General features: G+C 37.5%; 49 protein-coding genes (1 of these 49 only partly in view). 23 read left to right on the forward strand and 26 right to left on the reverse strand.

The genetic code is table 11. The features are described from left to right. The 3 genes from aroB to aroA all read left to right on the forward strand — a co-directional run. Positions 1 to 218: the end of a 3-dehydroquinate synthase gene (gene aroB, locus EV201_RS15255; protein ID WP_130308512.1), read on the forward strand. Its footprint begins 844 nt before the window's first position; only the last 218 of its 1062 coding nucleotides appear in the window; its start codon lies beyond the left edge, outside the window; its stop codon occupies positions 216 to 218. Beyond that, positions 202 to 750: an adenine phosphoribosyltransferase gene (locus tag EV201_RS15260; protein WP_207224515.1), complete on the forward strand. Its 549-nt coding sequence runs from the start codon at positions 202 to 204 to the stop codon at positions 748 to 750. The genes aroB and EV201_RS15260 overlap by 17 nt, the downstream gene beginning before the upstream one ends. Positions 751 to 845: 95 nt before the next feature. After that, a complete protein-coding gene (gene aroA, locus EV201_RS15265; RefSeq protein ID WP_130308513.1) occupies positions 846 to 2072 on the forward strand; it encodes a 3-phosphoshikimate 1-carboxyvinyltransferase in 1227 nt (408 codons plus the stop codon). A gap of 70 nt (positions 2073 to 2142) precedes the next feature. Here aroA and EV201_RS15270 read toward each other — a convergent pair whose 3' ends face one another. From EV201_RS15270 to EV201_RS15325, 12 genes are all read right to left on the reverse strand, one after another. Next, entirely contained in the window at positions 2143 to 3009 is an 867-nt protein-coding gene (locus EV201_RS15270; RefSeq protein WP_130308514.1) for a protoheme IX farnesyltransferase, read from the reverse strand. Positions 3010 to 3011: 2 nt separating this feature from the next. Continuing rightward, positions 3012 to 3824 (reverse strand): SCO family protein, encoded by an 813-nt coding sequence (locus EV201_RS15275; RefSeq protein WP_130308515.1) that lies wholly within the window; start codon positions 3822 to 3824, stop codon positions 3012 to 3014. A 474-nt stretch (positions 3825 to 4298) separates the two neighbouring features. Further along, positions 4299 to 4502, reverse strand: a complete 204-nt coding sequence (locus EV201_RS15280) for a hypothetical protein (protein ID WP_130308516.1) — start codon at positions 4500 to 4502, stop codon at positions 4299 to 4301. 10 nt (positions 4503 to 4512) lie between these two features. Then, on the reverse strand, positions 4513 to 5526 hold the full coding sequence (locus tag EV201_RS15285; protein ID WP_130308517.1) for an Ig-like domain-containing domain: 1014 nt from the start codon (positions 5524 to 5526) through the stop codon (positions 4513 to 4515). A 72-nt stretch (positions 5527 to 5598) separates the two neighbouring features. Then, positions 5599 to 5850, reverse strand: a complete 252-nt coding sequence (locus tag EV201_RS15290; RefSeq protein ID WP_130308518.1) for a hypothetical protein — start codon at positions 5848 to 5850, stop codon at positions 5599 to 5601. Between the two features lie 125 nt (positions 5851 to 5975). Beyond that, entirely contained in the window at positions 5976 to 7301 is a 1326-nt protein-coding gene (locus tag EV201_RS15295) for a DUF4302 domain-containing protein (protein WP_130308519.1), read from the reverse strand. Positions 7302 to 7523: 222 nt separating this feature from the next. Further along, positions 7524 to 8444 (reverse strand): zinc-binding metallopeptidase, encoded by a 921-nt coding sequence (locus EV201_RS15300; RefSeq protein WP_130308520.1) that lies wholly within the window; start codon positions 8442 to 8444, stop codon positions 7524 to 7526. 106 nt (positions 8445 to 8550) lie between these two features. Then, a complete protein-coding gene (locus EV201_RS15305) occupies positions 8551 to 10062 on the reverse strand; it encodes a RagB/SusD family nutrient uptake outer membrane protein (RefSeq protein ID WP_130308521.1) in 1512 nt (503 codons plus the stop codon). A 66-nt stretch (positions 10063 to 10128) separates the two neighbouring features. Further along, positions 10129 to 13731, reverse strand: coding sequence for a SusC/RagA family TonB-linked outer membrane protein (locus tag EV201_RS15310; protein WP_207224516.1), 3603 nt, complete (start codon positions 13729 to 13731; stop codon positions 10129 to 10131). A gap of 149 nt (positions 13732 to 13880) precedes the next feature. Beyond that, positions 13881 to 15068: a FecR family protein gene (locus EV201_RS15315; RefSeq protein WP_130308523.1), complete on the reverse strand. Its 1188-nt coding sequence runs from the start codon at positions 15066 to 15068 to the stop codon at positions 13881 to 13883. Between the two features lie 187 nt (positions 15069 to 15255). Further along, a complete protein-coding gene (locus tag EV201_RS15320; protein WP_165389679.1) occupies positions 15256 to 15774 on the reverse strand; it encodes an RNA polymerase sigma-70 factor in 519 nt (172 codons plus the stop codon). Between the two features lie 567 nt (positions 15775 to 16341). Continuing rightward, positions 16342 to 18204, reverse strand: coding sequence for a tetratricopeptide repeat protein (locus EV201_RS15325; RefSeq protein WP_130308525.1), 1863 nt, complete (start codon positions 18202 to 18204; stop codon positions 16342 to 16344). A gap of 210 nt (positions 18205 to 18414) precedes the next feature. Between EV201_RS15325 and EV201_RS15330 the strand changes: the two genes are divergently transcribed. The 4 genes from EV201_RS15330 to EV201_RS15345 all read left to right on the forward strand — a co-directional run bounded on the left by EV201_RS15330 (position 18415) and on the right by EV201_RS15345 (position 23131). Beyond that, positions 18415 to 20574 (forward strand): TonB-dependent receptor, encoded by a 2160-nt coding sequence (locus EV201_RS15330; RefSeq protein ID WP_130308526.1) that lies wholly within the window; start codon positions 18415 to 18417, stop codon positions 20572 to 20574. A gap of 118 nt (positions 20575 to 20692) precedes the next feature. After that, positions 20693 to 21322 (forward strand): tetratricopeptide repeat protein, encoded by a 630-nt coding sequence (locus tag EV201_RS15335; protein ID WP_130308527.1) that lies wholly within the window; start codon positions 20693 to 20695, stop codon positions 21320 to 21322. After that, a complete protein-coding gene (locus EV201_RS15340; protein WP_130308528.1) occupies positions 21315 to 22367 on the forward strand; it encodes a sensor histidine kinase in 1053 nt (350 codons plus the stop codon). Before EV201_RS15335 ends, EV201_RS15340 begins: the two co-directional genes overlap by 8 nt. Before the next feature lie 5 nt (positions 22368 to 22372). After that, positions 22373 to 23131, forward strand: a complete 759-nt coding sequence (locus tag EV201_RS15345; protein WP_130308529.1) for a LytR/AlgR family response regulator transcription factor — start codon at positions 22373 to 22375, stop codon at positions 23129 to 23131. Between the two features lie 79 nt (positions 23132 to 23210). Here EV201_RS15345 and deoD read toward each other — a convergent pair whose 3' ends face one another. Both deoD and EV201_RS15355 read right to left on the reverse strand, forming a co-directional pair. After that, positions 23211 to 23927, reverse strand: coding sequence for a purine-nucleoside phosphorylase (gene deoD, locus EV201_RS15350; protein ID WP_130308530.1), 717 nt, complete (start codon positions 23925 to 23927; stop codon positions 23211 to 23213). 280 nt (positions 23928 to 24207) lie between these two features. Beyond that, complete coding sequence (locus tag EV201_RS15355) at positions 24208 to 24660, reverse strand: nucleoside deaminase (protein WP_242610501.1); 453 nt, start codon at positions 24658 to 24660, stop codon at positions 24208 to 24210. 182 nt (positions 24661 to 24842) lie between these two features. Between EV201_RS15355 and aspS the strand changes: the two genes are divergently transcribed. After that, positions 24843 to 26603 carry an aspartate--tRNA ligase gene (aspS, locus tag EV201_RS15360; RefSeq protein WP_130308531.1) on the forward strand — a complete coding sequence of 587 codons (1761 nt, stop codon included), beginning with the start codon at positions 24843 to 24845 and terminating at the stop codon, positions 26601 to 26603. A 140-nt stretch (positions 26604 to 26743) separates the two neighbouring features. On the opposite strand, the gene EV201_RS15365 is transcribed toward aspS, so the two are convergent. The 5 genes from EV201_RS15365 to EV201_RS15380 all read right to left on the reverse strand — a co-directional run bounded on the left by EV201_RS15365 (position 26744) and on the right by EV201_RS15380 (position 30417). After that, positions 26744 to 27031 carry a hypothetical protein gene (locus EV201_RS15365; protein WP_130308532.1) on the reverse strand — a complete coding sequence of 96 codons (288 nt, stop codon included), beginning with the start codon at positions 27029 to 27031 and terminating at the stop codon, positions 26744 to 26746. 36 nt (positions 27032 to 27067) lie between these two features. Further along, on the reverse strand, positions 27068 to 27244 hold the full coding sequence (locus EV201_RS16450) for a hypothetical protein (protein ID WP_165389680.1): 177 nt from the start codon (positions 27242 to 27244) through the stop codon (positions 27068 to 27070). Positions 27245 to 27335: 91 nt separating this feature from the next. Next, positions 27336 to 28502: a 1-acyl-sn-glycerol-3-phosphate acyltransferase gene (locus EV201_RS15370; protein ID WP_130308533.1), complete on the reverse strand. Its 1167-nt coding sequence runs from the start codon at positions 28500 to 28502 to the stop codon at positions 27336 to 27338. A 189-nt stretch (positions 28503 to 28691) separates the two neighbouring features. Beyond that, positions 28692 to 30038 carry a M23/M56 family metallopeptidase gene (locus EV201_RS15375; RefSeq protein ID WP_130308534.1) on the reverse strand — a complete coding sequence of 449 codons (1347 nt, stop codon included), beginning with the start codon at positions 30036 to 30038 and terminating at the stop codon, positions 28692 to 28694. Continuing rightward, positions 30031 to 30417 (reverse strand): BlaI/MecI/CopY family transcriptional regulator, encoded by a 387-nt coding sequence (locus tag EV201_RS15380; RefSeq protein WP_130308535.1) that lies wholly within the window; start codon positions 30415 to 30417, stop codon positions 30031 to 30033. Before EV201_RS15380 ends, EV201_RS15375 begins: the two co-directional genes overlap by 8 nt. Positions 30418 to 30554: 137 nt before the next feature. Here EV201_RS15380 and EV201_RS15385 point away from each other — a divergent pair, with 137 nt between their 5' ends. Beyond that, positions 30555 to 31196, forward strand: a complete 642-nt coding sequence (locus EV201_RS15385; protein ID WP_130308536.1) for a hypothetical protein — start codon at positions 30555 to 30557, stop codon at positions 31194 to 31196. 61 nt (positions 31197 to 31257) lie between these two features. Here the strand turns inward: EV201_RS15385 and groL are convergent, their stop codons facing one another. The 6 genes from groL to EV201_RS15415 all read right to left on the reverse strand — a co-directional run bounded on the left by groL (position 31258) and on the right by EV201_RS15415 (position 36962). Then, a complete protein-coding gene (gene groL / locus EV201_RS15390) occupies positions 31258 to 32892 on the reverse strand; it encodes a chaperonin GroEL (RefSeq protein ID WP_130308537.1) in 1635 nt (544 codons plus the stop codon). Positions 32893 to 32939: 47 nt separating this feature from the next. Next, complete coding sequence (locus tag EV201_RS15395) at positions 32940 to 33218, reverse strand: co-chaperone GroES (RefSeq protein WP_129255671.1); 279 nt, start codon at positions 33216 to 33218, stop codon at positions 32940 to 32942. 464 nt (positions 33219 to 33682) lie between these two features. After that, positions 33683 to 34030 (reverse strand): preprotein translocase subunit SecG, encoded by a 348-nt coding sequence (gene secG, locus EV201_RS15400; protein ID WP_130308538.1) that lies wholly within the window; start codon positions 34028 to 34030, stop codon positions 33683 to 33685. Positions 34031 to 34036: 6 nt separating this feature from the next. Then, positions 34037 to 35011 carry a hypothetical protein gene (locus EV201_RS15405; protein ID WP_130308539.1) on the reverse strand — a complete coding sequence of 325 codons (975 nt, stop codon included), beginning with the start codon at positions 35009 to 35011 and terminating at the stop codon, positions 34037 to 34039. A gap of 124 nt (positions 35012 to 35135) precedes the next feature. Continuing rightward, positions 35136 to 35648, reverse strand: a complete 513-nt coding sequence (locus EV201_RS15410; protein WP_130308540.1) for an LptE family protein — start codon at positions 35646 to 35648, stop codon at positions 35136 to 35138. A gap of 72 nt (positions 35649 to 35720) precedes the next feature. Beyond that, positions 35721 to 36962: a sigma-54 interaction domain-containing protein gene (locus EV201_RS15415; protein WP_130308541.1), complete on the reverse strand. Its 1242-nt coding sequence runs from the start codon at positions 36960 to 36962 to the stop codon at positions 35721 to 35723. 281 nt (positions 36963 to 37243) lie between these two features. Between EV201_RS15415 and kdsB the strand changes: the two genes are divergently transcribed. Then, entirely contained in the window at positions 37244 to 37993 is a 750-nt protein-coding gene (gene kdsB, locus EV201_RS15420) for a 3-deoxy-manno-octulosonate cytidylyltransferase (protein ID WP_130308542.1), read from the forward strand. A gap of 330 nt (positions 37994 to 38323) precedes the next feature. Continuing rightward, positions 38324 to 39664: an MATE family efflux transporter gene (locus EV201_RS15425; protein WP_130308543.1), complete on the forward strand. Its 1341-nt coding sequence runs from the start codon at positions 38324 to 38326 to the stop codon at positions 39662 to 39664. Positions 39665 to 39736: 72 nt separating this feature from the next. On the opposite strand, the gene EV201_RS15430 is transcribed toward EV201_RS15425, so the two are convergent. After that, a complete protein-coding gene (locus EV201_RS15430; RefSeq protein ID WP_130308544.1) occupies positions 39737 to 40414 on the reverse strand; it encodes a Crp/Fnr family transcriptional regulator in 678 nt (225 codons plus the stop codon). Positions 40415 to 40803: 389 nt separating this feature from the next. Between EV201_RS15430 and EV201_RS15435 the strand changes: the two genes are divergently transcribed. The 12 genes from EV201_RS15435 (at position 40804) to EV201_RS15490 (ending at position 56259) form a co-directional block, all read left to right on the forward strand. Next, positions 40804 to 42117, forward strand: coding sequence for an anaerobic C4-dicarboxylate transporter family protein (locus EV201_RS15435; RefSeq protein ID WP_130308545.1), 1314 nt, complete (start codon positions 40804 to 40806; stop codon positions 42115 to 42117). Positions 42118 to 42161: 44 nt separating this feature from the next. Continuing rightward, positions 42162 to 43235, forward strand: coding sequence for an L-asparaginase 2 (ansB, locus tag EV201_RS15440; protein ID WP_130308546.1), 1074 nt, complete (start codon positions 42162 to 42164; stop codon positions 43233 to 43235). Positions 43236 to 43391: 156 nt separating this feature from the next. Next, a complete protein-coding gene (locus EV201_RS15445; protein WP_130308547.1) occupies positions 43392 to 44561 on the forward strand; it encodes a porin in 1170 nt (389 codons plus the stop codon). Between the two features lie 429 nt (positions 44562 to 44990). Continuing rightward, positions 44991 to 46397, forward strand: coding sequence for an aspartate ammonia-lyase (aspA, locus tag EV201_RS15450; protein ID WP_130308548.1), 1407 nt, complete (start codon positions 44991 to 44993; stop codon positions 46395 to 46397). A 1090-nt stretch (positions 46398 to 47487) separates the two neighbouring features. Next, positions 47488 to 49074 carry a sensor histidine kinase gene (locus EV201_RS15455; protein WP_130308549.1) on the forward strand — a complete coding sequence of 529 codons (1587 nt, stop codon included), beginning with the start codon at positions 47488 to 47490 and terminating at the stop codon, positions 49072 to 49074. A 3-nt stretch (positions 49075 to 49077) separates the two neighbouring features. Further along, positions 49078 to 49773 (forward strand): response regulator transcription factor, encoded by a 696-nt coding sequence (locus tag EV201_RS15460; RefSeq protein WP_130308550.1) that lies wholly within the window; start codon positions 49078 to 49080, stop codon positions 49771 to 49773. A 421-nt stretch (positions 49774 to 50194) separates the two neighbouring features. After that, positions 50195 to 51259: a phosphate ABC transporter substrate-binding protein PstS gene (gene pstS / locus EV201_RS15465; protein ID WP_130308551.1), complete on the forward strand. Its 1065-nt coding sequence runs from the start codon at positions 50195 to 50197 to the stop codon at positions 51257 to 51259. Positions 51260 to 51447: 188 nt separating this feature from the next. Next, positions 51448 to 52302 carry a phosphate ABC transporter permease subunit PstC gene (gene pstC, locus EV201_RS15470; protein ID WP_130308552.1) on the forward strand — a complete coding sequence of 285 codons (855 nt, stop codon included), beginning with the start codon at positions 51448 to 51450 and terminating at the stop codon, positions 52300 to 52302. A gap of 5 nt (positions 52303 to 52307) precedes the next feature. Beyond that, positions 52308 to 53201, forward strand: coding sequence for a phosphate ABC transporter permease PstA (gene pstA / locus EV201_RS15475; protein ID WP_130308553.1), 894 nt, complete (start codon positions 52308 to 52310; stop codon positions 53199 to 53201). Continuing rightward, on the forward strand, positions 53183 to 53989 hold the full coding sequence (gene pstB, locus EV201_RS15480) for a phosphate ABC transporter ATP-binding protein PstB (protein WP_130308554.1): 807 nt from the start codon (positions 53183 to 53185) through the stop codon (positions 53987 to 53989). Before pstA ends, pstB begins: the two co-directional genes overlap by 19 nt. A 41-nt stretch (positions 53990 to 54030) precedes the next feature. Beyond that, on the forward strand, positions 54031 to 54720 hold the full coding sequence (locus EV201_RS15485) for a phosphate signaling complex PhoU family protein (RefSeq protein ID WP_130308555.1): 690 nt from the start codon (positions 54031 to 54033) through the stop codon (positions 54718 to 54720). Between the two features lie 237 nt (positions 54721 to 54957). After that, a complete protein-coding gene (locus tag EV201_RS15490; protein WP_130308556.1) occupies positions 54958 to 56259 on the forward strand; it encodes a M18 family aminopeptidase in 1302 nt (433 codons plus the stop codon). Positions 56260 to 56471: the final 212 nt, after the last annotated feature.

A 56471-nucleotide genomic window follows, 5' to 3' on the forward strand; every position in this document is an offset into this window, starting at 1 on the left:
ACGAGATAGTGAAATATATAACAGATATTTACTCAGACTTTTCTATTTTTGCGAAGGATTACCCCGAATTATATCAATTGATGTTACACGATAAGAAAAATAGTGACGAAGGAGTTAATTTCACACTTCTTCCGAATGTTGGTGCTTATACGATAAATAACATCTGCACGGAAGAGGAAGTATTTGAAGCTCTTAATCAGTATGGAAAAAGAAATTAAAATGGACGTAAAACTTCAAGAAGCAAAAGACTCAATTAGAGATATCGTTGATTTTCCTAAAGAAGGTATTGTATTTAAGGATATCACCACCATGTTGAAGGATGAAAAACACCTTAATACATTGGTAGAATCTCTGTATGAACAATACAAAGACAAGGGGATTACTAAAATTGTAGGACTGGAAAGTCGTGGATTTATCCTAGGTACAGTTTTGGCCTATAAATTAGGCGCCGGATTTGTTCCGGTTCGTAAGCCGGGTAAACTGCCAGCACCTACTTATTCTGAAAAATATTCGCTTGAGTATGGCGAAGACGAAATGTTCATTCATCAGGATGCTTTAAACTCTGAGGATGTTATTTTATTGCACGACGACCTGTTAGCAACCGGTGGAACAGCTAAAGCGTCTATCAATCTAATTAGCAAGTTCAACGTTAAGAATGTATTTGTCAACTTCCTTGTTGAACTGGACTTCTTAAACGGACGTGAGAAATTAGATACGGACTATCAAGTCGATTCTCTATTCCATTTCTAGACTTTAGAAATTAAGGAATTACACCATACGGCCGTTGGGGAATTCAATTTTTCTAACGGCTGATTTTTTGTACAATCTTTTTTAAGATCAAAACCATGCATTACACTATATCAAAGCCAGAAAAAAACATTGAAGGAAAAATTATCATTCCCTCATCGAAGAGCATTTCGAATCGTGTGCAAATCATCAATGCTTTAAGTTATAGTTTTGAACCAATTAAGAATCTGTCCACCTGTGACGATTCTAAAGTTATGCAGGACGTTTTGTTTTCAAACACCAATGTTTTTGATGTCGGGCATGCAGGCACCAGTATGCGATTTTTAACGGCCTACCTATCGAAAATACTAGGAGAATGGACTCTAACTGGTTCCGATAGAATGAAAGAACGCCCAATCTCTGTTCTGGTTGATGCCCTAAACTCTTTGGGTGCTCAAATTTCATATCTTGAAAAAGAAGGCTATCCTCCACTTAAAATTTTAGGATCAAATATCACAGGTAAAGAAGTTGAATTGGCTGGTAACACCAGTTCGCAATACATATCTGCTCTATTGCTTATTGCTCCGACTCTTGAAAATGGCCTTCGTATTAAACTGCAAGGCAAAATTGTATCTCGTTCATATATTGAGATGACTCTAAACATTATGGAGGAATTTGGAATCCAGTCAGAGTTCAAAGACAATGAAATTTACGTTGCCAAACAGCCTTACAAAGTGATGCCATATACTGTTGAAGGTGATTGGTCCGGAGCTTCGTATTGGTATGCCTTTATGGCCTTGGCTCCTGAGGGGAAACTCTATTTGGATGGACTACGAAAAAACAGTTTTCAGGGCGATTCAAGATTGGTTGAAGTCTTTGAAAAGCTAGGTGTAAAAACCAATTTTTCAAAAAAAGGCATGTATATCGAACAAACCAATGCTATTTGTAAAAAACTGGTTTTCGATTTTATTGAAATGCCCGATTTGGCTCAAACCTTTGCCGTTGTAACCGCATTAAAAAACGTTCCTTTCCACTTTAAGGGGCTGGAAACTCTTAAGATCAAAGAAACCAACCGTATTTCTGCTCTTATCAATGAGATGGGCAAGTTAGGCTATGTGCTTTACGAACCTCAGGAAGGTGAACTGGCCTGGGACGGCGAAATGAAAGCTGAGAGTGAAGAAATCATCATCGAAACCTATCACGATCACCGTATGGCTATGGCCTTTGCCCCTATTGCCATGCTTCGTCCGGAAATTAAAATTGCTGACCCAATGGTGGTTAATAAATCTTACCCCAATTTCTGGGATCAACTCAAAGAGATCGGTTTTAATATTGAAGAAAACTAATCCACAAAGACACTATAATTAGTAAAGCTCGACCAATTCAGTCGAGCTTTTTCAATTCCCAAAATTCCTTTTATAAATAGAGCCGATCAATACCAATCATGATCATAATGAGTAAAAAATACAGATTCAGTTGCAGAAATAATTTTCGAACTGAAAGTCTATCGTAATTCTTAAGAATAGGAAAACTGTAAAAAATTATCCATGCAGACATTATCAGTAGAATCCAAATAGACACTTGAGAACTCAAAACTTCGAATAGCGGAAGCAACAAGGCAACCATAACAGTAGAAAGCATCCAAATCAGGGTGATGAAATGAATTTGTTTGATACTGAAGACATCTGTCAAAACCTTAAACCCACCTCTTTTATAGTCGTCACCATAAAGCAATAACAAAAGCCAAAAGTGAGGAATCTGACCTATAAAAAAGAAGAAAGCCAAAGCCAAAATAGGAGGTGCAAATAGATCACCGCCAGCAGCTACAAAACCAATTAATGGTGGGAAAGCACCACTCAATGCTCCGGGAACAACAGCGAAAGCTGAAAGCTGTTTCAAAGGCGTATAAAGTAGATTATACCACAGAATTGAAAAAAGAGCAATATAAAAACTCAGGATATTTCCACCCCAAACAAGCAAGGCACAACCCACAACTAAAAATAATAAACTCCAGCCTACAGCCCCATTCTTGCTCAACTTACCCGATGGAATCGGTCTAAACTTGGTTCTATTCATCAAAGCATCTTTTTTATGCTCCTGAACGTGATTAATGGCTGAAGCACCAGCGACAATGAACAAAATTCCAAAAACCACTGCAGCCATATCCAAAGAGAAATCAGTGGATTGCAACAGATAACCCGTAAAACAAGAAAGCGCTATAGGAATAGCAATCTTTATTTTTCCTAATTCAAGCAAACTCTTAATTTTTGAAGTTTCCGACATAACTAATGTTTAGAGTTAAGATTTTCCACTCTCTTATATTGCTTACGCCTTGGTTTGAAAAAAATCAATAATAAAAAGATAATTAATGCCATAAAGATGGTAACGCTAGCCGTTACCGCAGTGATATTAAAAACGTAAGTTCTCCCCACGGGATCGTAAGAATAACAATATTCTAAAGCTTTTTTAATGGTTGGTCCCGTTTGTCCTTTGATGGATTCATTGATAGCTAACTCAAACTCATAAGGTAAAAAATAGGTTCCATTTAAATAACGAGTAATTGTTCCATTGGGACTTACAATGACAACCGTTGCAGCATGCGTAAATTCATTCCCGGCTTTATTATAGAGAAAGCCTACATTTTTAGTAGCCTTGGCAATATTCGAGCTATCCGCCGTAAAAAAACGCCAGCCCTCCTCTGTGTTCTTATCATGAATCAAAGCTTGATAGTTTTTCTTCTTTTGATTCGCTAAAATTGTTGTCTCTTGTGGATCGAAACTGATGGTTAAAACCTGATAATCTTCGGATATGTCTAAATCACTAGCATCAATTAAACCAGCCAAGCCATCCAGTAATGGGCTACAGATGCCAGGACATTTAAAATAAACGAAAACAATAGCTGTGGGTTTATCGATCTGATCAAATAAGTTGACTGATTTCCCATCCTCATCGATGAGGTAGATATCATCTGATATTTTTTCGCCAAGCTGCTCAACAATACCAACTTCGAAATCGGAATCATATTTTGTATCAGACTGACTAAAAAGGGAAATAGCAAGAAGGTTAATTAAAAAGCAAAGACACAATTTTAACTTCATATAAAATCCTCCAGTGTTTTTAGGCTTGGGAACAGAGTCAAACAGTATGAAATTGCCATACGGTTTTAACTAAAAATATGAAATTATTCTGTTGACACTGAATGAGAAGAGGCTTTTTTTTTCATTCACCTCCTTATTTAGAACAGAGATCCTAGCCAAAGGTAACTTTACTCTGTAAAATCTTAAGCCGGAAAATTATACTTTTCAAAGCAATTATTTTTTTCAAATTCCAAATAAAAATCAACCAAAGAATGACTATCAGTAGCTTTGAGATAACGACTAAACTTTGCTGGGGAAAAACAATAGGGAAACTCAGAAAATCAGATTTAAGAGCGCCCTGCTGTAATGGGATAACGACTTAACAGGACGCCCTCTCCGACTAACTAAAAACCGTCCAATCAACTACTGCTGTTAGCATTTCTCACTTAATTCTATTTTTAATATGGCATCATTCTACTTTCTAAGAATATGCAATTATGATTTTTTCTTTAATCCTCTATACCCAACTAAAAAAGCTGCGATAAGAGCGAATAGTAATTCAACAAAATTATTTCTATCAAATAAAAACCAAATGATCAAAGCGACAACTTGGCTTATGATGATAAAAAGCAGTAACCCATAAATAAACGCTTTTCGTTCCGCTCTATTTTTAAAATTTACCTTACTGTATATTTTCATCGTCTCTTTATTAATTATTTTGTGCTCCACGCTTAATCCACTCCAATATCAGATCCTCTTCTTTTTGTGTAATAAAGCCAGCATGTTCACCATTCAATTGTTTAATAATACGACTATCCTCAGGTGAATCTGTACTCACATAGCTGCCATTAACCAAAGAGTTGTAAGCCATAGATTCTCGCAAATCAGGCGCGCGATTTTCATTATGACAGGTCCAACAATCCTGATTTTTAAAAATCGGTTGAATAAGACCACTGAAACTTAACACTTCGGGGATCGTTGTGAATTGCCATTTAAAATCATTTTGCAATTGATTTCCTGCAAGATCTTTAACATCACGGGTAAGGGTACAAGTATACACAGCCTCAGGCAACCATTCCGCATTGGGAACAAACTTTACAATTTTAGCTTCATAAGTTATGCTTCCCCCAACAATAGTCTCTCCTGTTTTCACAATAAACGAATTACTATTAAGTGTTTCCGGATCAATCTCCTCATCAAAATACACCTCAATGGCAGTATTTCTAAAAACTGAAATCTCCATATCAACAGGAATACTCTTACTAATCTTTGGAGCCACAACATCCGGCTCAAAACCTGAAGTAAAACTCCAGTGATAATCCTGTCCCATTGATGCCCCATTTTTAGCTTTGGCTTCAGTACTTAAAGTACAATTGTACGCTGTGTTATCATTTAATTTTTGCGAAGGCTTAAAGACTGCCGTTTTACCTGTACAACTTACCTTACCATAAATTGGATACTGACCTTTTTTCACAGCAAAGCTGTTGTCATTAACTGTGGACGCATCCATCTCCTCACTAAAGAGAACGGTAATCTCTGAAAAGACATCCACCTCAGTGGTACCATCTGCAATGTTAGTAGAGACGATACTAAGTGGAGCACTTGTATCTTCTTCCTTTTGACATCCAAAAGCAAGCAACAGAATTACAATTACCAGTGGCTTGGAAAATCTGGTTAAAATTTGAATACTCTTGCCTACGATACCTTTATGAGTATATAACATATTAAATCTTTTTTACGTTTATAAAAAAAATAAGCTTATTCCTATAGATAAAGCCCTTTATTCGGTTTTCTCTCAAATTTTTCTTTTGTATTTCCCCTTATTATTTCGCCACTTGTACTGAAAGTATTGCATCACCAAACCACATATTACCCAAAAAGGAAGACTATATATTTTTTTTCCTGTTAGAAGCGTATACACTTTCTCCCAGGTAATAATCTCGCCATCCATTACAGGCAAAAGGATGGTCAAGCCAAGATACATGAAGACTCCCCAAAACAAACCCGGGTAAATCCACGTTTTTAATCCAAAACTCGTATCAAACATTATTGCATTTTTTATGATCCATAATATTTCAAAAAAAAGCCCCCTTGCCTTAGTAGGAAATACAAAAGCAGGAGGACTTTCAGTAATTAATCATTCAGATTTAACAAGTTTAGTTAACTGGTACTTTATTCATCATCCTCATAAGTCAATCCAAAGCACATGTACATCTCTGGATCCTCATTACTTACCAGGTAATAAGATGAGCCATACTCCTTTAACTCGATAGGAACAATAGTCCATCCCTTAGGGCTTGCTACTATATCTAAAATAGCTTGACCTTTCTCTGTAGACATTAATCCCTCTATATAAGCCAAATCATCCAATGGTGCAGACCAATAAGGCTCATAACCTAAAAATTCCATTTTAACAATATCCTCAGTTTTCTTATTATAATTAACCCTAATCTTAAGAGAATTCCAATCAGCAAAATCTAAATTGAAAGTACAAGGAAACCAGGAAGCCACATAGGTAGATGTAGAAAAATAACTAAATGCCGCATCAGGATAGATACCATCTATCAAATTGGCTAATTTTGGACTAACAATCTTTGCATCACCACCAAAAGTTTGGGGGCCAAAAAACTTATCAGTCATACCTTCAATATGAGCAGGACAATCTGCTTCATATTTAAAAGTACCAGTAACTCCAGCATCCGTTACGTCAAATTGATTCTTAGCCTCGTCGTATTTAAAAGATCTAGCACCAATACCATTCAATACCAATGCATGATGAAATTCAAAACCCTCATGAGTAAAGTTGATTGGCATCAGCTCGTGCTTTGCTTCTCCGTTATCTACATAGTTAAGAAATGCAATAATCTTATCCCCACTGTATACCATGTTTACTTTTGTATCCCAACCTTCAACAGATAAGTTGAAATAAAAAGGTACAACTACCTGTTCGTTAGCTCTCTCAATATGTTTCGTGTGCTTGGCGTATTCTCTTAGTTGAGCAGGTGTTTCCGCTGTAGCTTTAACCAATACCATTGGATCTCCACTCACTCTCTCTGCAAGATACAGGGTATCCCCATCAGCTGATTTCTTGGTCATACTAAACTCCAGTTCACCACCAAATCCTTTTCCTGGTTCTCCAATTTCCGGATCAGTCATCTTTGAAAATTTGCTATAGGTGTCGAAAATCAAGACTGGCTTTTCAAACATTTTTACAGAATATTTCGATTCATCAGAAAAATCAGAAAAATCCCAATTCATATTTACGGTACCTGTTTCATCAAATTTAAAATGAAAGGTAAATGATCCTAATTTTGTTGGATTCGGGTAGTAATGGGTTAGCCATCCATGCTCAGATGAGGTTAAAGCATCTTTGAACTCATTAACAGCTATGGCAGCTCTTTCGTCTGGCGCAAGATCAAACTCGCTTTCAAAATCGTTGTCACATGCTGCCAAGATAACGAGCATGCAACTAATTATATAAAGACTTAATTTTTTCATGTGTTTAAAATTTTCTTTTGTTGGTCCTCCCCACAAATTTAAGCGTACTACCCGATATCTATCGGGAGGGAGGGAGGAACATTCAAATGAAATCTTTATCTGTATGATCTTAATTCCACTTGATTGCTCCAATTCTTTTTATAACTCAACTACAGAAGGAAGGAACTCACATGCTAATTAACAATCTCAAAATTGTTTCTTTCTGTGAATTCATTTCTCCCTCTATTCCTCTTCAGCAGGAGCCAAACCAGCCAACACATCGGCAATTTCAGCCTGCAAATCATAGATATCGATCTTCCAAATCTGAAGCATATAATCAGCTATCATCTTCTCCTTCTGACGAATTTGATCTCTGGCTTTTTCTGACGCAGCTTCATCTGTATTCCAGCTGTCATCATATACTTTGATCTTATCGATTATCTCATTCCAATCCCCATTGCTACGAGTCAAAAATTCGGATAACATCTCCACGAAATCTTCATCCGGATTCAGCATGGAATATGCAGTAATAAATCCCATTTTCCTGGCTTCATAATCATTGAAATTCATCCAATTGGAAGTATAACCTGTTGTCAATTTCTTGTATTCTACAGGATATGCTATTGTTTGATGGAGAATATGACCAAACTCGTGGTGCATGGTCTTAAAAACCCTAAGAATAGGTTCCATTGCCGAACGTTTCTCCCATTCATTCATCCCAGACAGATCAAAGTCGATGTAATTCAGGTCGAAAACAGTGATCTTTCTTCCCCCTTCGGCTTGTCCCAACACAATCCCACCATTATCTTCATAATTGTGACTACCTACCAATACAATTTGTTTGGGTATGAATTCTTTCATAAAATCTTCTCCCCCATGATTCGCATAAGGATCAATCCAAATCTCCTTCATTTTATTCAGGAATGGAACCACTCTTTCAATTTCTGTAGGCGTTAGAATTTTTGTATTATCCAACTCTGAGTTATCCCACTTGTATTTCACTTCAACATTGTAGGGATAGGTATAATTTTCTCTGATCCATTCATCAACATCATTTAACTCTGGTGTAGAAGTATCGATTAATGACTTTCCTAAATCTTCTTCCTTATCACACGAGGCAAAAAGAATAGACATAGAAAAGAATAGAAATATTATCTTTTTCATATAATTATTATTTTAAATTTTGGCCATATGGAAGTCGCATGAATCATCATTTCACTGTATGCGAAGCTTTGTTCTCATGCTCGTTTCATATCTTAAATTTTTATTATTATCGTGGGTTTGCCTGTAATCCAATTGCAACTGCTTGTTCAGGAATTTGAATGACTCTTCTGTTATCGTCTTTTGGTAAGCTAATAGGACTTCCCTCAAACACATTATGAGTAATTTCAAAATTGAATCGCTTCACATCGAACCATCTCATTCCTTCATGTACAAATTCACGACGACGCAAATCCAACAGATACCATAAGTAGTATTTCTGTCCTTCTTCAACTGTATAGTATGGTGCCAATACAGGTCCATCAACAGTTTCATATTCCTTCTGTATTTTTTCCAGGGTGACTTTATTGTCTGGATTATACGCTCTCTCTCTTTTTTGAAGATAGCTATCCAAATCATTTAATACCGAAGCGTAATCCTTTTTCATGGCATAAGCTTCAGCTCTGTTGAATAAAACTTCTTCAGTAGTAAAAAGTGGTGCAACCATATTAGGATATCCCTGATCAGGATTGTTGTCGTGGCTTTCAATTCTACCTTTTAATTTTGGGATAAATCCTAACAGCTGTGAACCTGCGGCATACAATACTTTATCACCAATCACCATCTCGAAACGCATTTCATCGGTTATAGGATCTTTACCAAACAACTCGCCAATTTTAGGAGCCGAAAGAGAATAACGGAATACAACAGCACCATTCCCCCAATTGGTATAACCTCGAGCCAACATGATGTTGGAAGCTTCTTCGGCTCTTGTATACTGCGCCCAAAGCTCACTGGCTTCATAGGTAAGATATTTCCCATTCCAATCTCTCAGTTTACTTGACGGATCACCACCAAGAACAAAATCAGAGTGTTCAATTACTTTATCCCAGTCACCTTTATATAAGTAGAAACGCGATGCAAAAGCATGAAGTGCAGACTGTGTAAAATGGTATTTACCTACAGCATAACTATCATCTCGAATCAACTTAGCTGCTTCCTCAATATCAGCCTCAATTCTGTCATATATTGTTTTTACAGAGGCTCTTTTATAATCTTTGAATACAACCTTCTCTGGTTCTTCAACAAAAGGCACCCCCAAGTCACTCTCTGCTGTAGCAGGATTGTAATGCTTGCCGAACAAATTCACCAACATGAAATGCGCATAGGCACGTGCTGCCAAAGCCTCACCTTTTTGGGCTGAATAATTTTCTTTATCCGAAACCTTTTCAATCGCATCCAAAGCATGATTGGCTGCAGCAATAGCAGCATAACAAGCATTCCAATACATTGTAGGCGTATCGTACGAATCAGAAGCCGCATCCTTCCAATAATAAGCATCTCCATTAGGTATATATTCTGCTACATATTGACCAACTCCCTTATCTCCTGCATTATCCGACATCACCTCAGTAAATCCATGATAAAAAGCATCAGGATAGGCAGATACCAATAATTCACTCACCGCTTCAGGCGAATCCAAAACAGTCCTGTTATCAGGTGTTTCATCTAAATAGTCATTACATGAAGATAACATGGTCATCCCCAAAAAGACTAAGGCTATATTTTTAATTTTCTTCATTATCTTAATTTTTATTGATATATAATTGATTTTCAATCACACAATAAATTAATCTTTTATACTATTTTAAAAACCAAGCTTTACCGAGAAGGTATATTGCTTAGGAACAGGCATGGCCACACCGCCAGAGCCCATAAACTCAGGATCTTGTCCATTCAATTTTTTATCAGAATGAATCAGGAACAGGTTCGATCCCTGAAGTTTCAATGTCGCACTGTTAAATCCAATTCCAGTTAAGAATTTCTTTGGCAGACTGTAAGCCAGCGAAATCTCTTTCATTCTTACAAATGAACCATCAGCTACACGTGCTGTAGATAAGTTATATGCATTATAAGCCTTGGTATAGTTTACATTATACTGACGCTGCGATAATATAGCAGGAATATCAGTGATTTCCTCATCCCCCTTTAGCATCCAACGATCGTAAAACTCCTTAGGCATCGCATCTAGATCGGAATATTTCGCCTTAAACTGTGGACGTAATCTCACCTTATTACCAAACTGGTAGGTCATAAATACATTCAATTTCCAATTCTTATAGGTGAAATTATTACCGAAACCACCTGTAACCTTTGGATCAATAGAACCTTCATACTTCAGATGATCAATGTCATTTGACTGAAAATCCAAATCAGAAACAGTAGTTTCCCCATTTTCATTGATGAAAGTAGGTAAACCTTCCTCGTTTAATCCTTCGTATTGAATCGAAAACAAACTTCTCACAGAATATCCCTCCAATGGTCCTCCAACATCTTTAACCAGATTGTAAATATTTTGGAAAGATTTCAACTTAGTAATCTCATTCTTATTGTAAGCGAAAGTGATATTGGTATTCCATTTAAAATCATCAGATTTCACATTATGAGTGGTTAGCGTAAACTCAACACCTTTCGATTCCATATCAGCATAGTTGGCAAATTTCCAAAATTCACCTCCAATACCCGAAGTTTTGATATAAGCAATCAAATCGAATCCTTTACGTTGATAAGCATCTACACTCAAGTTGATTCTATTGCGGAATAAACCTAAATCCATCCCCACATTGGTTTCATACTGCTTTTCCCATGTTAACTCCGAATTCTCCAAACCATCGATATACATTCTCGATTCCTGTTCTGAAATATAAGGGCGGTCGGTCACATCATTCTTTAATACCAATGTTGAGTTATTAGCTGCCCCCATACTTGCAGTCAATCCATAAGTCGCTCTTAATGACAAATGAGAAATAACTTCAGAATCTCTTAAGAAATCTTCATCATGCGCATTCCAGGATCCACTCACGTTCCAGGTAGGTAACCAACGTGCAGAGTTTGATTGTCCCAATTGATTTGAACCATCGTAACGAAAAGTTCCGTTAACCGTGTATTTTCCGGCATAAGAATAACTACCGGTAGCAAAAAATGCAGCGAAACGATCACGATACTGTTGCATACCATAATAAGAAACCCCATTCTGTAATTGATGTCTCACAAAATTTGGATCGATATAAGGTATACCCCCTCTTTCCCACTGGTAGCCAACACCATCAAAAGAACTATTTTGTCGGTTAGAAGATTTAACTTCCATACCACCCATAACATTCACAATATGGGTTTCTTCAAATATCTTATTCCAATTTGCAGTTCCTCTAAAATAATAGTTTAGCAAGCTATTGTCGCTTCTATTGTAAAAACCTCCCTTTGGCAAAACAACCTGAGGTAATGAGTTTGGAACCTCATTATCTTTAAATAGGAACTTATTGTTCTTAGCGATTTCGTAAGTATCAGCGGCTCTATATGCTGATGCCATATTGGAGTTCTCCAAAATTTTATGTTCCTGAGTCGATTTCACATATCTTATTGAACCCACAAAGTTTAGATCCAACCCCTTAGATAATTCATAATCGATATTAGCCTGCAATTTCAAATCCAACATATCAATATCCAGATAATTGTTCTTCATCTCGTTAATGATATTGAAATCGGCATAATTCATTCGGTAGAATTCCAAATTTCCATTATCATCATAAGGGCGCAAAACTCTACTGGTATTCAATGCATAAGAGAATGGATTGATATCAAAATCACGACTATACTGACCATTTATAGGATCTTCTACACGACTCACCGTCCCAGGAGCCTTTTGCTGACGAAACGAACCAGCTGTAATAAAACCAACCTTCAGTTTATCATTCAATTTTACAGATGCATTTGCATTTACTGTATAACGGTCTACCTTATCGGCAATAGACCATCCTTTATCTCCGTAATAGCTTGTCGAGAAATAAAAATTAGACTGTTCATTTCCTCCAGTTAAACTAACAGAATGGTTTTGTGTAATGTTATTTGTAAACAACTCATCAAACCAATCGGTATTGGTCATTTCGTATTTCTGCAAAAATTTAGCTCTGGCTTCAGGGGTATTTTGTAAACCAAAACCAGTTTCAGGATCGTAAGTATTAATCAAATCATACATCTTCTTATAAATACCACCATTTTTTTGACGAGATATTTCAGCATGATTCAACCAGCCTTTAGCCTCAAGCTCTCTATAAACAGACATCTGTTCACGAGAATTCATGATATTATAATTAGAGTAAGAAGGTTTCATTCTCATGGTATATTCACCCGAATATGAAACTGAAGTTGAACCTTTTTTTCCACGCTTAGTAGTAATTACAATCACACCATTCATAGCTCTTGCACCATAAAGAGCGGTTGCCGAAGCATCTTTCAAAATCTGAAAGTTTTCAATATCATCAGAGTTCAAACCAGCAACTGCTGAACTGATCAGAGTAGAAGCATCACCTGATGACAAATCATCTGGTGAAATATCGACCACATCCTCAAGAACAACACCATCAACTACCCACAAAGGTTTTTGATCACCATAAATAGAAGAAGCACCACGCACACGAATTTTAGGTGCAGCACCAAAGGTACCGGATACAGTCTGAACGGATACACCAGCCGCCTTACCTTCAAGCATTTGCCCCACATCAGTAATACCTGCTACTTTTGCCTCTTCAGCCTTCACTGTGGTAGCTGAACCGGTAAACAATCGACGATCCGTTTTTCTGAAACCATCAGAAACAACAACAACCTCAGAAAGTTGTTCTGCATCAGACAATAATGTCACCTTCAATTCTTTTTGATCCTTCACCAAAATCTCCTGAGATTTCATTCCAATAAAAGAAAATACCAAAACGGCTTTCCCGTTAACAGGAATCTCAATTGTAAACTTCCCATCAAAATCAGTAGAAACACCATTAGTTGTTCCTTTCTCCAAAACAGAAACACCAGGCAATGAAATCCCCTGGTCATCAAGCACAACACCAGAAATTTTCTGTTTATTCTGCTGTTGCGTTTTAGCAGATGAATCAACTGGTTTAAAAGCCTTTCGTAAGGTAACAGCCTTACTTTTAAACTCATACTCCAAATCACTATCTTTTAAGCAGCGATTCAAAACAGACTTCACTGTTTCTTCCTTAGCATCTACACTAAGTCCATTAACATCTTTAACATCAGAAGAACTGTATAGAAAAACCAGACCAGTCTGTTCATGGATCTCCCACAACACCTGTTCCAGCTCTACACCTTCCATGTTCAATGTCACTTTTGAATCCTGAGCCAGCGTCGTAGCCGAAGCACTTATCACACTGACAAACAGGAAAATTGCGAGCATTTTCATAACTAGTAATAGTTTAAACAGCCTCCGGGATCGAAAGCCATTATTCAAACATTTTTTCATAACTTTGTAAAGATTTAGGTTACACTTAAATTCTATTTCTGTTACAGCAGAAATTCTGAGAAACAGGAAATGTTACAGCATTTCCTGTTTTATTTTTCACCAATTACAATGGTTTGACCATTAATTTCAACATCTACTTTACGAGTCAGCTCAAACATCTCCATAATAGAACCGATCTCACTATTCCGATTAAAATGACCTCCAAAGCGGTAATCTTTAACCGATGAATTCTTATAAAACACCTTCAAATCATACCATCTGGACAGCTCAGTCATAATATCCTCAATTCTTTGATCCTTAAACAAGAAAACGCCCTGTCTCCAGGATGTATACAAATCAACATTTACTTCTTGCTTCATAATATCTCCGGATGCCTCATTAACAACTGCTTGCTGACCTGGTTCCAACATCATTGTTTTAGCCTTAAAACCTGAAGAACGAACTTTTACACTTCCTTCCACTAAAGTGGTCACGACATTCTCATCCTCTTTATAGGCCTTCACATTAAATGAAGTCCCAAGAACTTCAACCTTTGTGCCCAGAACATCAACAATAAAAGGATGTTTGGCATCCTTACTCACCTCAAAATAAGCCTCTCCGGTCAACTTCACATTTCTTGTTTTCCCAATAAATTGAATTGGAAACTTCAAAGAACTCATAGCATTTAAATGCACCTTAGTCCCATCGGCAAGTACCAACTCATACTCACTCCCCTTGGGTATCCTAACAGTATTGTATAATAAAGCTCTCTTATCATTTCCTGCCTGATATTTTAAACTTCCCTCCCCTTTCTCAATTTGGGTTCCATCCTTCTCTTTTAGGGCAGAGACTTTATAATCATCAAGATTTACGTTCCGTCCATCCGCTAAAGTAAGCTGAGCTTTAAGTGCTTGCGGCTCATTCCTCACAAACTTATCTTGCTGCTGCTGAGACAGGTTAATTAAATCGTTGTATAAATAATAACCAATTCCTGCAAAAAATAAGGGAATGCATATCACTGCAGCATAACGAAAAATCGCTTGAAACGCTTGCCTCGTTTTATTAGGGCTCAAAGCTTTTTCAAATCTTTCCCATCCTTCACCCACATTCACCTGATGAAAATCTTCATCCCAATTAAGAAACTCTTCTTGTTTGCAAATTTTCTCGTAAGCAACCTGATTCTCTTCATTGTTGTTAATCCAGGTATCCAGTTCCTGTCTCTCAGATTCATCTAAACCAAAATTTATTTCTTTGGCAATCAGCTGAGATATTCTTATATGATGGTCAATTCTATTCACTCGAAAAATTTATATGATTAAAGTTGGACTTTTGTTCTCCACACGAACCCTTCACTCCAAACATTATATGACTATAACAACTCAGAAATAAAAGAGGGTGGGAGGCAGTTTATTTTTTTCAAAAAAAAAATCAGAGTCCGGATGGCCCCTGACATCAATCTGTGATTTGAATATAAAACAAGAGTTTTTACATAAAAAACCCAATCAACATAATTAGAAAAACAACACTATCCTTCAGTTGTAAACGAAGCAAACGATAGGCATTCGCTTTTACGGACTTGACGGTATTTATAGATACATTTAAACGAAGAGCGATCTCCGGATTCTTAAGTCCCTTCATACTCATCTGAACGACTCTTTTTCCTTGAGAAGGTAAAACCTCAATGGCCTTATGAATCTCGTAATAGGTTTCCTGCTCAAGAATGTTATCTCTAAAGAATAACTCTTTTTCCATAGCCTGAACGGCAAAATCTAATACAACTTTAGAATGTTTAATATGATTTAAGCAACTATTACGGGTAACCATATACAAATATCCTTTCATAGCATTTTCATTATCAAATGCCTCCTTGCCCTTCCATAATTTAATAAAAGCCTCCTGAGCCATATCTGCTGCCACATCACCACTTTTCACATACTTTCGGGCAAACAAACACAAGCTGGAATAGAAGCTTTCAAAAAATACTTTAAATTCTTTCCTGTTCACTTTGGCTATAGTTTTGGGTTAACAAATTTCAAGCGTACTTAGAGAGAATTAGGGACTCCCCAAATACAGTGCATAAAACTATCAACATCAAAGACTAAAGCCTATTTTGAAACCTAGACAACAGGGGTCGCAAGCTCTAAATTCACATGGACAAAAGGGGTCGCAGATCAAAAGAGTAGGATTTTTGGGGCTCTCAGCCCCTGGGTAGAGTTAAGACAGAACATGATTCCCGAACACAAATTCAAAACCAATAACTAGCTGGTTATCGCTTTTAATACGACTTAATGAAGATGAATAAGAAAAAATAATTCAAACATGAATTGTTCTAATTCCGAATGCCAATTCAGAATATCATTCTTATATACACCATAACAACTTCGAGTCAGAGCTGGATTTTACAGGGCTTGTTCCAGACATGATCCGGACTTGTACCAATATTAATATAGTATTAAAACTGATTTTGATTTATCTATTAATATGCGATAAAAATATTCGTCATGTATGGTATAATGCAATATAGTTCCGAAGAAAGGGAAAGATATAACCTCATCCTTCAGAAACCGCTTATTAAAAATTACTCAGAAATTCAAAAAGATTATCAGAGGACTCTAAGCCCAATTTTTTTCTTAATCGATAACGACGTTTTTCAATCGCATTTACTGAAAGATTTAAAATCCTTGCGATTTCCTTAGCATCTAGATTTAATCTTAAATAAGCACAAAACCTTAAATCATTAGTATTTAAATCAGTATATTTCTCAATTAATCTCTTAAAGAAACCTTGATGAACTTCCTCGAAATGCATTTTAAATATATCCCAATCCTGATCCAGATTAATATTACTCTCTATCTCCTGAATCAGTCTCTTTAGAGAAGCTTGTATGTCATTTTTGTCGGATGCAAGAACAGCTTCAACCGATTTTTTAAGACTATCAAGCGTTTCGTTTTTACTGACAACATGCAAAGCATTCGCAGCCAACTCGCGTTCTTTATGCTTTAAATCTTCTCGAAATTTCAATTGCTTAAGACGATTGATCTCCTCCTTAGCCAAAATTTCTTCTTGCAACCTCAAATTCTCAAGATCTTTCTCCCTTTTTTCTGAATCCATTTTCTCTAAAGCAAGTTTGTCCATTAAACTAACCTGTTCAAGCAATAAATTTTTCCTCTTAAGATTGAGTTGCTTTAAATGCAGAACCCTCAGAATTAAAAAAGATATAATCAACAAACCAACAATAAGAATAATCTGATTTCTTTTCTGAATTCTCATTTTTAATTGTAACAACTCAATTTCTTCCTCTTTCTTCTCCGTTTCGTATTTTATCTGAAGTTCATTGATTTGCTTTTGAGTCCGTTCGTTGTAGATTTCATCTCTGTAGGCCATAAACTGCTTCGTTTTTTCCAGCGCCTTCTGATAATTTCCCTGTAGAGTATAAACCTTGGCTATTCCTGCATAACAATCTTTAATACTCGCCTTATTTAAATCCTCCAAAGCAATTTTCAGTGCTTTTTCAAAGAAGGCCAAGGCCTTTTCCAATTTATTTTCATTTGCCCAATACTCCCCTATATTGATGGACGAAGATATGATTCCACTCTCGTAATTGTTTTCTTCAGAAATCTCAAGTGCTCGCTGGTAGTCAGCTAGAGCTTCATTTTTTTTATTCAATTTAAGGTAAATAACACCTCTATTATTCAAGGTCGACGTAAGCATCAGGTTATTACCAGACTCTGTGAAAATGGGAATTGCCCTATCCAGATACTGAAACCCTTTTTCATACTCTCCAATCTCGTCATAAATGTTGGCGATATTTACAGAGGTTAGCGCAAAGTGAAAAAAATCTTTCTCTTTTTCATAGATCTCCAGGAGCTTATTAAATAATTCCAAAGCTTTATCATGATCTTTATAAATAGAATAGATAATGGCAATATTGTTCTTCAATCCTTTCACCCGGTTCTTATAATCAATTTCTTCAGCCTTCTTCAGAGCTTTGAAATAAAAAGTCTGTGCATCTTCGTAGTTACTCATTTTAAAATAGGTGATTCCAATTTCATTCCAGGAATCAACCAAACCTCTCCCATCATTTTCACTCTCAGCAATGCCGGCAGCCTCTTTAAAATGTTGCAAACCTTCAAAATAGTTACCTAGATTGGAATCCTCTCTACCTAGAAAAATCAACGCTTTAACCTGAGATTGAGGACGACTTAGCTTTTGTGATAGCCTTAGAGCTTCCTCTGCATAAGCAATGCACTTCTCAGAATCCTTTTCAACCAGTTCCTGACAAATTTTTAATAAGAGTTCGAGCTTCTGATCATCATCAACAATGGCTAACCGATTTTCCAGGCTATCGACTTTCCCTTCATCAATAAAAGTCACATTTCCTGAATAAGAATATACAGATGAAAAAACAAGTAGAAAGGTCAGTAGAATTCTCATGGGGATTAAGATTTAAGAATATCCCAAATATAGAACTTTAATTCACTTATTAAAAAAAGGAGATCGATCAGAAAAGAATATGACTTAAATGGGAATACCTGATTTTAACATTACAATTCGGTCAGACAATTCAACAACTCAGCAATTATTCTTTTTTAATCAGGTCTTCAAAACTCATTTTTGTGATATCAATCATTAAAGTTATATCGCATGTTACAACGATTTTTATTTCTCTTCATTCTACTCTCATCCGAATTATTATCAGCCCAAATCCATATCAGTGGTAGGGTTTGCGACAAAGAAGGAAATCCAGTTCCCGGAGCCAATGTTTATATCGACAAGACCTACGACGGGGCATCCACCGATACCAATGGCGCCTTTAATTTCAAAAGCAATACTTCTGGTGAGCAGACATTGGTGGTGTCCTGTATTGGTTTTATCACGAGTAAGCTGAGCAAGAATGTAAAAGACATGCAAAATTTACAAATCCGTCTTAAAGAGTCGATAAATACGCTAAATGCAGTTGTGATCACCGCCGGAACCTTCAGTGCTGGCGACAACAGTAAGCTTACCGCCTTAAAAACTATGGATGTGCTCACCACCGCGGGGGCTGCGGGCAACTACATTGCGGCTTTTAATTCCTTACCCGGCACCAGTACACTTGGCGAAAGCGGAGAACTCTACATCAGAGGTGGGAACAGCAGAGAATCACAAACCTTCATTGATGGCCTCAAAGTATTTAATCCCTATAGTTCAACAGCTAACAACATCCCTTCAAGGGGACGCTACTCTCCAAATTTGTTTAAAGGCATGACCTTTAGTACTGGTGGTTATTCGGCGGAGTACGGACAGGCGCTTTCGGGCATCCTCCTACTGGATACCGAGGACATTCCGGTTGAAGAAAAAACAGACATCTCAATTATGAGTGTAGGGGCTTCAGTGGGTAAAGTAATTAAAGAGGATAGGGATGCCCTAAGTTTGAACACCTCTTATACCAATCTGACACCCTATTACAAATTAAATCCATCACGCTACGAGTGGGAAAAATCGCCGGAGAGCTTGTCCGGAGAAGCTGTTTATCGCCATCAGTTCGAAAAAGGGCTGTTTAAATTTTACACGGGCTACGGTTATACCAACTATCAGCTTCTACAAAAAAACATCGATTATCCTGAAAAAATCAACTACAAAACCCATGAGCTGGACTTATACATCAACAGTACATACAAAGGGACGCTCTCAGAAAAATGGGTATTGACAACGGGTGCGAGTTTTGCTACAAATGACAATAAGGAAAAAGTCGATGCGAAAAAATTGAAAACAAAAGAAAACAATGGACAATTGAAATTTAAACTCAAATATATTCCCTCTGAATCCATCAATCTCAGCATGGGTGCTGAGTATTTTTTTACGGCTACCGAAACTCGTATCAGCCTGAAAGATCCTCTTTGGAAGCAAAATGAAAATCTAAACAATCAACTGGCTGCAGCTTTTAGCGAAAGCAATATCTATTTTTCAAAAAACACGGTGCTCACGGCAGGTGTTCGTGCTGAATTTAACGATTATAACAACCAAATTCAGTTAGCGCCCCGTTTATCCATCGCACAAAAAATAAGTCAATACAGTCAAGTATCATTCGCTTGGGGAGAATTTTATCAATTGCCCGAAAACTCAACTCTAATAGAACAGAAAAAGCTAAAAGAAGAGAAAAGTCAACAATACCTATTTAATTATCAATACAATAAAAATAGTCGCCTGCTAAGGACAGAGTTGTATTACAAAAAATATTCGAACCTAATTAAATATGAACAAACAGATAAATACACATCAGCGAATTATAACAATGGTGGTTATGGCTATGCCAAAGGGATAGACATTCTATGGAAAGATGACAAAAGCATCAAAAATATGGAATACTGGATTTCCTATTCCTATCTGGACACTGAAAGAAACTACGAGGATTATCCTGAACTGGCTGAAATAAACTTCAGCAACAAGCATAACCTTTCGGTAGTAGGCAAATATTGGATATCGGCATTGCGGTCGCAGGTGGGTTTTAGTTACAAATTTGCCAGTGGCAGAGCCTATAACGATCCGAATGAAACTGAGTTTATGGGCAAAAGAACAAAACACTACAGCAACCTAAGTCTCAATTGGGCCTTTCTAATATCCCAACAAACAATATTCTATTGCTCTGCCACAAATGTGCTGGGACAAAATGCCATTTTTAATTACGAGTACAGTCGTGAACCAAACTCAGCCGGACAATTTGAAAGACAAGCCATAAACCCCAGTACGAAGCACTTCTTTTTTGCAGGCCTGTTTATCACCCTTAGTAAAAACAAAAAGAAGAATCAATTGGAAAATTTATAGAATTAAAACAATCACAAATTACAGTTCAGCAGTAAAAATCGACAGCTGGGTCAATCTCTTTTTGAACTCCATTTTACATTCAACAATTTTACAATCACAAACTAAAAAAAAGAATATCATGAAAAAAATCACACTACTAATACTGCTTATTACAGGCCAAATATTAATGTGTTCAGCACAAAGCAAGTATGAAAAAGGGATGAGTGAAGCGCTGCAATTGTGGGGCGACCAGAAACCGATGGAGTCCATTGCACTTTTCGAGCGCATTGCATCAGTCGAAAAGGAAAACTGGTTACCCAAATATTACATGGGACTTATTTATACCACCAAAGTATTAAATGGAAAAGATAAAAAAGGAGCCGATATTTTACTTGAAAAGGCACAGAAACAAGTTGATTTAGCGATGAAATGCTCTGCAAACAATTCAGAAATTTACTGCCTGCAAGGTCTGATTAATACGGCTTGGATCACTCTGGATCCGATGAACAACGGACAAAAACTGTCAGCTGTAACAATAGGGAACTACAAAAAAGCAATTGCATTGAATGAAAACAATCCACGCGCACTGTATTTGCTGGCTGAATTTCAGATTAATATGGCCCGCATGTTCTCGCAGGATACCAAATCCTATTATGAGATGATCAAATCATCATTAAAAAAGTTTGATAACTTTAAAGCTCCTTCTGCTTTTTATCCAAACTGGGGAAGAAACAGAGCAGAACAACTATTAAAGTCCAGAGATGAATAATTACAGAGCAAAAAGAGGCGAACTGCCAACACAGATATTCAAAAGCCTGAAGGTGGGCCTTAATATCACCCTAATCTTCACGCTTATCAGTTCACTTATCATGTTTCGTCACATGAGTTTGATGCGGATATGGTATGCCTTCCTGATATCCGGCATGTATTCATTCGGCATTGGAACAGGTTGCTCGCTAATCTCAATGCTTCTGGATTGGAAAATCGATTGGATTACACAAACCCGAAAACGGGTGTTTTACGGCCTTATCACTACCCTTGTATACACAACCTTTGTTGTTCTTTTGGTCAACTATTATCGTATGGTTACCATCCAGGGAATTTCAACTGAAGCATTCTGGTCAGCTTCTAAGATCTGGCAACATCTGTTTTACATTATTCTTTCCCTTGGCATTGCTGTTTTTTTTCATGCCAAAGGATTTATGAGAGAATGGAAACATTCCGTTACCCTTCAGAACGAATTGGAAAAAGAGAATCTTGCTTCTCAATACGAAGCTTTAAAAAGCCAAATCGATCCTCACTTTCTATTCAATAGCCTGAATGTACTGTCATCACTTGTTGATGAAGACACAGTCTTAGCACAAAAATTTATCAATCGACTATCACATATTTATCGCTATGTACTCGATCAAAAGGACAAAGAATTAGTGTGTTTGGAAGAAGAGTTGAACTTTGCAGATCAATACATTTTTTTACAAAAGATACGATTCGAAAAAGGAGTTACTCTAAATACACACATTAATTATGCGAGTCATAATTATTTAACGATTCCTCTGGCTCTTCAGATTTTGCTTGAAAATATTTTTAAACACAACGCAATATCCGACGAAAAGCCAATCTTTATCAAGATAGAAACCCAAGGTGATTTTTTAATAGTTAGCAATACAATCAATAAAAAGAATACGATTCAAAGGTCTCACAATTTGGGTTTGGATAATATAAAAGCCCGTTACAAATATTTCACAGATGTTGATGTTATTGTAGAAGAAACCCCGGAACAATTTTGTGTTAAACTTCCCCTTATCCCCAATTAATAATGATGAATGTAGTTATAATAGAAGATGAAAAACCTGCAGCACGCAGATTGGAGCGAATGCTGAATACTGAAGGCCTCAGTGTGATAAAAACGCTCCATTCGGTTGCCAAAGCTAAAGAGTGGTTCCGAGAAAATGAGCAACCCGAATTAATTTTTCTGGACATTCAACTTTCCGATGGCTTGAGCTTTGAAATATTTGAACAGATAGAAATCTCATCGAGTATTATTTTTACAACTGCTTACGATCAGTATGCCTTAAAAGCATTCAAACTCAACAGCATCGATTATCTGCTTAAGCCTATCGAAGAAGATGACTTACAGAAGGCAATCGAAAAATACAAGCACTTTAATCCTACTAAAGAAAAACAGCAGCCCTCCCTGCCCATGGAGCAGATTAAACAGTTGTTGTCATCCTATCAAAACAATTATAAAGAGCGATTTACTGTAAAGGTGGGGCAACATATCCGCAGTATTAAAACCGAAGAGATCGAATGTTTTTACAGTGAGAATAAAGCCAGTTTCATCTATACAAAAACCGGACGTAATTACCCCATAGACAACTCTCTTGAACAATTGGAAGACTTACTCGACCCACTTGTCTTCTTCAGGGTAAGCCGAAAATATTTTGTCCATATAGATTCAATAAAGGATATAATCGCTTATTCAAACAGTCGCCTGAAAATTAAAATGAACAACTTCCAAGAGGATGAAATCATCGTCAGCCGGGAAAGGGTGAAAGATTTTAAAAGCTGGTTGGGTTAAACATCACAATCACATGCATAAAAAAAGGAGAAACTCCCCAAAGCTTCTCCTTTTAAAATGCAATCTATTTAGATCTAAATTATTGCTTGATTGCAGTTTCCAAACCGATTGTAATCATTGTATTCAATGATGTTTGACGCTCTTCAGCGGTTGTTTCTTCTCCTGTTAAGATATGATCGCTAACTGTCAAAATAGCCAAAGCTTTAGCCTTGTGACGAGCTGCAATTGTATATAATGCAGTGGCTTCCATTTCTACAGCTAAAACACCGTAGTCAGCCCAAATTTTAAATGGTTCCGGATTATTGTCCAAGTCATGGTAAAAGATATCAGAGGTTAAAGTTGATCCAACTTTAATATTAACGCCCTGCTCTTTAGCAGACTGGTGTGCATCAGTCAACAAACCAAAATCAGCACATGGTGCATAATCCATACCTTTGAAAAGGTTTCTGTTCATTGCTGAATCGGTACATGATGTCATTGCCAGGATCACATCAAAAACTTTCACATCGTGATTGAATGAACCACAAGTTCCGATACGAATAACATTCTTAACACCATATTGAGTGATTAACTCGTGAGTATAAATCCCAATTGAAGGCACACCCATACCCGTACCTTGTACAGAAATACGCTTTCCTTTATAAGTTCCGGTGAAACCTAACATATTTCTCACCTTATTATAACAAACAACATCTTCAAGGAAGTTATCTGCAATGTATTTCGCTCTTAATGGATCTCCTGGTAATAGGATGGTTTCCGCGATATCACCCATTTTAGCCTCGTTGTGTGCACTCATAGTATTAATTTTAAATGTGTTTCAATCAAAAGGTGTTATCCTGGAAACAATCTATAACAGTATATATTGCGCAAGGATACACAAATCTATAAAAGATTTTAAACACTTTCAACAAAGAGAGATGGATGATATAAATGGTTGGATTGTAGTAATCCTAAATCGGTAAAAAGGTTAAATTACCCCTAATAAAACCCCAATTTACTTCTTTTCGGATTTTCAGCTCGCTAAAATAATGCTTTTGTTCGGGGATTCAAAATTAGAGATCATAAAATAACATGTCTTATCTTTTCTTCACAAAAAAGCGCTTTACCAAATCAGCACAATCCTCTTCGAGAATGCCGGTTATAAGTTCTGTACGAGGATGGAGTGGCGAGGGTGAAAATGCCGTAAAACCTCTTTTTTTGTCTCCCGCACCATAAACGATACGACTAATCTGCGACCAGGCTAAAGCGCCAGCACACATATTGCAGGGTTCAAGTGTCACATACAGGGTACAATCCTTCAGATACTTTCCGCCTAAATAATTTGCCGCAGCTGTAATCGCTTGCATTTCGGCATGTGCAGTCACATCATTTAAGCGTTCGGTTAAATTATGTGCTCTAGCAATAATTCGGTTATTACAAACAACAATAGCTCCCACGGGTATTTCATCCTCATCAAAGGCCTTATGGGCTTCTTCCAAAGCTTGTTTCATAAAATATTCATCAGAAAACGGATTGATCATTTCTTCCATAAAGTCTGTATTTCAAAATTATTGTCGTTTGTCTTGACAGATATTTTAAATAAAAGCCTCATTCTCTTCTTTAGTGTGTCAGTAAACAAGATAAAAAGTAAAAGCCTGCCCTATTTCAAAAAAAATCTGTTCTAATTCACAAAAACTTAGTATTTTCGCAAAGTTAATAAAATAGGAATAAGATGTATAGAACTCATACTTGTGGTGAATTAAGAATTCAGAATGTAAAGGAAACAGTAACCCTTAGTGGTTGGGTGCAAAAAGCACGTGATCTGGGAGGAATGACATTTGTCGATCTGCGTGATCGTTATGGAATTACTCAATTTGTTTTCGATATGGAAACAAATCCGGAGCTTTGTGCTCAGGCTAGAAAACTAGGTCGTGAATTTGTTGTTGCAATTACCGGAACCGTTCAGGAACGTCAAAGCAAAAACTCAAAAATTCCAACCGGAGATGTTGAGATCATTGCTGAAAAAGTTGAAGTCTTGAGTAAGTCAATTATCCCTCCTTTTACTATCGAAGATAATACCGATGGCGGCGACGAGTTGAGAATGAAATACCGTTACCTTGATTTACGTCGTAACTGTGTTCGTGAGAACCTTGTGATTCGTCATAAGATGGGAATCGAAATTCGTAATTTCCTTGACCAACTGGATTTTATTGAAACAGAAACACCTGTTTTAATCAAGTCTACTCCTGAAGGAGCACGTGACTTTATTGTGCCATCACGTATGAATCCAGGCGAATTTTACGCTCTGCCACAGTCACCACAGGTGTTCAAACAACTGTTGATGATTTCCGGTTTCGACCGTTATTACCAAATTGTAAAATGTTTCCGCGACGAAGACCTTCGTGCTGACCGTCAGCCTGAGTTTACTCAGATTGATTGTGAGATGGCATTCGTTGAACAAGATGATATCTTAAATACTTTCGAAAGCCTAACCAAACATTTATTCAAAAAATTGAAAGATGTTGAATTAAACTTCGATTTCCCTAAGTTGGACTATGCTGATGCCATGAAATACTATGGTAACGATAAGCCTGACACCCGTTTCGATATGAAATTTGTTGACCTTAGTGTTATTGCTAAAGGGAATGATTTCAAAGTATTTGATGATGCTGAATACATTGGTGCAATCTGTGCGACAGGATGTGCAAACTACACTCGTAAGCAATTGGATAAGCTAACTGACTTTGTGAAAAAACCACAAATCGGCGCTAAAGGTTTGGTTTACGTTAAATATAACGAAGATGGTTCATTCAAATCATCTGTAGATAAATTTTACTCTGCCGAGCACCTTCAAAAATGGGCTGATGCTTGTCAGGCAAAACCTGGTGACTTATTATTAATTCTTGTTGGTGATCGCAACACAACACTCCCTCAACTTTCGGAGTTGCGTCTTGAAATGGGGTCTCAACTTGGACTTAGAGATAATACGAAATTCTCTCCTCTTTGGGTTGTTGACTTCCCTCTATTGGAATGGGATGAAGATTCTAAGCGATTCCACGCCATGCACCATCCGTTTACATCACCTAAAAAAGAGGATCTACACTTGTTAGAGACTGATCCGGGAGCTGTTCGCGCAAATGCTTATGACTTAGTTATTAACGGTGTTGAAATTGGAGGTGGTTCTATTCGTATTCACGATACAGACCTTCAAGCTCAAATGTTTAAGCATTTAGGTTTCACAGATGAAGAAGCTCAAGAGCAATTTGGATTCCTAATGAATGCGTTCAAATATGGTGCACCTCCACATGGTGGAATTGCTTTCGGATTTGACCGTTTGGCATCTCTATTTGCTGGCATTGAGTCTATCCGCGACGTCATTGCTTTCCCTAAGAATAATTCAGGACGCGATGTGATGATTGATTCACCATCGACGATTGCTGAATCACAATTAGAAGAACTAAATTTAGCACTAAAAGCAGTTGAGAAGAAATAATTCTCAGGCTCTTAATTACACATATCAAAAGGCTATCTCAAATGGGATAGCCTTTTTTCATATCGCCTCAGCTGATATAAAACAAAAAAAAGACCAACGAAAATTAATTCGATGGTCTTTACAATATCAATTAAAATAGACTACCAGTCCACTTCGTCTTCTTCCTCACTTTTATCTACAAGGCCTTTTTCACGCTTGATCATGTCCTTGTACATCGCACGCATGAATAAACAACCATGTTTAACAGCCTCATCCTTGCTTTGAAAATTAGCTTTAATCAAATGATGAGCAGTCATTTCAAGTTCCGGATCATCGGTATAATAATAAACACTAACATTCGGTCTACCACCTTTTTTCTTAATATCCAGTCCCATCCAGGTTTCAAAAACCTCACCGTCAACCTTTATATGTCGTTTAAACTTTATCATTTCAATTCTATTACTTGATAAAACAAAAGCAGAGCCTTACTTCTCTTGCTCCAAATTTTTCATTTTCTTTTCCAGATTATTTAAAAGAACCATAGTAATTGTTAGTAAAAACATAACAACCAATTCAATATAAATTCCTGTTTTATCTCCTGATTCACCTGATGAATGCAGTAAATTAAGAACACTTGCTACCATAATCAGGAAGGTAGACATTATCAAAATAAATTTAATTAGTTTCATCCTTATCAATATTGGTAATACAATTTAATTGTGACTTGTATTAAATAGCTGATGCCACAATTATCTATAAATTTTCATTTACAAAATCAGGCTTTGTTAACTCAATCTGATTTTTTACTGGATTGGCATATATCTCAAAAAAGATTTCCTTAAGTCTCTCACGATCACCATCAACCGTTCCCAATTTTTTATCCATATGTTTTAGGAACAGATCTTTTTCCTCATCGGTATAATGATCCTGATATTCGTTGGTTTGATTCAAAATGTCAAAAGCAATATAATTATCCGGCCACAGCTTAAAATTCTTATGAATTTTATAGTCGATTAATTCAGCCAGAGCCTTAAACTTATCACGACTATCGTCCATCTCCTCTATTACATCCAACATTTCCGAAATGGGTTTCCCAACTCTAAAATGCACTCTTCCCTTTTCATTGATCATCCCTTTTAGCATGCTCAACAAATCGTCCTTAGGCGTTTTCTTATAACCGACTTCAGTCTCTTTTAGGAACAACTCACGGGATTTTAATGCATCACAAGGCTCATACTCATAAGAGATAGCGACAGGAACAATTCTTAAGGCCCTAAAATGCTCAGAGAAGGTTTTACTACCACTCATCTGCAACATTTTCAACAAACTTTGCTGTGTTCTATCGTCTCCATCCTTGGTTCTTCCTTCACGCTGTGCGATCCAGACCGAAGATTTCTTTGTATTTAGCGCATACCCAATGTATGATGACAACTGATTTGAATTGACCAGCATATCTCGAACTGAGGCATTACGTTTTACAACAAAGCTCTTATTCAACTTTACCAAATCACTGATCCAGGGTTGAATCAGAAGATTAGACCCAATAGCAATCTCCGTTGTCGAAAAGTCGTTTCTATAAAGTAGAATATTTAACAGAGCAGAATCCAGAATAATATCTCGATGGTCAGAAATAAACAGATAACTCTCATTTTTATCCAATTTATCCAGCCCTTCGATGCTAATTCCTTTTGTGGTGTTTTTAATGATGTTATCTGCCAAAGGAACAATGAACATCGATTGAAAATCGTCAACCGTTTTTACCTGCGACAAGCTCGCTTCAATTTTTTCTCTGGATAAATCCGGAAATAATTGCAAGGCAAACTTTAAAAAATCATCATTCTTAATTAATCGTTCTATTACCTCTGGAACTTCAGAGTCGCAATAGGGACGTATATCATCATATTCTGATTCAGAAATCATTATCTAATCGAATTGGTTTTAAGGAACTGCAAAAATAAGTAAATAAAATGGATTATCTAAATACTGTCGCTTGATGCAAACTCATACACCTCAATATCAAATACTAAATTACAAAAGCAGCTGCAAAAATGTTTCATTTTGCAACTGCTTTCTATAAAATTGTTGTGAAAAATTCTTATTCTTCCTCGCTTAATTCCTTTTAAGACTAGTAAAATCAATAAAATCAGCAGGATTTACATTCTCTCCATTCTTCTTGACTTCCAGATGCAAATGCGGTCCTGTTGAGATACCAGATTGACCGACATAACCAATCACATCCCCTTTTTTCACTTTCTGCCCCAGATCGACATTATAACGACTCATTTGGGAATACAAACTCGCCATACCTCCATCATGTTGGATTATTATGTAACGCCCATAAGCTTTACCCTCCACATGTTTCATTTGAAGTTGCTTAACCTGTCCATCAGCTATGGCATAAATAGGTGTGCCTTGGGGAGCTGCGATATCGATTCCTTTGTGAAACAGCATCTTTTTCTTAATAGGATGCATTCTTTCGCCATAAGGTGATGTCATTCTCACATCGGCTGAAGCTTTAATAGGCATCATGAAATGACGGCCTGCTGGAATCGTTTTATCCTCCTTGTTCATAGATTTTATCTCGGAATAATTGAAACTCAACATGGAAACAAAAAGGACGGGAAGTATAAGGATCAGCCTCAGATGAGCCCATACAGATGTATTTGATTTTTTAATCATTTTTATTCGTTTTAGTGTTAATGATGATTTAAAGGCGCTAGTCAGGTTTAAATTCATTTTACTTTCTACATGCTTTAGTAAACACTGTTGATAACTAATTTTGTTTGTAGCATCAACGATACAAGCCTGATCTGCACAGTATTCATGTACCTCAACCAAAGCATTTTTAAATAGATAGATAATCGGATTAAACCAAAAGAAGGCTTTAAATAATTCGATAATAAGCAAATCGATACTATGCAACTGTTTTGAATGAATTGACTCGTGCAAAAGAATCTGCTTATTTTCTGTCTTTGAAAGAATTGACGGATTCAGAAAGACATAACTAAAGAAAGAATACGGCGAATGAGCTTGTTCCAAATAAATCAAGTTCAAATCCCCCTCTTTTTTTATTTCATTGGCTCTAATGATTTTAAAAATTGAAACTAAATTAAAAATGAATCGGCCTAAAATTGTTATAACACCGAGCACATAAAAAAAACAGATCCAAAAGCGATAACTAAAACTAAATCCTTCCGCAATATTAGGTTCTGAGAACTGTAACTGATCTTCGACAGAATTTTCAAACTCCCAAACAAATTGATTGGCTTTAGCTAATTGCTCATGATCCAGCGTAAAATTAATCGTGGGCAAAACAAAAGATAATACCAGAGCCGTTAACAAATAAAAACGATTCCTTTTCACATGCGTTTCTTTGACCAATACGAGTTGATAAAAACCATAAAAAATGGCTAAACACAGGCCTGACTTAATTGAATAAAGAATAAAATCAGTCATCGGAATTGCTTTTTTTATTTTGAATTTGTTCTTCAATTAAAGCTTTCATTTCTTCCAATTCACTTAAAGACAAATCCTGTTCTTTGGTAAAAAATGAGGCGAAACCTTTTGCCGAGTTATTAAAGAAACTTTTAATCATGCCTGACATAAACTCCCGGGCATACACTTTTTTAGGCACTAAAGGGAAATACTGATTGGTTTTACCAAAAGTTTCAAAGCCTATAAATCCCTTTTTAACCAGAATTCGAATCACGGTAGCAACAGTTGTATTAGCGGGTCGTGGTTCTGGAAATTCTGACACAATATCCTTAAGGAAAGCTTTTTCCAGCTTCCATAAGTATTGCATGATTTGTTCTTCTGCTTTTGTCAATTCTTTCATGACTCAAACATACGACTAATTAATTAGTCGTACAACTATTTTTATAGTCTCCTATTATTAAAGTTTGTTAAAGCCTTTTCAATTCTATACAATAAATACTATATTGATAACTCAAAAGTCAATTAAACACACATTTAATGAAAAACTTAAGCTTTTTATTTATCCTCGCTTTACTTTTGACTAGCTGTGCCAGTTCATATGTCACCGATCAAAACATTACAAAACCTGAGAAAGCTTACCACCATATTTTAGTGGTGAGTTTGTTCAACGATCTCAATTTGAAAAAGTTTGATAAAGAAACCTACTCTACTTCTATTAAGGATTATTTCTACGACTTGAACAGAATTGACAACCACCCTCTAATTCAAAAGAGCATTAAGGAAATGCTATCAAGTAATCGAACAATCGTGATTCCTTCTTATAAATTATTCAAGGTAAATCAAGACGTAAACTACGAGGAATTTCTGGAAACAATTGATCAAAAAGAGATTGATGCCATTCTCGTAATCAACCAACAAAATTACTTCTACGAAAAAAGAGAACGGGTAATGGAAGATGGTGAAATTCGTGTTAATGAATCTCCAAAAGCTGTTTTCAACACCTACCTGGTCGATCGAAAAAAATTGGAACCTGTATGGATAAGTCGAATTTACTCAAATGGGACATCATGGGATACACATGGTAGCATGTACAACAGTATGGGAAGGAAACTGACTAAGAAACTTATTAAATCCGGCTATATACGACCGCCATTTCAAACACGAAGTGTTCACAATTAAAATAAAAAGGGCTGTCGATACCTAAATCGACAGCCCTTTTTATATTTATATGAAATCAGAATTACATCATACCTGGCATACCACCACCCATTGGAGGCATAGCAGGAGCAGCTTCAGCTTCTTTTTCTTCTATCAATACACACTCAGTTGTTAAGAACATACCCGCAATAGAAGCAGCGTTCTCAAGAGCAACACGAGATACTTTAGCAGGATCGATAACTCCGGCTTCAATCATGTGTTGGTATTCACCAATTCGGGCATTGTATCCAAAATCAGCCTCACCTGATTTCACTTTATCAACAACAACAGCACCCTCGCCACCAGCATTTGCTACAATCTGACGCAATGGTTCTTCAATGGCACGTTTCACGATTTCGATACCTACAGTCTCGTCTTCGTTATCACCTTTAAGACCTTCTAAGGCTGCAATAGAGCGGATGTAAGCAACACCACCACCAGCAACAATACCTTCTTCTACAGCTGCACGAGTCGCACTTAAAGCATCATCCACACGGTCTTTCTTCTCTTTCATTTCGATTTCAGAAGCAGCACCTACGTATAATACAGCAACACCACCAGCTAACTTAGCTAAACGCTCTTGTAATTTTTCTCTATCGTAATCAGAAGTTGAGTTCTCAATTAAAGTTCTAATTTGAGCAACACGAGTATCAATGACATCTTTAGCACCGGCACCATTTACAATCGTTGTATTTTCTTTATCGATAGTGATCTTCTCACACTGACCTAACATCTCAATAGTTGCTTGCTCAAGCTTCAAACCTTTCTCTTCAGAAATAACCACACCACCTGTAAGGATAGCAAGATCTTCCAACATTTCTTTTCTTCTGTCACCAAAACCAGGAGCCTTAACAGCTGCCACTTTCAATGAACCTCTCAAACGGTTTACAACCAAAGTTGCCAAAGCTTCCCCTTCAACATCTTCAGCAATAATCATCAATGGACGACCTGCTTGTGCTGCTGGTTCAAGAACTGGCATCAATTCTTTCATTGTAGAGATCTTCTTATCGTACAATAAAACGAAAGGATTCTCAAGATCTGCTTCCATTTTATCACCATTTGTGATGAAATATGGTGAAATGTAACCACGGTCGAATTGCATCCCCTCAACAACTTTAACGTAAGTTTCAGTACCCTTAGCTTCTTCAACAGTGATAACGCCCTCTTTCTTCACTTTTTCCATTGCTTCTGCAATCAAAGAACCAATGGTTTCATCGTTGTTCGCAGAGATTTTTGCAACTTGTTTGATCTTCTCGTAGTTATCTCCAACTTCGATAGACTGAGCTTTGATATTCGCTACGATAGCTTCAACAGCCTTATCAATACCACGTTTCAAATCCATTGGATTCGCACCTGCTGTTACGTTTTTCAAACCTACATTTACGATAGATTGAGCCAAAACCGTAGCTGTTGTTGTTCCATCCCCTGCATCATCGGCAGTTTTAGAAGCAACCTCTTTTACCATTTGAGCTCCCATGTTTGCTCCTGCATCAGACAATTCAATTTCTTTAGCCACTGACACACCATCCTTAGTAATTTGTGGCGCGCCGAATTTACGATCGATCACCACGTTTCTACCTTTAGGACCTAAGGTTACTTTTACTGCATTTGCCAAAGCATCTACACCTACTTTTAGTAGATCGCGAGCCTCTATATTAAATTTAATTTCTTTTGACATTTCGAATAAATAAAAGATTAAAAATTAATTTGTTTCAAGTATTGCGATTAGGCAATGTATAAGATATCAGTTTGCGACATCAATAGATAATCTTCATTATCAATATTCAATTCTGTACCTGCATATTTACCGTAAAAAACGATATCGCCAGCCTTAATTTCCATCGGCTCGTCTTTTTTATCAGCACCTACCAATACTACTTTTCCTTGTAATGGTTTTTCTTTTGCTGAATCAGGAATAATAATGCCACTAGCTGTTTTTTCTTCAATTGCCACGGGAGCTACTAAAATTTTGCCCGCAAGAATTTTTCCTTTTAATTCTGCCATTTTTCTAAATATTTAGGTTTTTATTTCTTTATCTGTTCTGTCAGAATATGAATCGAAATACCCGATCAATATTCCAACATCATTTTTGTTTTTTCAAAAACAACGTTCAGCTTCTTTCATAATCTGTGCCAAATAAAAAGTGTTGCCATTTTTGCAGAATGAGACCTCAAATTCGGACAATATGCTCTTCCCTTTCCTAGTTTAGTGGTCAAAATCGATTGTCACTCAAATTCAATAACGACTTGATTCATTATTCCAGGGAAGTTTAAATATACAGCATTATTCCCAATCGATTCATTTACCAAAGAAATAAACTTTTCATACACAGACTCATAAGTTCATCTGGGATAATCAAACCGATCGTGCTGTAATTATAATTCAAGAGGACAATTGGGCGTAAAAAAAAAGTGTCAGTATGTAATGACATACTGACACTTAAATATTTTAGTAGATGTAATATAAAATTACTCTGTCTTTTCAGTTTTTTCTTCCTTAGCAGGTGCTTCAGTTGGGAAAACCGGAGTTTCAGGAGCTGTTTCAGTTTCTTGCAATTGCTGCTCGATAGCTGATTTAGGAGCACCATTGTTACTACGATCGATAGTAGCAGCAGCAGCCATACAAAGTATAAAAAGGCTCAATGCTAGCACCCAAGTTGCTTTTTCAAGAAAATCTGTTGTTTTCTTAACTCCCATTATCTGGTTCGAAGATGAGAAGTTAGAAGCTAATCCGCCTCCTTTTGAGTTTTGTACCAAAACAATTAAAACCATTAGTACACAAACTATAAGGATCAATACTGAAATAAAGGTAAACATACTTATCTATTTTTTTAATTTTTCTATTCTTTCCAATTGACTCGCAAAGTAAATATTTTTTTCGGGATTTTTCAACATTAATTTCTCATAAACAGCTATAGCCTTATCAAAAAGCTTTTGTTTAATATAAATTTCAGCCAGCGTTTCACTCATACAGCCCACATCTTCCTTCAAACTCTCCTTCGAAATATCAGTTTGATTATCAGACTTCTGATCAGGTTTTGGTATACGTGGTTCGTTTTCTATAAAGTTGGAAATCAGATCAAAATTCTTTGCAATCTTCTTCTTTTTAGGGGTCTTTTTATCTTGATTTGGAGTGGTTATTTGTACTGGTTTTACATCAGAGGAATCCAATCGTGATATCCATTCAGAAAAAGAATAGTTTTTTTGCGTTTCTGCTTCTTCTGCCTGGTTTTCATTCGATTTTAAAACATATAGATTACCCCCGAAGTCCATGTCGTAGATCTCTGATTCCAAATTTAAGTAATCAGACTTTGGCGACTTCTCCCTTTCCGGATTGGTAATCTTTTCTAGCTGAACATCTACGTCCCCTTTTTCGTTTTGCTCACTCGTTTCCAAATCAACAAAATCAATCACATCTCCCTCAACCTCATTGGGCACATCCTCTTTCTGATTCAGTTCTTCTAAATCACTTTTGAGCGTATTGGATATCAAGTCATCTGTAGCCTGATCATCAAGCTCAAAAACATCTTTTTCAACAGGTAAAGCCGTATCGATATGAAACTCCAATTTGTCGTTCAAATATAGATACAAGCGACGACGATCAGGAATAAAAAGAGCTGCATTTTTCAATTCCTGATTGAATCGTATACTCTTTTTTTGATTCAAAGCCTTTAGCAACAAGAGGTAAGGAGCCTGAAAAAAAGGATAAGCATCAATCAGAGTTTTGAGCTCTTTATGACTGTCTCCATCCATTTTTTGGGGATCTTTTAACCAGGATTGCAACAAGGCCTTGTTCATGCTTTTATCAATAGATTACAAATACTTGCTGAAATTAAAATCACCTTTATTTCAGCAAATAAACTATTATTTTTTGAAGTTCAATGTTAAACTTAATAAAAATCAGCTTAACAAAACTCCGTCGTTACCAGTTTACGACAGATTGGTTGTAAATATCATCAATAATTTTCTCTAATATTTTATCAACAAGTTCGTTTTCAACATCTGTTAACTGCTTGGTACTGTCAAAATCCTCAAATGCAGAGAAACTCTTATCAAAATCATTATCAGGCTCAATTTCATTTGTAAATTTCACCCGAATGGTAATGGTCAAACGGTTGGTTGAAGCAATATCATTACTCGTGATATCCAAGGCTTTGGTTTGATAGCCCGTAATTTCACCTGAGAAATTTAAATGCCCTTCTCCATCAACAATCTCATCAAGAGAAGTTCGGCTGCGAAATTTCTCTTTTAAATCCTCAGTAAACTGATTGCTCAGATTCGGATTTACCAAAGGAGCTCTGTTTTGAAAAAACTGCACCGAAAAGGTTTTTACATCTGGAGATAAAGTCCCTCCGGTAAACGAATAGCTCACTTTACATGCCGTAAAAGCCAATCCAATAATTATAATAAGTAATGATGATTTTATCCAATTCATAATTCAAGTTGTTACTAATATATTTTCAAAACCTGCATCGGTAAAGATACTCAAAGCAGCATTTTATTCAATCTAATTAATATCGTATTCCTTAATTTTTCGATAAAGCGTTCGTTCTGAAATCCCCAAATCCTGAGCCGCATATTTTCGCTTTCCATTATGTTTCTCCAAGGCTTTGCGAATCAATTCCATTTCTTTATCAACAAGAGATAATGATTCTTCGATAAACTCCTCTGTATCCTGAATATCAGGCTCATCAACATGTGAAACATTCACCTTATTCGGAGAGAATGGCTGACGACGAACCACATCAACCTCTTGATCTTCATAAAGCTTACGAATCAACATGGCATTTTTTTGCTGCAAATCATTCGCATCACCATCCTTCTGCATCAAATCGAAAACCAGTTTCTTAAGATCCGTCATGTCTTTCTTCATATCAAACAGAACCTGATACAAAATCTCTCTTTCGGAAGAAAAACTTTTCTCATCACGAGTATCTTTTTTATAGATAGCAGGTAACATCTGCTCATCATTTGCCGGCAAATAATCCTGCAGAATATCGGCAGTAATCAGACGCTCCTTTTCAATAATGGAAATTTGCTCTGTAACATTTTTAAGCTGACGAATATTCCCTGGCCACCTGTAGGCTTGAAGAATTTGCTGAGCCCCCTCATTCAGTCTTAGTGCCGGCATACGATATTTCTCCGCAAAGTCCTGTGCAAATTTTCGGAATAAAAGATAAATATCCTCTCTACGCTTACGCAAAGCAGGCATAACAATGGGTACTGTATTTAGTCTGTAAAATAAATCTTCTCTAAACTTGCCATTTTTAACTGCCTGAGGGATATTAATATTGGTAGCAGCTACAACCCGAACATTTGTTTTTAGAACTTTTGAAGAGCCCACCTTCATAAACTCTCCGGTTTCCAAAACACGTAGTAATCTCACCTGAGTTGACAAGGGTAATTCCCCAATTTCATCTAAGAAAATGGTCCCATTATTAGCCACTTCGAAATAGCCTTTACGATCAGACAAAGCACCCGTAAAAGCACCCTTTTCATGACCAAAAAGTTCTGAATCAATTGTTCCTTCCGGAATCGCACCGCAGTTAACGGCTATATATGAAGCATGTTTACGCGCACTAAACTGATGTATTATTTGAGGAAAAACTTCCTTACCTGTTCCACTCTCTCCGGTAATTAATACCGATAAATCAGTTGGTGCCACCTGCACAGCAATATCAATCGCTCGGGTCAACTCATACGCATTCCCAATAATACCAAAGCGTAATTTTATTTTTTGTACATCCATTCTCGAAATATTGATAAAAATTAAGCCTAAACATCGGGCGGACTTTCAACATTCTCAGAAGAAAACGTTTAAAACCTGCTATTATTTCCGATTGCCTGACAAAATTACTACTTTTTGGAGTCTTTTCTAGGGATAAAACGGGTATTCTTTAATAAATAATGTTAATAATAAACGGATGTTTTTTTAATTTTTTAAAATTCCCCATTCATCAAAAACTGAAAAAGGAAACTATCTTTACTCAATCAAAAATCAAGACGTTTTTAATAATAAATAAACCTCATATGAAATTCATAGGCATCATTCCTGCTCGATTCGCATCAACTCGCTTCCCTGGTAAACCACTTGCCGATATAAATGGTAAACCCATGATACAACGTGTTTACGAGCAAGTAAAAATTGCATTGGATGATGTGGTTGTTGCAACAGATGACCCTCGCATTGAAGAAGCCGTAAAAGCTTTTGGAGGTGAGGTTGTAATGACATCAGAGAAACACCAAAGCGGGACAGATCGCATTGCAGAAGCCATTGAAAAAATTGAAGCTGAAAGTTCAGAAAACTATCAGGTTATTATAAATATTCAAGGTGACGAACCCTTTATTCAGCCGGAGCAAATCCTGGCTCTGAAGGATTGTTTTAAAATACCATCAACACAAATTGCAACACTTATTAAACCCATTGAAAACTCAGATGAGATCTTCGATATGAACAAGGTCAAGGTGGTTGTTAATAAAAACCTGCGCGCACTATACTTTAGCCGCTCTCCTATCCCATTCTTCCGTGGATGTGATAAAAACGAATGGCTGGAGAAGCACACCTACTACAAACATATTGGCATGTATGCCTACCGAAGAGATACTCTTAATGAAATAACCAAACTGCCTCAAAGCTCGCTTGAGATTGCAGAATCGCTTGAGCAATTGCGATGGTTAGAGAATGAATATGTCATCAAAACGGACATCACCAAACACGAATCGATAGGTATAGACACCCCCGAAGATTTAGAACGAGTCAAACAACTTGGCTTGTTATAATACATCTAAGAGTCTGCTTATAAAAGCAGGCTCTTTTTATTTTGAAGAAAGTCAAAAAATATTACCTTCGCGGCCTTAAACATAGAAATATAACGACTCACTTACGTCACGTTTTTGTTTTGCAACATTTCACACCTTGAAATCCGAAACGCCAGTTTCGAAAAGAGTACAAAACAAAAGATGTAAGCCGGAGGAAAAGGTCTCGTTTTACTACCAATTTTATTATTAACAACATCTGTATTTCAATAATGAAATACCGCAATTGCGTGCGCATAAATGCAGCATACCATTGGGGTGCTTTGTTGTGATATGGGTGAAAATTAACAACTCATGATGAAACTTTGGGAGCAACACGCAGGTGAATACAAAAAAACACTTTCACTTAGTATTCCTGTGATTATCGCACAGGCAGGACAAATTACAGTAGGATTAATCGATAATGTCATGATTGGTCAATTGGGCACAATCCCTTTAGCTGCGGCATCCTTTACAAACACCCTATTCAACCTGGTTCTAATATTCGGGATGGGCTATTCATTTGCTTTAACCCCTCTAATTGGCAAAAGCTGGGGAGAAAAGGATCATGCATCTGTTGGTTCATGGATTAAAAATGGTATCATGGCCAATGCCTTCATGGGGCTTGCTCTGGCTCTACTTCTGATTATTTTATATGTATTTATGCCTGACATGGGACAGCCCCAGTCGGTTCTGCAACCCTCACGAGATTATTTAGCCATACTAATGGTCTCAGTAATTCCCATGATGGTATTCTATGGCTACAAACAATTTGCCGAGGGGATTGGTGATACAAAAACCGCGATGAAAATTATGCTTGGAGCAAATATTGTAAATACGGTAGGTAACTACCTGTTTATGTATGGAAAATTTGGTGCGCCTGAAATGGGACTTACCGGAGCGGGCATTGGCACCCTGCTGGCCCGAATATTTATGGCTATTGCCTTTATCATCCTTTTTTATAAAAACCAGAAATACCAACTATTCACAAAGCTATACAAGCAGAGTTCATTTTGCTGGACTAAATTTATTCAGATCGTAAAACTGGGTATCCCTTTGGGCGGGCAAATTGTAATGGAAGCCTGTGCTTTCGGACTATGTGCCATTATGATGGGATGGGTTAGCGAAGTCGGCATGGCCGCACACCAAATTGCCATAAGCCTTTCAACCCTGGGTTTCATGATCTATCAGGGATTGGGATCGGGAACAACCATACGTGTCAGCCATTACAAGGGAGCGAACAATAAAGAGGGGATTATACGTGCAACTAAAACGGCCATGAACCTCATGTATATCTACTGTGCCTTTTCTGTCATCCTGTTTGTCGGTGCCCGTAATTTATTGCCTCTGATGTTTACTACAGATACCTCAGTCATACAGTTAGCCGCACAAATGCTAATTGTTTGTGGAATATTTCAACTTGTCGATGGCATACAAATCGTCCTTGTGGGGACTCTAAGAGGTTTTGCTGATGCTCGAATTCCTGTGATTATAACCTTTATATCATATTTCCTCGTCTCGATTCCTTTTAGCTATTTATCTGCCTTTGTTTGGGAATTTGGCGCCGTTGGTATCTGGTTCGGTTTTCCAATAGGATTGCTTGTATGTTCTGCCCTTTTCCAAATGCGATACAAATACATTCTCAAAAAGATATAATCAGAAAACCAGCAAAAAAAAAGAGATCTAATCATAGATCTCTTTTCTTATCATTTATATATCAAGGATGTCTTATCCCTTTTTCTTAATTTGTATCAAAAGGTCAATATCCAGCAATTCCACCAATTTTTCATCGACTCGAATAATATTCTCCTTATTGAATTTTGAAAAGGTGTGAATGACACTTTCCCTGGAATAGCCAATGGTCTCAGCAATCTCTTTTCTCGAAAAAGGCAATTTAAAGGTACTGGAATTCTCCATTTGAGAGTAGTGTAACAGAAAGGTAGCTAAACTTCCCTCTACATTCTTATTGCTATACATCACCATTCGCTTAACCTGACGATGCGATGTTTTCGACATGGTTTCAATAATACCCATTGCAAAACTGCCATTGGTTTTAATTAATTGCTTGAATACTGCAATGTCTATCAGCAATACTCTGGAGGTTTCCATTGCCGTAGCCGAAATATGATAGGTCTTGTCGTAAAAGGCATGCGACAAACCCAAAAATCGATACTGCGGAGCCATACGAATCGTGTTGTTTCGCCCATCAGATTCAATATTAATCTTGGCTAATCCACTTAAGACGTAATATATATGCGTGGCAAAGCTCCCCTGCTTAATAATATTTTCATTCTTCTTAAAATCAAGAATTGTACTATTATTAATAATCATACTAACATCTCGACCTGAAAGGGAGGAGAAGCAAGGATGCTTCAGATATTGTTCCAACTCAAAATTATCATCCATATCAATTCAACATTTATAAATTCTCGCAACAAATATCTGCTAATTTTTGATCAATCTGTATGTTACAAGATACTTAAATTTGATTTCAAAGAGTAAAATAACTCACCGAAAAATCACAAGACGACACGAGTCATAAACAAATCCACGACAATAAAGCCAAACATCTACTATACAGCTCATTAAGCAGCTGCAAGATCCGAACAAAATCAACAACAGGTAAACTACCTAGTATAACAAGGGTGAAATATCCTACTCCCTGTCACGCCTTTTCCTTTTACTTAGCGTAATTTACTTGTACACAATAGCGTGTCCAGCAACAGATTACAGCGCATATTTGATATCGGATAGCCATATATCTTTACCACCGAATCAGATAAAGAAAAATACATATGTTTTGGATTGAATTTGCGACAGTATTAATAGCAATTTTTGTTGGAGCCCGATTAGGGGGAATTGGACTTGGTGTAATGGGAGGAATTGGACTTTCTGTTTTGACCTTTATTTTTAATTTGCAGCCCACCTCACCTCCTATAGATGTGATGCTAATGATTGTATCAGTTATCACAGCTGCTGCTGCTATGCAAGCCGCTGGAGGACTGGACTATTTAGTCAAGCTGGCTGAAGGATTGCTTCGAAAAAACCCCAATCGGATTACCTTCTACGGACCGATCGTATCTTACTTGTTTACACTTGTGGCCGGTACAGGTCATGTTTGTTATTCGATATTACCTGTTATTTCAGAGGTGGCACGAGAAACCGGCGTGCGTCCTGAGCGACCATTGTCTATTGCAGTGATTGCATCTCAACAGGCTATTACAGCAAGTCCTATATCTGCAGCAACCGTTGCTTTATTAGGTATGCTAACACCTTACAACTTTGAATTGATCGATATATTGATGATCAGTATTCCCGCTACTTTCTTTGGTGTATTGCTTGGCGCCTTTGCAGCCAACAAGATGGGAAAAGATTTAAAAGACGATCCTGAGTATCAAAAACGTTTAAAAGAAGGAAAGTTAACCGTGAAATCTGACAGCACGAATAAAGAAGTTCCAACTTCTGCAAAAATTTCCGTGGGACTATTCGTATTAGGTGCTTTCGCAATTGTCATGTTTGGCTCATTTGCCAGTTTACGTCCGGTATGGAATGTTGGGGGTGAAATGGTTAAAATGGGGATGCCCGCTACCATCGAAATGGTGATGATGGCTATTGCAGCCCTGATCCTGATTTTTGCTAAAGTTAAAGTTGAAGATGTTGCCAAAGGAAATGTTTTCTCAGCAGGAATGCAGGCCGTGATTGCAATCTTCGGTATTGCCTGGATGGGTGATACATTCTTCGCAGCCAATATGGATTACCTGGGAGGCGGTATTAAGGAGATGGTGACCAATATGCCATGGCTGTTTGCCTTTGCCCTATTTGTACTTTCAATTCTGCTCTATAGCCAGGCAGCTACAGTTCGTGCCTTAATGCCTTTGGGCATTGCTTTAGGCCTTCCTGCTCCTGCACTTATTGCCATGTTCCCATCGGTAAACGGATACTTTTTTATTCCAAACTACCCAACCGTAGTTGCTGCGATCAATTTTGACCAAACAGGAACAACACGCATTGGAAAATACCTGCTGAATCACAGTTTTATGATTCCGGGCATGGTGGCTACTATTGGAGCCGTATCAATGGGATTTCTAATGATTTCAATATTATTCTAAATAAAATTAAACTAACGACTAATAAATAATTTAAAACTAAAATTATGAACCTGAAACAAAGAATTACTCGAGTTTTACTTCTGGTAGCGATTGTTACCATGGGAGCAATGACTTCCCTTAATGCACAAACATTACCAAACCTGACTATTATTGCAACTGGTGGTACCATTGCCGGATCAGGTGATTCAAGCATCAAAACCAACTACACTGCGGGTGTTGTTACTGTTGATAAATTATTAGCAGCTGTACCTGAAGTGATGAATTTAGCAAAAATCAAAGGGGTACAGATTTCTTCAATCGGTAGCCAGGAAATGAACGATGCGGTGTGGTTGAAACTAGCTAAAAAAATCAACAGCTTATTAGCTTCTGACGATTGTGATGGTATCGTGATTACTCACGGAACAGATACGATGGAAGAAACCGCTTATTTCCTAAACCTTGTTGTAAAAAGCGACAAGCCGGTTATTTTGGTAGGATCTATGCGTCCAGGTTCTGCAATGAGTGCTGACGGACCAATGAACCTTTTCAATGCAGTTGCTTTAGCTGTTAACCCAGCTTCTAAAGGACGTGGTGTTATGGTATCGATGAACGACCTGATTTTAGGTGCTGACGATGTAACTAAAACCAACACAACTAACGTATCAACTTTCCAGTGCCCTAACTTCGGTGCTTTGGGATACATGCACAATGGTCAGCCTACTTTCCGTCGTGCAACTACAGCTAAAAACACAACAGCTTCAGAATTTGATGTAACCAACTTGAACGAACTACCTAAAGTTGACATCATCTACGGATATGCAAATGCAAATGCAGTTGTTGTTGACGCTTTTGTAAAAGATGGTGCAAAAGGTCTGATTCACGCAGGTGTAGGTAATGGTAACCTTTACCCTACTGTAATGGATGCTTTGGTTTCTGCACAGAAAGATGGTGTACAAGTGGTACGTAGCTCACGTGTATTCTCAGGATCGACAACATTGGATGCTGAGGTTGATGACGCGAAATTCAACTTTGTTGCTTCTCTTTACAAAAACCCACAAAAAGCAAGAATCCTTTTGATGTTGGCTTTAACCAAAACGAACGATTACAAGGAAATTCAAAGAATGTTTTACGAGTACTAGAATATTGATTCTTAAATAGAATCACATCAAGTTACTTATTGATTTATAATCCCTGGGGAGGATCGAGAGGTCACCTCCCCAGGGCTTGTTTATCCCAAATTCAAGGGAAAAACCTCTCAAACGACTTACAATAGAAACCTGTTTATAATAACTAAGATGAGTTTAAAAAAATATATAATCGCGGCTCTTGCAGTTCTGACTATCGGAGGAACAGCTATGGCTCAGGAAGCAATAAATCTGAAAGCGTTGGAGCAAAAAATTGCTTCTTTGGATCAGAAAAATGACTCTTTTAATTTCTACTTAAACCTTCAGAATTCTGCCAATATGTATATCAATGGCGGCGATTACGAAGGCATCGATTTCAAAACAAACCAAATGCGTCTTGAGATGCGTGGTGAAGTGGTTAAAGGTATCCGTTACCGTGTTCGTCACCGTATGAACCGTGGTACTTCTGCCGAAGGATTGGATAACCTGTCACGTGCAACTGATATTGCCTCTATCTCTATCGATGTTGCAAAGAACTTCACTATTACCGGTGGTAAGCAGTGTACAGCATTTGGTGGATACGAGTTCGACCTGAACCCTATTGACATTTACCAGTACAGCGACATGATCGACTATATGGATAACTTCCTAACGGGTGTTGATTTCGCTTATCAGGTAAAAAGTCAGGAGTTCCGTTTACAAATTGTGAATTCTCGTAACGACTATATGGATAATATCTACGAAGGATTGAACGGTGTAGAAGCCAGCAAAAATGCTTTGGGTTATACCTTAAACTGGAATGGTAGCCTTTTCGACGGTAAAGTGCAGACACGTTGGTCTTACTCTTTATTCGAAGATGCTAAGGATAAATTCACAAACTACATTGCTTTGGGTACACAAGTAAAATTGGGTAAAAAAGCACAATTGCAGTTCGACTGGATGAACTCTCACGAGGATATCGACCGTAAAGGCATTGTTTCGGATATGATGAATGCCAATGGTGGTGAGTACGTTCGCGGAATGGATGTGGTGTACAACTCATTGGTTGCCAAAGTTGATTACCGTGTGAACAACAAATTCAACATGTTTGTGAAAGGGATGTACGAAACAGCTACCAACGAAGGTAACACTGATGCCAACCTAAACGACGAGTTCCGTACATCATACGGTTACATGACTGGTTTGGAATATCACCCAATTGCAGAAGGCCTGAAAATCTTCTTCACATACACAGGTCGCTATTTCGATTACGACAGTAGCCTGACTGAAAATATGGGTCTTAAAGATCAGTACACAAACCGTTTCTCAATTGGTATGGTTTACAGACTTAAAATGTACTAGACATTTGTCACTATGGCTTATTTAAATGTTACTATCTGAACACATTTTGAATAAAATGCCCCTCGCATTTTAAAGCTTACTGTTACAAATTATCATAGAGGGGTTCCTGTTTTATCGGGCACCCCTCTTTTTTATAAGACTCATAAACAAGGTCTTTAAAATTCAAGGGTGAAATATTTCACCCCTAAACAGGCGATAAAGAGTTTTATTTTAAGTCGAACAGCATATCTCTTTTGATACAGCATATTGGGACTTAATCTATTTTTGAACCGAAATAAAAACAGCAAATCTGAGCTTAAGAATTCTTACAAATAAAAGCCTCCTCAACAATCCCATTCACAACTTTGTGATGGATCAATTTAAAAGGGACAGAATAACAAAGGATAAAGCAATCAGATAGATTAAATAATAATTAAAGGAATTTCTTCGATGAAAACAAGACAAGAACACGATCTATTGGGTTACAAAGAGGTACCAGCTGATGCATATTATGGTATTCAAACCCTCCGTGCCGTTGAGAACTTTGATATCTGTGGTGTAAAACTTAGCTTCTATCCCCTGTTTATTGATGCTTTGGCAATGGTAAAAATGGCTTCGGCAAAAGCAAACAACGAATTGGGATTGCTTTCTGACGAACTAACTAAAGTAATTGTAAAAGCGGGTGAAGAAGTTTTGGCTGGCGAATATTACGACCAGTTTCCTGTTGACATGATTCAAGGGGGTGCGGGTACATCAACCAATATGAATGCCAACGAGGTAATTGCCAACCGTGCATTGGAATTGATGGGATTTGAAAAAGGAGAATACGAGCACTGTCATCCAAACAACCATATCAACCTTTCGCAATCGACTAATGATGCCTATCCTACTGCCATCAAGATTGCTTTGATCAACCACAATACACGTCTTGTTGAGGTATTGAAAAACCTGGTTGAGTCTTTCCGTGCTAAGGGTAAAGAATTTGCTCACGTTATTAAAATGGGTCGTACCCAACTTCAGGATGCAGTACCAATGACACTGGGACAGGAATTCGAAGCCTATGCTGCAAACCTTGAAGAAGAAATTGCGCGTTTGAACCAAAATGCACAATTGTTCCGCGAAGTGAACATGGGAGCTACTGCTATCGGAACAGGTATCAACTCTGAGCCTGAGTACTCTGAAAAAGTAGTAAGACACTTGCAACAAATTACCAATTTGGATATTGTTTTGGCGGGTAACCTGATTGAGGCGACACCTGACACCGGTTCATACGTTATGTACTCGTCTGCATTGAAACGTTTGGCTGTTAAACTATCTAAAATTTGTAACGACCTTCGTTTGATGTCTGCAGGTCCACGTTGTGGATTGAATGAAATCAACCTACCAAAAATGCAACCAGGTTCTTCAATCATGCCAGGTAAAGTAAACCCTGTTATTCCAGAGGTGGTTAACCAGGTTGCTTTCAAAGTTATTGGTAACGATTTGACCGTAACTTTTGCTGCTGAAGCCGGACAATTGCAACTAAATGTGATGGAGCCTGTATTGGTAAGATCCATTTTGGAATCAATGGAAATGCTTGAAAAAGCAATGGACGTGCTAAAAGACAAATGTATCACTGGTATTACTGCCAACGAAGAACACTGTCGTGAGATGGTGCTTAATAGTATTGGTATTGTAACTGCATTGAACCCAACCTTAGGTTACGAAGCCTCTTCAGCTTTGGCTAAGGAAGCCCTTGCTGATAACCGCAGCGTTTACGATTTGGTTTTGGAGAAAAATCTATTGACCAAAGAGATGTTGGACGAATTGCTACAACCTGAAAGAATGATCAAACCTCAAAAGTTTGTAACAAAATAATATCAAAACTGATGGCACGGCCCTGACCCATGCCACAGATAATTTACCTTTCATGAGTGTAAGACGGCAAGTTCGCTGTTTTAGGATTGATCTCAATTCTAAAACAGATGGCTTGCCGTTCTTCGTTTAAGGTGAGTTATATTTTATTTCCTAAACGGTAGGAACATGTAACATTAGGTATTAAAGAACTCAAACCGAACTAATGCAAATATTTACTACGACTACTTATACAAAATATTTACATTAGTTATTTCTTACCAGTCATCATCTGATTCCTCAGTTAAGTCAGTTACATAAGAATAAAAGTTTTGAGCGTGATTTGTCAGCCTGCCGTGAGGCGTGATTCAAATTTAACCACAAATAGTAACAAGGATCAGGCTGACTTGATTTTTTGCTTACTTTTTTATCGAAGAAAAAAGTAAGAGCCCAGCGGCTTGAGCGACAAGAAATAACATACAAACCACCTCCTCACTCTCCCGAGAAATCGAGACGGGTACTCCTCCTTAACCAAGGATGAGAAATCAATTGTTATCGAGTTGCCACATTTACAGCTTAACTATCATCAGAGCATGACATAACCAATGGGGTTCTCACACTTACAGCTTGCGAGGGCTTCGTGCCCCAGGGATCGGCTCATTTGCAGCTTGCAAATGCTTCATGCCCATGGGATCGTCTCGTTTGCAGCTTGCGAGAGCTTCGCGCCCCAGGGATTGTCATACTTGCAGCTTGCAAATGCTTCATGCCCGTGGGATCGTTTCATTTGCAGCTTGCAAATGCTTCATGCCCATGGGATCGGCTCGTTTGCAGCTTGCGAGGGCTTCACGCCCGCAGGAATGTCTGCCTGCAGCTTATCTTTAGTCGAAATATAACGGCTTGAGTGAAAAAAAATAGCCCTCGCTCCTTCGGGTCCCCCCCTTAACCAAGGAGAAATCAATTGCAATCAAGTTGCCACATTTACAGCTTGCTACCGTCAGAGCATGACTCCAAAAGGAGATTTTAACTTTTCCTTAAGTTTAATTAGTGCTTCATTAAGAGCCATTATCTAAGTCAATTGTTAAATTTGTAGGTAAGCGACATTTAAATTGCTCTTATGAATAAAAAACTCATTGTAGGTCTTATCGTTCTCATGTCAATTTCTCTGCTTGGAATCATTGGCGTTCAGGTTTTATGGATACAAAACAGTATTCGTATTGAAGAGAAAAAGTTTGATGATAATATCAAGACGGTCTTACAAACAGTTGTTGATAAACTTGAACAAGTTGAAGATATCCAAATCATTGGCACGGGCTTAAACTGGGTCAAACAAATTAATAAGAACGACAGTGATATCGTCAAAATATCAGAATTTATCGACAAGAAAAATAATCGGAAACAGCAAAAAATTATCATTCGAGGCAATCACGACTCCCTTTCTAAAAATAAGATTCTAGAAACAAGAGCTCATGTTGTGATTCAAGCAGATGGTGCAGAACTTAAAGTTGAGGGCAATTCAGATGATGATAACGATTCGACCATCGATATTAACATTAATCTAACAGATACCGATACCCTGATTCGAATACAGAAAAAGGAAAAGCAAATTGAGAAGCTATTCAATAAGGTTATTTACGAATACAAACTGAAGGATAACAAGCTTGAAGAACGAATTGACCAGGATGAACTGGCTCAGCAACTGAATCAAGCCATAAGGGATGCACATTTAAATCTCGACTACCAGTTTGGAATAACAAATAATGCCAACACCAAACTTATTTTCTGTTCGGATAGCACGCAAAATACAAGCATTCTGAATTCGAAATACAAGCAGAGTTTATTCCCTGGCGATGTTTTTAAAAAAAACAACCAGCTCTTGCTATCGGTATCAAACCGAACCCGGACGATTTATAAAAACATTTTGCCTCTGCTTATTCTCTCTGGAATATTCACCTTTTTTATTCTCGCCAGTTTTATTGCAACCCTGACTTTCATCTTTAAACAGAAAAAAATCAGCGATATCAAAACGGATTTCATCAATAATATGACACATGAATTTAAAACGCCCATAGCCACCATTGCTTTGGCCAGCGATTCTATTGTCAACCCCAAAGTCATTGGTTTACCCGAGCGCATCCGGTACTTTGCCTCCATCATTAAAGACGAAAATTACCGCATGAACACTCAGGTTGAAAATATCATGCAATTGTCGCTCAACGGAAAACACAAACTGGCAATCAACCCGCAGGCTCTTCACCTAAACGAAAGCATACAAAAAGCTGCCGAGCATATGCAACTTCAAATCGACGAAAAAAACGGAAGTCTGAGTTTGAAACTGGATGCCGTCAACGATATTACCAAAGTGGATGAGGTTCATTTTATTAATGTGCTGTTTAATTTACTCGACAACGCCATAAAATATTCGGATGGCAATCCGGTAATTGAAATCGGCACAAAAAATACGGGCCATCACATAAGGGTTTGGGTAAAAGACCAGGGAATAGGAATGAGTCCTAAAAGCCAGAAACGAATCTTTAAAAAGTTTTATCGGGTTCAATCCGGAAATATTCACAAGGTTAAAGGATTTGGTCTGGGTTTATGCTATGTGAAACTGATTGTCGACCGCCATGAGGGCGATATAAAAGTAAATAGTAAATTGGGACAAGGAACCACAGTTGAAATCACATTGCCGTTAAAACTATAAGCTATGGATACAGCTATAAAAATATTACTTGTTGAGGATGAGGCCAACTTTGGGGCTGTGATGAAAAGTTATCTTGAGCTTTCGAATTTTGAGGTGCAGCATTGCAAAAACGGACTTGAAGCCTATCATTACTTTGTGAAAAATGATTGCGACCTGTGCATTTTAGATGTGATGATGCCCGAAATGGACGGTTTTACCCTGGCTAAAAAAATAAAAGATCTCGATCCTAACATCCCCCTTATTTTCCTGACGGCCAAAACCCTGAAAGAGGATATCATTCAAGGTTATAAAATTGGAGCTGACGATTATATTACCAAGCCATTCGATTCTGAACTGCTCATTTACAAGATTAAAGCCATTCTCAATCGGAATTTAAATGAGGAGAATGAAAATAACAAAGATGAGTTTATCCTTGGCGCATACCGGTTTGTTCCGCGCTTGAGAACACTCCATATTGCCGATACTGAAATCAAACTATCCCCTAAAGAAGCTGAACTTCTGAAACTCCTCTGTGAGAGTAAAGATGAAATTCTCCCCCGATCAAAGGCCCTTAAATTAATTTGGGGCGACGATAATTTTTACACAACCCGAAGTATGGATGTTTATATCACCAAACTCCGAAAATATCTTAAAACCGATTCCAATATTAAGATTGAGAATATTCACGGCAGTGGTTTTAGGTTGCTGCAATTGGATTAGTAATCTACCCACATCATTATCCTTTCTCCTCCTTATTCCAAGGAGGAGTACTCGAACTTGTTCGGGGGAGGTGGTTGTGAAACAATAAAATTATTAAACCACCCCGTCTGTTTTCATCGTGCCTCCTAAAAATAGGAGGGGAAAGTAAGATTTTTAGAATCTGAAAACTCCACGCACGATATACGAATCTGATAAATCATCAGAAAAACCCTAATATTAAAAATACATCACTCTCCCATTACGAAACCTTCTCTTAACATTGGGGAGTTAATTCTAATGTTTTATTAATATTCGTTTTAAACTGACTTAATGCTACAGTTGTAAACTTGCAATATGATTTTGAGGTCATAAAAATTAAAAAAACAAAAATCTGAAACTCAAAATCGAATACTAAACGAACAACTATATAAAAAACAATAGAATGAAAAAGATTCAACTACTACTAGTGGCTATTATCTCGATTTCGTTGATCACATCTTGTGGAAATTCAGGTAAGAAACAGAATAATGAAAAAAAGACGAAGGCTTTAACCGGAGCAGGGGCAACCTTTCCACAGCCTTTTTATAATACCATATTTAAAACCTACACAAAGTCGAAAGGCCTTTTGGTAACCTACGGCGGTATTGGTTCAGGTGGCGGTATTCGCAGTTTGAAAGATAAAATTGTCGATTTTGGAGCAACGGATGCTTTCTTATCGGATAAAAAACTTTCTGAAATGCCTGGCAATGTTCTGCATATCCCTTCATGTTTGGGAGCAGTTGTTGCGGCTTACAACATCCCTGGAAAACCTGAATTAAAATTCACTCCTGAATTGATGGAAGGTATTTTTATGGGAAAAATCACCAATTGGAATGATGCTAAAATTGCACAAGTCAATCCTGGCGCTAATCTTCCTGACCTGGCAATTACAGTGGTATACCGTTCAGACGGAAGTGGAACAACTTTCATCTTTAGTGATTACATGAGCAAAGTAAGCTCAGAGTGGAAAGAAAAAATTGGGGCAGGCAAAGCACTTCAGTGGCCCGTTGGTATTGCAGCCAAAGGAAATCCTGGTGTGGCCGGAACAATCAGTGCAACTGAAGGAGCTATCGGGTATATCGGATCAGAATATGCTTTTGCACAAAGTATTCCTGTAGCTAGTATTCAAAATCAGGCTGGCAATTTCATTAAGCCTTCTGTAGAATCGGTAAGTGCAGCTGCAGCTGGCGACATTCCTGATGATACACGAGTAACATTAACCAACACAACTGCTGAACAAGGTTACCCTATTTCAAGTTTCACATGGTTGATCTTATACAAAGAACAGGCTTACAACGGACGAAGCAAAGACCAGGCGATGCAAACCAAACAGCTTTTGAAATGGGTGATTGGACAGGAAGCACAAATTCAAACAAGCAAAGTACACTATGCCCCACTTCCTGAAAAAGCGGTATTAAAAGCCAATAAAATTTTAGATCTGATGACCTATAACGGTCGCGGATTATAAAACACAACCCTTATCGGGGTGCCTGGGCAGAGATCTATGTTTTTCTATTGTAAAGTTCACAAAACACTTTGCTCAGGCACTCTTTTCTTATCTCAAAGCAACAGGCTAGAGAATATCAACCATCAGTTGATTATGGGTCTTGATAAAAAAAGACCTTTCTGCATTTCAATTGATTGACAGAATCGCAAATGAAAAGTGAAAAACTATTTCAATATTTTTTAAAATCGGGAGGTATTTTAATTCTAATGATGGCTATCGGAATAGTAGCCACCTTAGTTATGGGTTCAATCCCTACTTTCAAAGAATTTGGCTTCAAATTTATTTTCTCTTCGGACTGGAACCCCACAGAAGGACGTGAAAGTTACGGAGCTCTTCCCTTTATTATTGGAACAATCGCCACATCGGTATTGGCCTTAATCATGACATTTCCTTTTGCCTTTTCAATCGCCTTATTCCTTGGTGAATATTTTAAAGAAGGTCGAATGGCTTCCATCTTAAAATCGATGATTGACCTGCTTGCAGGCATTCCATCGGTTGTATATGGGTTGTGGGGCTTTTACACCATCAAGCCCTGGATTGTTGAACTGGGTTTGAATGCACAAGGCTTCGGTATTTTCACATCGTCGCTGGTATTGGCTATCATGATTATTCCATATGCTTCGTCGCTGAGTGCTGAGGTGATCAATATGGTTCCAGCAAATTTAAAAGAAGCGGCTTACTCCCTGGGAGCAACACGTTTCGAAGTTGTGAAAAATGTGATTATCCCCAATGCCGGATCAGGAATTTTTGCCGGATACATTCTGGCCTTTGGGCGAGCTATTGGAGAAACAATGGCCGTAACCATGCTGATTGGAAACTCCAATCGAATTCCAAGCAATCTGTTCGACCTGGGAAACACCATGGCCAGTTTAATCGCGAACCAGTTTGGCGAAGCTGAGGGTCTGAAATACACCTCACTTGTCGCAATGGGACTCTTACTCTTTATTATTACAGGTATCCTTAATCTGGCAGGCAAGATGATTATGAAAAAATTTACAGCTTAGAACACATGAATAGTTTAAATTCGATATCGAAACAAAAACTCAAATGGCGAATCTTCAATGATAAACTATTTAGTATAGTCATGATGACACTGGCTTTTGTTTCAGCTCTGCCTCTGTTATCCATTCTTTTTCAACTCGTAAAAAAAGGATACAAACAAATCCGCTTGAATTTTTTCATCGAAGTTGCTCCGGATACCATGCAGGCCATGATGGCTAAAGCCAATCATGAAATTATTCCGGGTGGAATTGCAAATGGTATTGTGGGCACATTAATTATTGTGGGACTGGCATCGCTTATAGCTATTCCTCTGGGTCTGATTTGTGGCATCTATTTATCGGAAACAAGCAAAGGAAAAATGGCCAATGCTGTTCGATTGGTTGTGGATATGCTACAGGGGATTCCATCCATTGTACTGGGGGTTATTGCCTACATCTGGATTGTGAAACCCGTAACTTCAGGTTTCTCTGCTCTCGCAGGTAGCGTTGCTCTGTCAATCATGATGCTTCCCTCAATAATCCGATCGACGGAAGAAACACTTAAGATGATCCCGTCCACCTTAAAGGAAGCGGCCTTGTCATTGGGTGTGCCCTATCACAGAACTATATTTAAAGTATTACTGCCAACTGGTATGAGTGGTATTAGTACCGGAATTATACTTGGGATTTCGCGAATTGCGGGAGAAACAGCGCCACTCATGCTGACCGCTTTGGGTAGCTCAGCAATTAATCTGGATATCACACAACCGAGTAGTGCTATTCCTTTACTTGTGTGGGAGTTTTACAACGATCCCAATTTGATCGATCTGATATGGGGCGCCTCTCTAGTTTTACTACTTATAATTTTTCTTTTAAATCTCGGAGCTAAAGCAATTGTCAAAAAATGGAAAGTACAATACTAAATAAAAAGGAAGACCGAATCATCAAAGTTGATTCACCTCTTCTGAACATCGATCAGCTTTCAGTTTCATACGGAGGCGATAAGTATTCGATTAACAAGGTTTCTGCAGGCATTCAAAAAAATAAAATCACGGCTATCATGGGCCCATCGGGTTGTGGAAAAAGTACGCTCCTGAGGGCAATCAACCGAATGCACGAACTTTATCCCGATACGCATCACAAAGGTTCTGTCACACTTGACGGTGAAGATATCTATAAAATTAATCCGATTGAGTTAAGACGAAAAATTGGAATGGTTTTTCAACGCCCCAATCCTTTCCCAACCATGAGCATTTACGACAATGTGATTGCTGCCTATATCTTAAATGGGATTAAACTAAAACGATCAGAGAAAGATCAGATTGTTGAAAAATCTTTACGAGAAGTTGGCCTTTGGGACGAAACCAAAGATGCCCTGCACAAAAGAGGCACCTTTTTATCAGGTGGGCAACAACAACGCTTGTGCATTGCAAGAGCTTTGGCCTATGCCCCTGAGGTGATTCTACTGGATGAACCCACTTCGGCTCTGGATCCTATCGCCACGGCTAAAATAGAAGATTTGCTTGTCGAGCTAAAAAAGAAATATACCATTGTTTTAGTCACTCATAATATGGCTCAAGCAGCCCGTATATCGGACTATTCAATGTTTATGTACATTGGTGAATTGGTAGAATATGGTAAAACCAAAAACATGTTTACAACACCAAAAGACGAACGTACAGAGGCCTACCTGACAGGTAAATTTGGTTGATTTATCAGTCCTAAAAAGTACCAACATTAAAACATTCTATCATGTCGATAAAAAAAGATAAAAAGTTCGAAGGGATCAATAAAGATTTCCATAAGATGAAGTCAATCCTCTACCAGCAATTCGATACTTTGGAAAATGTCATTCTGGAGGGTTTAGATTCTCTTTCGGAAAAAGATCTGGAACAATTTTCAAAAAATGAAAAATGTCTGGATCAAATTGAACTCAAGATGAGCCATAACATCATTCAAACAATCGGGCTGCAACAACCTATGGCAAGCGAGTTGCGTCAGTTGATTTCTTATTTAAGAATGTTGGATGATATGGAGCGAATTGGTGATCAATTGAATAATATTCTGCATTTTTTCATGGGATTAACCCCATCGCAATTGCCGGAAAATCAGAAAGAGTCCATACACAGCATGTATGACATGAGTTTGATCATGGTGAGAAAGGCTTTGGATTCTTTTGAAAACGAAGACCACGAAATAGCAATATGGACCATCAAAAATGATGAAGTCGTTGACGATATGCAACGAAAGCTGATCAATCGCATGCTTCGAAAAAGCACACCTCCTAACGTTGCCATCGAAGATGTGACAAATATTCTCAATTTTGGGAGCATTTTAAACAGCATCGAACGTATTGCGGATAATGCTACAAATATTGCTGAAGCGTCAATCTATTATCAGGATGGGACTGATCTGCGTCATAAAGACCTTCCGGAACAATAACGCACAGATAACCCTATATATATACAAAGTTTAATAGCGTCTTATTCACACAGAATAAGGCGCTATTTGCATAAAAAAACAGAATCATCATTCAAAAATAAGGCGCTGAATAAACAATGCGACATTGCGGTCAGATTAAAAGCAAAACAGTTTATTATTTGTAATAATTGATTTAGTTTTGAGTTTCAAATAGAAGAAATCAGATAAACTTAACACTTATATCAATAAACCAATATTATGAATCAGGAAAAACAACAAGCTCAGGAACTGATCGATTTCATACATCGCAGCCCGAGTACATATCATGCCGTCAATAATGTCAGAGAAGAATTAATCGAAGCCGGTTTCGAGGAATTAGATCTTCGGGAAGAATGGTCAATCAATAAAGGAGGCAAATACTTTACCGGGAAAAATGGATCAGCCATTTTCGCATTTACCGTTGGAGAAGGCGAAATTGAAGAGGAAGGTTTTCAACTAATCTGTGCACACAGCGATGCACCCGGATTTAAGATCAAACCCAATCCGGAAATCACCGTTGAGGGCAATTACATCAAACTGAACACTGAGGTTTATGGTGCTCCAATTCTAAGTACCTGGATGGATCGTCCCTTATCAATTGCTGGTCGTGTTTGTGTAGAATCAAATGATCCACTTAATCCTGAACAACTATTTGTAAAAATTGATCGTCCCTTAATGGTCATCCCAAATCTGGCTATTCATTTAAATCGTGAAGTGAACGAAGGCGTTGCTCTAAACAAGCAGAAGGATATGTTACCTCTCCTTTCGATGATTACCGATGAAATGGAAAAGGATAACTGCTTGATCAATTTAATTGCCGATGAATTAAAAATAGATACACAATCTATTATTGATTTTGATGTGACCTTATACGAAGTTGAAAAGGGAAGCATCTTTGGATTGAATGAAGAATTTATCTCATCTCCAAAGTTAGATGATCTTGCAATGGCTTATGCTGGTCTTAAAGCATTACTGAAATCAACAAGCAGTAAAAAAACAAAGCTATTAGCCATCTTCGACAACGAAGAAGTAGGAAGTGGTACCAAACAAGGAGCAGGTTCTCCGGTATTGCGTCACCTGTTGCAACGTATCGTTTATAAGTTGGGGAAAAATATGGAAGATTTTCATCGAGCCATTTACAATTCATTCATGATCTCTGCAGATATGGCCCATGCCGTTCATCCTAATATTTCAGAAAAACACGATCCAAGCAACCGTCCGTTCATCAACAAAGGACCCGTTATCAAAATTCATGCAAATCAGAAATACACTACTGATGGCGATTCGGGAACAGTATTTGAAACCCTTTGTAAGAATGCCGATGTGCCTTATCAGAAGTTTGTGAACCGTTCAGATCTTGTTGGAGGAAGTACATTAGGTAATGTTTCAACCGGACAAATCGATATCCGTACAGTAGATATAGGAAACCCTATGTTTGCGATGCATTCAGTACGCGAAACGGGTGGGGTTAAAGACAATGTTTACATCCAGAAGGTATTTAGCTATTTCTTCAGTTTGTAAAAACTAATAAACTTATCAGAGAAATATAAGGCACTAACTCGTTAATTCGATTTAGTGCCTTTCTTCTTCGAATCAATTCGTAATTGATAATTCGTAATGCTTTCTTTTGAAATTAGGCATAAAAAAAGCGTCTTACTCCTGATTGGAATAAGACGCTTAAAGGTTGGCATCGACTATTATTCACTCATAAAATTTCTGGTGTTCATGAGCTC

This window comes from Ancylomarina subtilis (genome assembly GCF_004217115.1).
In the GTDB taxonomy this organism is placed as follows: Bacteria; Bacteroidota; Bacteroidia; order Bacteroidales; family Marinifilaceae; genus Ancylomarina; species Ancylomarina subtilis.

Coding starts and splice junctions, on each gene's coding strand:
- EV201_RS15260 (WP_207224515.1), top strand. CDS start 202: ATGGAAAAAGAAATTAAAATGGACGTAAAACTTCAAGAAGCAAAAGAC.
- aroA (WP_130308513.1), top strand. CDS start 846: ATGCATTACACTATATCAAAGCCAGAAAAAAACATTGAAGGAAAAATT.
- EV201_RS15270 (WP_130308514.1), bottom strand. CDS start 3,009: ATGTCGGAAACTTCAAAAATTAAGAGTTTGCTTGAATTAGGAAAAATA.
- EV201_RS15275 (WP_130308515.1), bottom strand. CDS start 3,824: ATGAAGTTAAAATTGTGTCTTTGCTTTTTAATTAACCTTCTTGCTATT.
- EV201_RS15280 (WP_130308516.1), bottom strand. CDS start 4,502: ATGAAAATATACAGTAAGGTAAATTTTAAAAATAGAGCGGAACGAAAA.
- EV201_RS15285 (WP_130308517.1), bottom strand. CDS start 5,526: ATGTTATATACTCATAAAGGTATCGTAGGCAAGAGTATTCAAATTTTA.
- EV201_RS15290 (WP_130308518.1), bottom strand. CDS start 5,850: ATGTTTGATACGAGTTTTGGATTAAAAACGTGGATTTACCCGGGTTTG.
- EV201_RS15295 (WP_130308519.1), bottom strand. CDS start 7,301: ATGAAAAAATTAAGTCTTTATATAATTAGTTGCATGCTCGTTATCTTG.
- EV201_RS15300 (WP_130308520.1), bottom strand. CDS start 8,444: ATGAAAAAGATAATATTTCTATTCTTTTCTATGTCTATTCTTTTTGCC.
- EV201_RS15305 (WP_130308521.1), bottom strand. CDS start 10,062: ATGAAGAAAATTAAAAATATAGCCTTAGTCTTTTTGGGGATGACCATG.
- EV201_RS15310 (WP_207224516.1), bottom strand. CDS start 13,731: ATGAAAATGCTCGCAATTTTCCTGTTTGTCAGTGTGATAAGTGCTTCG.
- EV201_RS15325 (WP_130308525.1), bottom strand. CDS start 18,204: ATGAGAATTCTACTGACCTTTCTACTTGTTTTTTCATCTGTATATTCT.
- EV201_RS15330 (WP_130308526.1), top strand. CDS start 18,415: ATGTTACAACGATTTTTATTTCTCTTCATTCTACTCTCATCCGAATTA.
- EV201_RS15335 (WP_130308527.1), top strand. CDS start 20,693: ATGAAAAAAATCACACTACTAATACTGCTTATTACAGGCCAAATATTA.
- EV201_RS15340 (WP_130308528.1), top strand. CDS start 21,315: ATGAATAATTACAGAGCAAAAAGAGGCGAACTGCCAACACAGATATTC.
- EV201_RS15345 (WP_130308529.1), top strand. CDS start 22,373: ATGAATGTAGTTATAATAGAAGATGAAAAACCTGCAGCACGCAGATTG.
- deoD (WP_130308530.1), bottom strand. CDS start 23,927: ATGAGTGCACACAACGAGGCTAAAATGGGTGATATCGCGGAAACCATC.
- EV201_RS15355 (WP_242610501.1), bottom strand. CDS start 24,660: ATGGAAGAAATGATCAATCCGTTTTCTGATGAATATTTTATGAAACAA.
- aspS (WP_130308531.1), top strand. CDS start 24,843: ATGTATAGAACTCATACTTGTGGTGAATTAAGAATTCAGAATGTAAAG.
- EV201_RS15365 (WP_130308532.1), bottom strand. CDS start 27,031: ATGATAAAGTTTAAACGACATATAAAGGTTGACGGTGAGGTTTTTGAA.
- EV201_RS16450 (WP_165389680.1), bottom strand. CDS start 27,244: ATGTCTACCTTCCTGATTATGGTAGCAAGTGTTCTTAATTTACTGCAT.
- EV201_RS15370 (WP_130308533.1), bottom strand. CDS start 28,502: ATGATTTCTGAATCAGAATATGATGATATACGTCCCTATTGCGACTCT.
- EV201_RS15375 (WP_130308534.1), bottom strand. CDS start 30,038: ATGACTGATTTTATTCTTTATTCAATTAAGTCAGGCCTGTGTTTAGCC.
- EV201_RS15380 (WP_130308535.1), bottom strand. CDS start 30,417: ATGAAAGAATTGACAAAAGCAGAAGAACAAATCATGCAATACTTATGG.
- EV201_RS15385 (WP_130308536.1), top strand. CDS start 30,555: ATGAAAAACTTAAGCTTTTTATTTATCCTCGCTTTACTTTTGACTAGC.
- groL (WP_130308537.1), bottom strand. CDS start 32,892: ATGTCAAAAGAAATTAAATTTAATATAGAGGCTCGCGATCTACTAAAA.
- EV201_RS15395 (WP_129255671.1), bottom strand. CDS start 33,218: ATGGCAGAATTAAAAGGAAAAATTCTTGCGGGCAAAATTTTAGTAGCT.
- secG (WP_130308538.1), bottom strand. CDS start 34,030: ATGTTTACCTTTATTTCAGTATTGATCCTTATAGTTTGTGTACTAATG.
- EV201_RS15405 (WP_130308539.1), bottom strand. CDS start 35,011: ATGAACAAGGCCTTGTTGCAATCCTGGTTAAAAGATCCCCAAAAAATG.
- EV201_RS15410 (WP_130308540.1), bottom strand. CDS start 35,648: ATGAATTGGATAAAATCATCATTACTTATTATAATTATTGGATTGGCT.
- EV201_RS15415 (WP_130308541.1), bottom strand. CDS start 36,962: ATGGATGTACAAAAAATAAAATTACGCTTTGGTATTATTGGGAATGCG.
- kdsB (WP_130308542.1), top strand. CDS start 37,244: ATGAAATTCATAGGCATCATTCCTGCTCGATTCGCATCAACTCGCTTC.
- EV201_RS15425 (WP_130308543.1), top strand. CDS start 38,324: ATGATGAAACTTTGGGAGCAACACGCAGGTGAATACAAAAAAACACTT.
- EV201_RS15430 (WP_130308544.1), bottom strand. CDS start 40,414: ATGGATGATAATTTTGAGTTGGAACAATATCTGAAGCATCCTTGCTTC.
- EV201_RS15435 (WP_130308545.1), top strand. CDS start 40,804: ATGTTTTGGATTGAATTTGCGACAGTATTAATAGCAATTTTTGTTGGA.
- ansB (WP_130308546.1), top strand. CDS start 42,162: ATGAACCTGAAACAAAGAATTACTCGAGTTTTACTTCTGGTAGCGATT.
- EV201_RS15445 (WP_130308547.1), top strand. CDS start 43,392: ATGAGTTTAAAAAAATATATAATCGCGGCTCTTGCAGTTCTGACTATC.
- aspA (WP_130308548.1), top strand. CDS start 44,991: ATGAAAACAAGACAAGAACACGATCTATTGGGTTACAAAGAGGTACCA.
- EV201_RS15455 (WP_130308549.1), top strand. CDS start 47,488: ATGAATAAAAAACTCATTGTAGGTCTTATCGTTCTCATGTCAATTTCT.
- EV201_RS15460 (WP_130308550.1), top strand. CDS start 49,078: ATGGATACAGCTATAAAAATATTACTTGTTGAGGATGAGGCCAACTTT.
- pstS (WP_130308551.1), top strand. CDS start 50,195: ATGAAAAAGATTCAACTACTACTAGTGGCTATTATCTCGATTTCGTTG.
- pstC (WP_130308552.1), top strand. CDS start 51,448: ATGAAAAGTGAAAAACTATTTCAATATTTTTTAAAATCGGGAGGTATT.
- pstA (WP_130308553.1), top strand. CDS start 52,308: ATGAATAGTTTAAATTCGATATCGAAACAAAAACTCAAATGGCGAATC.
- pstB (WP_130308554.1), top strand. CDS start 53,183: ATGGAAAGTACAATACTAAATAAAAAGGAAGACCGAATCATCAAAGTT.
- EV201_RS15485 (WP_130308555.1), top strand. CDS start 54,031: ATGTCGATAAAAAAAGATAAAAAGTTCGAAGGGATCAATAAAGATTTC.
- EV201_RS15490 (WP_130308556.1), top strand. CDS start 54,958: ATGAATCAGGAAAAACAACAAGCTCAGGAACTGATCGATTTCATACAT.